Origin of the sequence: Nonomuraea sp. NPDC050202 (genome assembly GCF_040656115.1) — a bacterium.
Classification (GTDB): Bacteria; Actinomycetota; Actinomycetes; order Streptosporangiales; family Streptosporangiaceae; genus Nonomuraea.
Genome location: NZ_JBFALF010000040.1, coordinates 1 through 55,780 on the forward strand (window position 1 = coordinate 1; position 55,780 = coordinate 55,780).

General features: G+C 71.0%; 57 protein-coding genes (1 of these 57 cut by a window edge). 32 read left to right on the forward strand and 25 right to left on the reverse strand.

The window, feature by feature from the left end; translation table 11 throughout:
- Positions 1-128 precede the first annotated feature (128 nt).
- The gene (locus tag AB0I79_RS52595; protein ID WP_357891204.1) at positions 129-1,826 is read left to right on the forward strand and encodes a hypothetical protein; all 1,698 of its coding nucleotides are present in this window, start codon (positions 129-131) and stop codon (positions 1,824-1,826) included.
- Here the strand turns inward: AB0I79_RS52595 and AB0I79_RS52600 are convergent.
- The 3 genes from AB0I79_RS52600 to AB0I79_RS52610 form a co-directional block, all read right to left on the reverse strand.
- Positions 1,795-3,630 (reverse strand): RICIN domain-containing protein, encoded by a 1,836-nt coding sequence (locus tag AB0I79_RS52600; protein ID WP_357891207.1) that lies wholly within the window; start codon positions 3,628-3,630, stop codon positions 1,795-1,797. The two genes, AB0I79_RS52595 and AB0I79_RS52600, sit on opposite strands and share 32 nt — an antisense overlap.
- Positions 3,631-4,055: 425 nt before the next feature.
- On the reverse strand, positions 4,056-4,460 hold the full coding sequence (locus tag AB0I79_RS52605; protein ID WP_357891210.1) for a hypothetical protein: 405 nt from the start codon (positions 4,458-4,460) through the stop codon (positions 4,056-4,058).
- A 22-nt stretch (positions 4,461-4,482) separates the two neighbouring features.
- Positions 4,483-5,592, reverse strand: a complete 1,110-nt coding sequence (locus tag AB0I79_RS52610) for a DUF6745 domain-containing protein (RefSeq protein WP_357891213.1) — start codon at positions 5,590-5,592, stop codon at positions 4,483-4,485.
- Between the two features lie 189 nt (positions 5,593-5,781).
- Between AB0I79_RS52610 and AB0I79_RS52615 the strand changes: the two genes are divergently transcribed.
- From AB0I79_RS52615 to AB0I79_RS52645, 7 genes are all read left to right on the forward strand, one after another.
- Entirely contained in the window at positions 5,782-6,705 is a 924-nt protein-coding gene (locus tag AB0I79_RS52615; protein ID WP_357891216.1) for a hypothetical protein, read from the forward strand.
- Entirely contained in the window at positions 6,702-8,588 is a 1,887-nt protein-coding gene (locus AB0I79_RS52620) for a hypothetical protein (RefSeq protein ID WP_357891219.1), read from the forward strand. Before AB0I79_RS52615 ends, AB0I79_RS52620 begins: the two co-directional genes overlap by 4 nt.
- A 136-nt stretch (positions 8,589-8,724) precedes the next feature.
- On the forward strand, positions 8,725-9,429 hold the full coding sequence (locus tag AB0I79_RS52625) for a cytidylate kinase family protein (RefSeq protein ID WP_357891222.1): 705 nt from the start codon (positions 8,725-8,727) through the stop codon (positions 9,427-9,429).
- A 380-nt stretch (positions 9,430-9,809) separates the two neighbouring features.
- Positions 9,810-10,556, forward strand: a complete 747-nt coding sequence (locus tag AB0I79_RS52630) for a hypothetical protein (protein ID WP_357891225.1) — start codon at positions 9,810-9,812, stop codon at positions 10,554-10,556.
- The gene (locus tag AB0I79_RS52635) at positions 10,550-13,246 is read left to right on the forward strand and encodes a PQQ-binding-like beta-propeller repeat protein (RefSeq protein WP_357891228.1); all 2,697 of its coding nucleotides are present in this window, start codon (positions 10,550-10,552) and stop codon (positions 13,244-13,246) included. The genes AB0I79_RS52630 and AB0I79_RS52635 overlap by 7 nt, the downstream gene beginning before the upstream one ends.
- Positions 13,247-13,558: 312 nt before the next feature.
- Positions 13,559-13,807, forward strand: a complete 249-nt coding sequence (locus AB0I79_RS52640) for a hypothetical protein (protein ID WP_357891231.1) — start codon at positions 13,559-13,561, stop codon at positions 13,805-13,807.
- 43 nt (positions 13,808-13,850) lie between these two features.
- On the forward strand, positions 13,851-14,072 hold the full coding sequence (locus AB0I79_RS52645; protein ID WP_357891234.1) for a hypothetical protein: 222 nt from the start codon (positions 13,851-13,853) through the stop codon (positions 14,070-14,072).
- A gap of 269 nt (positions 14,073-14,341) precedes the next feature.
- On the opposite strand, the gene AB0I79_RS52650 is transcribed toward AB0I79_RS52645, so the two are convergent.
- The 3 genes from AB0I79_RS52650 to AB0I79_RS52660 all read right to left on the reverse strand — a co-directional run bounded on the left by AB0I79_RS52650 (position 14,342) and on the right by AB0I79_RS52660 (position 16,330).
- Positions 14,342-14,689, reverse strand: a complete 348-nt coding sequence (locus AB0I79_RS52650) for a hypothetical protein (protein ID WP_357891237.1) — start codon at positions 14,687-14,689, stop codon at positions 14,342-14,344.
- Between the two features lie 461 nt (positions 14,690-15,150).
- On the reverse strand, positions 15,151-15,999 hold the full coding sequence (locus AB0I79_RS52655; protein ID WP_357891240.1) for a hypothetical protein: 849 nt from the start codon (positions 15,997-15,999) through the stop codon (positions 15,151-15,153).
- A gap of 58 nt (positions 16,000-16,057) precedes the next feature.
- A complete protein-coding gene (locus AB0I79_RS52660) occupies positions 16,058-16,330 on the reverse strand; it encodes a response regulator (protein WP_357891243.1) in 273 nt (90 codons plus the stop codon).
- Between the two features lie 80 nt (positions 16,331-16,410).
- Between AB0I79_RS52660 and AB0I79_RS52665 the strand changes: the two genes are divergently transcribed.
- Both AB0I79_RS52665 and AB0I79_RS52670 read left to right on the forward strand, forming a co-directional pair.
- Entirely contained in the window at positions 16,411-16,791 is a 381-nt protein-coding gene (locus AB0I79_RS52665; protein ID WP_357891246.1) for a hypothetical protein, read from the forward strand.
- Positions 16,792-16,811: 20 nt separating this feature from the next.
- Positions 16,812-17,228 (forward strand): MarR family winged helix-turn-helix transcriptional regulator, encoded by a 417-nt coding sequence (locus AB0I79_RS52670; protein WP_357891249.1) that lies wholly within the window; start codon positions 16,812-16,814, stop codon positions 17,226-17,228.
- Positions 17,229-17,545: 317 nt separating this feature from the next.
- Here the strand turns inward: AB0I79_RS52670 and AB0I79_RS52675 are convergent, their stop codons facing one another.
- On the reverse strand, positions 17,546-20,494 hold the full coding sequence (locus tag AB0I79_RS52675) for an AAA family ATPase (protein WP_357891252.1): 2,949 nt from the start codon (positions 20,492-20,494) through the stop codon (positions 17,546-17,548).
- Positions 20,495-20,695: 201 nt separating this feature from the next.
- Here AB0I79_RS52675 and AB0I79_RS52680 point away from each other — a divergent pair, with 201 nt between their 5' ends.
- Both AB0I79_RS52680 and AB0I79_RS52685 read left to right on the forward strand, forming a co-directional pair.
- Positions 20,696-21,628, forward strand: a complete 933-nt coding sequence (locus tag AB0I79_RS52680) for an MBL fold metallo-hydrolase (protein WP_357891255.1) — start codon at positions 20,696-20,698, stop codon at positions 21,626-21,628.
- On the forward strand, positions 21,625-23,112 hold the full coding sequence (locus AB0I79_RS52685; RefSeq protein WP_357891258.1) for a carboxylesterase family protein: 1,488 nt from the start codon (positions 21,625-21,627) through the stop codon (positions 23,110-23,112). The genes AB0I79_RS52680 and AB0I79_RS52685 overlap by 4 nt, the downstream gene beginning before the upstream one ends.
- 123 nt (positions 23,113-23,235) lie before the next feature.
- On the opposite strand, the gene AB0I79_RS52690 is transcribed toward AB0I79_RS52685, so the two are convergent.
- Together AB0I79_RS52690 and AB0I79_RS52695 are read right to left on the reverse strand one after the other, a co-directional pair.
- On the reverse strand, positions 23,236-24,558 hold the full coding sequence (locus AB0I79_RS52690) for a tetratricopeptide repeat protein (protein WP_357891261.1): 1,323 nt from the start codon (positions 24,556-24,558) through the stop codon (positions 23,236-23,238).
- Positions 24,559-25,231: 673 nt separating this feature from the next.
- Positions 25,232-25,615 carry a hypothetical protein gene (locus AB0I79_RS52695; RefSeq protein WP_357891264.1) on the reverse strand — a complete coding sequence of 128 codons (384 nt, stop codon included), beginning with the start codon at positions 25,613-25,615 and terminating at the stop codon, positions 25,232-25,234.
- Positions 25,616-25,714: 99 nt separating this feature from the next.
- Here AB0I79_RS52695 and AB0I79_RS52700 point away from each other — a divergent pair, with 99 nt between their 5' ends.
- Entirely contained in the window at positions 25,715-26,632 is a 918-nt protein-coding gene (locus tag AB0I79_RS52700) for a hypothetical protein (protein WP_357891267.1), read from the forward strand.
- A 76-nt stretch (positions 26,633-26,708) separates the two neighbouring features.
- Here the strand turns inward: AB0I79_RS52700 and AB0I79_RS52705 are convergent, their stop codons facing one another.
- Together AB0I79_RS52705 and AB0I79_RS52710 are read right to left on the reverse strand one after the other, a co-directional pair.
- Entirely contained in the window at positions 26,709-27,827 is a 1,119-nt protein-coding gene (locus AB0I79_RS52705; RefSeq protein WP_357891270.1) for a hypothetical protein, read from the reverse strand.
- Between the two features lie 15 nt (positions 27,828-27,842).
- A complete protein-coding gene (locus AB0I79_RS52710; protein WP_357891273.1) occupies positions 27,843-28,085 on the reverse strand; it encodes a hypothetical protein in 243 nt (80 codons plus the stop codon).
- Between the two features lie 64 nt (positions 28,086-28,149).
- Here AB0I79_RS52710 and AB0I79_RS52715 point away from each other — a divergent pair, with 64 nt between their 5' ends.
- Together AB0I79_RS52715 and AB0I79_RS52720 are read left to right on the forward strand one after the other, a co-directional pair.
- On the forward strand, positions 28,150-29,682 hold the full coding sequence (locus tag AB0I79_RS52715; protein WP_357891276.1) for a CHAT domain-containing protein: 1,533 nt from the start codon (positions 28,150-28,152) through the stop codon (positions 29,680-29,682).
- A 141-nt stretch (positions 29,683-29,823) separates the two neighbouring features.
- Positions 29,824-30,432 carry a hypothetical protein gene (locus tag AB0I79_RS52720; RefSeq protein ID WP_357891279.1) on the forward strand — a complete coding sequence of 203 codons (609 nt, stop codon included), beginning with the start codon at positions 29,824-29,826 and terminating at the stop codon, positions 30,430-30,432.
- Positions 30,433-30,847: 415 nt separating this feature from the next.
- Here AB0I79_RS52720 and AB0I79_RS52725 read toward each other — a convergent pair whose 3' ends face one another.
- Complete coding sequence (locus AB0I79_RS52725) at positions 30,848-31,561, reverse strand: SDR family oxidoreductase (protein WP_357891282.1); 714 nt, start codon at positions 31,559-31,561, stop codon at positions 30,848-30,850.
- A gap of 90 nt (positions 31,562-31,651) precedes the next feature.
- Here AB0I79_RS52725 and AB0I79_RS52730 point away from each other — a divergent pair, with 90 nt between their 5' ends.
- Entirely contained in the window at positions 31,652-32,248 is a 597-nt protein-coding gene (locus AB0I79_RS52730) for a TetR/AcrR family transcriptional regulator (protein WP_357891285.1), read from the forward strand.
- A 744-nt stretch (positions 32,249-32,992) separates the two neighbouring features.
- On the opposite strand, the gene AB0I79_RS52735 is transcribed toward AB0I79_RS52730, so the two are convergent.
- Both AB0I79_RS52735 and AB0I79_RS52740 read right to left on the reverse strand, forming a co-directional pair.
- Positions 32,993-33,400: a hypothetical protein gene (locus tag AB0I79_RS52735; protein WP_357891288.1), complete on the reverse strand. Its 408-nt coding sequence runs from the start codon at positions 33,398-33,400 to the stop codon at positions 32,993-32,995.
- 137 nt (positions 33,401-33,537) lie between these two features.
- Positions 33,538-33,663, reverse strand: coding sequence for a hypothetical protein (locus AB0I79_RS52740; protein ID WP_357891291.1), 126 nt, complete (start codon positions 33,661-33,663; stop codon positions 33,538-33,540).
- 142 nt (positions 33,664-33,805) lie between these two features.
- Between AB0I79_RS52740 and AB0I79_RS52745 the strand changes: the two genes are divergently transcribed.
- From AB0I79_RS52745 to AB0I79_RS52760, 4 genes are all read left to right on the forward strand, one after another.
- Complete coding sequence (locus AB0I79_RS52745; RefSeq protein ID WP_357891294.1) at positions 33,806-34,525, forward strand: hypothetical protein; 720 nt, start codon at positions 33,806-33,808, stop codon at positions 34,523-34,525.
- Positions 34,526-35,037: 512 nt separating this feature from the next.
- The gene (locus AB0I79_RS52750) at positions 35,038-35,427 is read left to right on the forward strand and encodes a hypothetical protein (protein ID WP_357891297.1); all 390 of its coding nucleotides are present in this window, start codon (positions 35,038-35,040) and stop codon (positions 35,425-35,427) included.
- Positions 35,428-35,595: 168 nt separating this feature from the next.
- A complete protein-coding gene (locus AB0I79_RS52755; RefSeq protein ID WP_357891300.1) occupies positions 35,596-36,054 on the forward strand; it encodes a hypothetical protein in 459 nt (152 codons plus the stop codon).
- 174 nt (positions 36,055-36,228) lie between these two features.
- Positions 36,229-36,429 (forward strand): hypothetical protein, encoded by a 201-nt coding sequence (locus AB0I79_RS52760; RefSeq protein ID WP_357891303.1) that lies wholly within the window; start codon positions 36,229-36,231, stop codon positions 36,427-36,429.
- A 455-nt stretch (positions 36,430-36,884) separates the two neighbouring features.
- Here the strand turns inward: AB0I79_RS52760 and AB0I79_RS52765 are convergent, their stop codons facing one another.
- Together AB0I79_RS52765 and AB0I79_RS52770 are read right to left on the reverse strand one after the other, a co-directional pair.
- Complete coding sequence (locus tag AB0I79_RS52765; protein ID WP_357891305.1) at positions 36,885-37,613, reverse strand: SDR family NAD(P)-dependent oxidoreductase; 729 nt, start codon at positions 37,611-37,613, stop codon at positions 36,885-36,887.
- A gap of 177 nt (positions 37,614-37,790) precedes the next feature.
- A complete protein-coding gene (locus AB0I79_RS52770; RefSeq protein WP_357891307.1) occupies positions 37,791-37,919 on the reverse strand; it encodes a hypothetical protein in 129 nt (42 codons plus the stop codon).
- Positions 37,920-37,999: 80 nt separating this feature from the next.
- Here AB0I79_RS52770 and AB0I79_RS52775 point away from each other — a divergent pair, with 80 nt between their 5' ends.
- From AB0I79_RS52775 to AB0I79_RS52800, 6 genes are all read left to right on the forward strand, one after another.
- On the forward strand, positions 38,000-39,283 hold the full coding sequence (locus AB0I79_RS52775) for an FAD-dependent oxidoreductase (RefSeq protein WP_357891309.1): 1,284 nt from the start codon (positions 38,000-38,002) through the stop codon (positions 39,281-39,283).
- A 183-nt stretch (positions 39,284-39,466) separates the two neighbouring features.
- A complete protein-coding gene (locus AB0I79_RS52780; protein WP_357891311.1) occupies positions 39,467-40,408 on the forward strand; it encodes an RNA polymerase sigma-70 factor in 942 nt (313 codons plus the stop codon).
- A gap of 65 nt (positions 40,409-40,473) precedes the next feature.
- Positions 40,474-41,001: a hypothetical protein gene (locus AB0I79_RS52785; RefSeq protein WP_357891314.1), complete on the forward strand. Its 528-nt coding sequence runs from the start codon at positions 40,474-40,476 to the stop codon at positions 40,999-41,001.
- Positions 40,989-42,212 carry an ROK family protein gene (locus tag AB0I79_RS52790; RefSeq protein WP_357891449.1) on the forward strand — a complete coding sequence of 408 codons (1,224 nt, stop codon included), beginning with the start codon at positions 40,989-40,991 and terminating at the stop codon, positions 42,210-42,212. The genes AB0I79_RS52785 and AB0I79_RS52790 overlap by 13 nt, the downstream gene beginning before the upstream one ends.
- A gap of 368 nt (positions 42,213-42,580) precedes the next feature.
- Complete coding sequence (locus AB0I79_RS52795; RefSeq protein ID WP_357891317.1) at positions 42,581-44,071, forward strand: phospholipase A2; 1,491 nt, start codon at positions 42,581-42,583, stop codon at positions 44,069-44,071.
- Positions 44,072-44,149: 78 nt separating this feature from the next.
- Positions 44,150-44,395, forward strand: a complete 246-nt coding sequence (locus tag AB0I79_RS52800) for a hypothetical protein (RefSeq protein ID WP_357891320.1) — start codon at positions 44,150-44,152, stop codon at positions 44,393-44,395.
- A 135-nt stretch (positions 44,396-44,530) separates the two neighbouring features.
- Here AB0I79_RS52800 and AB0I79_RS52805 read toward each other — a convergent pair whose 3' ends face one another.
- Complete coding sequence (locus tag AB0I79_RS52805; RefSeq protein ID WP_357891323.1) at positions 44,531-45,175, reverse strand: hypothetical protein; 645 nt, start codon at positions 45,173-45,175, stop codon at positions 44,531-44,533.
- A gap of 98 nt (positions 45,176-45,273) precedes the next feature.
- On the opposite strand from AB0I79_RS52805, the gene AB0I79_RS52810 reads away from it, so the two are divergent.
- Together AB0I79_RS52810 and AB0I79_RS52815 are read left to right on the forward strand one after the other, a co-directional pair.
- Entirely contained in the window at positions 45,274-45,687 is a 414-nt protein-coding gene (locus AB0I79_RS52810; protein WP_357891326.1) for a TetR/AcrR family transcriptional regulator C-terminal domain-containing protein, read from the forward strand.
- A 262-nt stretch (positions 45,688-45,949) separates the two neighbouring features.
- Positions 45,950-46,642: a carbonic anhydrase gene (locus AB0I79_RS52815; protein WP_357891329.1), complete on the forward strand. Its 693-nt coding sequence runs from the start codon at positions 45,950-45,952 to the stop codon at positions 46,640-46,642.
- A gap of 100 nt (positions 46,643-46,742) precedes the next feature.
- Here the strand turns inward: AB0I79_RS52815 and AB0I79_RS52820 are convergent, their stop codons facing one another.
- The 4 genes from AB0I79_RS52820 to AB0I79_RS52835 all read right to left on the reverse strand — a co-directional run bounded on the left by AB0I79_RS52820 (position 46,743) and on the right by AB0I79_RS52835 (position 50,512).
- On the reverse strand, positions 46,743-47,606 hold the full coding sequence (locus AB0I79_RS52820) for an acyl-CoA thioester hydrolase/BAAT C-terminal domain-containing protein (protein WP_357891331.1): 864 nt from the start codon (positions 47,604-47,606) through the stop codon (positions 46,743-46,745).
- Between the two features lie 134 nt (positions 47,607-47,740).
- A complete protein-coding gene (locus AB0I79_RS52825; RefSeq protein WP_357891334.1) occupies positions 47,741-48,316 on the reverse strand; it encodes an XRE family transcriptional regulator in 576 nt (191 codons plus the stop codon).
- A complete protein-coding gene (locus AB0I79_RS52830; RefSeq protein WP_357891337.1) occupies positions 48,313-49,044 on the reverse strand; it encodes a hypothetical protein in 732 nt (243 codons plus the stop codon). Before AB0I79_RS52830 ends, AB0I79_RS52825 begins: the two co-directional genes overlap by 4 nt.
- A 631-nt stretch (positions 49,045-49,675) precedes the next feature.
- Positions 49,676-50,512: a helix-turn-helix transcriptional regulator gene (locus AB0I79_RS52835; protein ID WP_357891340.1), complete on the reverse strand. Its 837-nt coding sequence runs from the start codon at positions 50,510-50,512 to the stop codon at positions 49,676-49,678.
- A gap of 102 nt (positions 50,513-50,614) precedes the next feature.
- Here AB0I79_RS52835 and AB0I79_RS52840 point away from each other — a divergent pair, with 102 nt between their 5' ends.
- The 3 genes from AB0I79_RS52840 (at position 50,615) to AB0I79_RS52850 (ending at position 52,483) form a co-directional block, all read left to right on the forward strand.
- On the forward strand, positions 50,615-51,337 hold the full coding sequence (locus AB0I79_RS52840) for an SDR family NAD(P)-dependent oxidoreductase (protein WP_357891343.1): 723 nt from the start codon (positions 50,615-50,617) through the stop codon (positions 51,335-51,337).
- An 8-nt stretch (positions 51,338-51,345) separates the two neighbouring features.
- Entirely contained in the window at positions 51,346-51,714 is a 369-nt protein-coding gene (locus AB0I79_RS52845) for a hypothetical protein (protein WP_357891346.1), read from the forward strand.
- 277 nt (positions 51,715-51,991) lie between these two features.
- Positions 51,992-52,483 (forward strand): YceI family protein, encoded by a 492-nt coding sequence (locus tag AB0I79_RS52850; protein ID WP_357891349.1) that lies wholly within the window; start codon positions 51,992-51,994, stop codon positions 52,481-52,483.
- A 318-nt stretch (positions 52,484-52,801) separates the two neighbouring features.
- On the opposite strand, the gene AB0I79_RS52855 is transcribed toward AB0I79_RS52850, so the two are convergent.
- The gene (locus AB0I79_RS52855; RefSeq protein ID WP_357891351.1) at positions 52,802-53,677 is read right to left on the reverse strand and encodes a sigma-70 family RNA polymerase sigma factor; all 876 of its coding nucleotides are present in this window, start codon (positions 53,675-53,677) and stop codon (positions 52,802-52,804) included.
- Complete coding sequence (locus tag AB0I79_RS52860) at positions 53,674-54,054, reverse strand: VOC family protein (protein ID WP_357891354.1); 381 nt, start codon at positions 54,052-54,054, stop codon at positions 53,674-53,676. Before AB0I79_RS52860 ends, AB0I79_RS52855 begins: the two co-directional genes overlap by 4 nt.
- 301 nt (positions 54,055-54,355) lie before the next feature.
- Between AB0I79_RS52860 and AB0I79_RS52865 the strand changes: the two genes are divergently transcribed.
- The gene (locus AB0I79_RS52865; protein ID WP_357891357.1) at positions 54,356-54,589 is read left to right on the forward strand and encodes a helix-turn-helix domain-containing protein; all 234 of its coding nucleotides are present in this window, start codon (positions 54,356-54,358) and stop codon (positions 54,587-54,589) included.
- Positions 54,590-54,628: 39 nt separating this feature from the next.
- On the opposite strand, the gene AB0I79_RS52870 is transcribed toward AB0I79_RS52865, so the two are convergent.
- Both AB0I79_RS52870 and AB0I79_RS52875 read right to left on the reverse strand, forming a co-directional pair.
- Positions 54,629-54,988, reverse strand: a complete 360-nt coding sequence (locus tag AB0I79_RS52870; protein WP_357891360.1) for a hypothetical protein — start codon at positions 54,986-54,988, stop codon at positions 54,629-54,631.
- Positions 54,989-54,997: 9 nt separating this feature from the next.
- Positions 54,998-55,780: the 3' portion of a hypothetical protein gene (locus tag AB0I79_RS52875; protein WP_357891362.1), read on the reverse strand. The gene runs 132 nt beyond the window's last position; 783 of the gene's 915 nt are visible here — the last part of the coding sequence; the start codon falls outside the window, past its right edge; it ends in the stop codon at positions 54,998-55,000.

The following is a 55,780-nucleotide window of genomic DNA, read 5'->3' on the forward strand; positions in this document are numbered from 1 at the left end:
AACGCCATCATGGCCACCGCCGTGATCGCCTCCGTCCCCGCCACCGTCCTGCTCGTGATCGCCCAGCGCTACGTCGCCGCCGGCGTCACCGCCGGAGCCGTCAAAGACTGAGAAGGGACCCTCATTTCATGACCGCCGCCGCTTCCGGCCCGGTGTTCTCCCTGCGGGACATCCCGTTCAGCCATCGCGGATCATGGTTCGGCTTCTCGCCCGTCGTGGCGGAGAAGACCTACGCCGCGGACGTGCACCTGGTCTCCCACCAGACCGGCATGCACCCGATCCTGAAGCTGATCCCCACGGCCACCGCCGTGATCACGGTCACCCCGCACCAGCTCACCTGGGCCGGCGAGCAGGGCCGGATCGACCTGGCCTACGAGAACGCCGACACGGTACGCGTGCGCGGCCGCGGCCTCGGGCTCCGCCTGCTGGCCGCCGACGCGGTGCTGACACCGTTCAGCGGCCCGTACCTCTACCGGGACCCCGTGGACGGCTCGTTCGTCTTCACCGTCTACCAGACCGGACGCCGCTACCGCATCACCCTCCTCGCCGGGCAGGCCGACCATCTCGGCACGCAGGCGCTCGGCACCGCCGAACGCGGCCTCGTCCTCGACGGTGAGTGGGAGATCGCCGTCGAGGAGTACGAGACCGCCCGCGCCCCCTACACCAGCACCGGCCCCTTCGAGCAGGTGGTCAAGGCCGCGCGGGCGGACTTCGACGCGTTCGTGGCGGCGGTCGCTCCCTGGCGCGGCGCGCGCACGCCCGCCGCCGAACTGGCCGCCTACGTCCTGTGGTCGGCCACCGTGCGGCCGGCAGGGTTCGTCACCCGCCCCGCCGTGCTCATGTCCAAGCACTGGATGGACAAGGTGTGGAGCTGGGACCACTGCTTCAACGCCATCGCCCTCGCCGACGGGCTGCCCGAGCTGGCCTGGGACCAGTACCGCCTGCCCTTCGACCACCAGGACGCCGCCGGCGCGCTGCCCGACTCCGTCACCCACTCCGAGATCCTCCACAACTTCGTCAAACCACCCATCCATGGCTGGGCCCTGCGCCACCTCCCTCCGGCGCCGGACATCCACGAGCTGCTGGAACGCTGGACCACCTTCTGGCTGGAGGCCCGCCGCGCCCCCGGCCGTGAGCTGCCGCACTACCAGCACGGCAACGACAGCGGCTGGGACAACGCCACCACGTTCGACCCCGAGCGCGTCGTCGAGACCGCCGACCTGGCCGCCTTCCTCGTCCTCCAGATGCGTGAACTCGCCCGCCTCGCTCCCGGCCCGGACGCCGCCGCCCGGTGGAGCGCGCGGGCCGACCGGATGCGCGACGCGCTCCTCGCCGAGCTGTGGGACGGCGAACGGTTCGTCGCCCGCGGCGCGCACTCGGGCCGCACCTGGTCCAGCTCCAGCCTGCTCGACCTCATGCCGATCGTGCTGGGGGAGGAGCTGCCGGAGCCGGTCCGGGCCGCCCTGGCCGCACGGATCGAGCGGCACCTGACCGCGTTCGGGCTGGCGACCGAGCTGCCCGGCTCGCCGCACTACCAGGACGACGGCTACTGGCGCGGCCCCATCTGGGCGCCCTCGACCGTCCTGATCGAGGACGGGCTGCGCCGCGCCGGATACCCGGACCTGGCCGACGAGATCAGCGCCCGATTCCGCGCTTTGTGCGAGAAATCGGGATTCGCCGAGAACTTCGACGCCCGTACGGGGGAGGGACTGCGCGACCGCGCCTACACCTGGACCGCCAGCGCCTACCTCATCCTCGCAGCCGCCCACGAGCGGCGGGACGCAGCCGCCGCGGTCAGCGACCCCACAGCCGCCACGTCTGGTTGAGCGGGCCGGCCTGGCCCGCCGGGTTGCAGGTCCACTGGTGGACGGGCGCGCGGGGCGCGGTGGAGATGGTGCTCACGTCGACGCACTTGCCGCTGTGGCGGGCGACGAGCTGGTAGTCACGGGGGTCGTTGCCCGCGTAGGTGACCTTGCGCGGCGTGAACTGCTGGTTCTGCGCCCCGCTGAGGCACGTCCACTGGCGTACCGGGGCGCCGTCGGCCGTCGAGCTCCCGCTCACCTCAAGGCACTTCCCGCTCTGCTGGTTGACCAGCGTGTACGTGTTCGCCACGCCGGCGACCGGCCGGAAGTTCCACAGCTGCTGATCGCCGCCCTCGCAGGAGAACTGCTGCTGCACGTTGCCGTCCGCCGTGCTCAGACCGGTGTTGTCCAGGCACTGCTGAGAGTGCTGGGCGACGGCGACCGACTGGAAACCGCCGTCGGAGGGCGGCAGCAGCGTGATGGTGAACGTCTCGTCGGCGTTGGTGTGCGGCAGGTTCAGCGTGACGGCGTTGCCGGACAGCGTCAGGACCGTGTTCTGGACGGTGACCGGTCCCTGGACGGCTCCGCCGCCGTTGTACGGGATGCGCTGCACGACCGCCCGGACCTGGTTGTTCTGCACGAGGCCGCTGGTGGTGTCGAGCCGCCGGAGGCCGACGGCGATGTTGCCGGTCGTCCCGCCGCCGCCCACCAGGACCTTGGCGGTTCCGGGCGCCTTGGTGGCGAAGGCGTCGTAGGCCGGGCTCGGCGTCGTCGAGACGATCTGACCGGTCTGGGAGGCGTAGAAGCGGTAGACCCACCATTCGCCCTTGGGCAGGTGCTGGCCCGCGGAGTTCCGTACGAGCAGGTTGCCCAGATCGTTGTGCAGGTTGCCGGCGCTCGCCCAGTTCGCGCGCAGCCCGTCGGCGCCCGCGCGTTCCAGCCGGGCGATGTACCACGACCCGTCGCCCGGGTTCTGCTCGTTGGTGGCGCCGTACTCGTTGATCTGGTACGGACGCGGGTGCGGGATGCCGCGCGCGTCGAGCGTGGCGTCGGCGGCGGCCACGTTGGCCACCGGGTCGCCGGGAAGCGAGTGCCAGCTGACGATGTCGGGGATCACCGTGTTGGCGCGGACGAAGTCAAGGTAGGCGTTCCACCAGGCGTGCGTGGTGGAGGGCACGCAAGCGCAACTGGGGCCGACGATCAGGTGGCCGGGGAAGGCCGCGCGGATGCGCTGGTAGCTGCGTCGCCACAGCTCGAGGTACTGCGCCTGCGGGCGGTTCCAGAACAGGCCGAGGTTCGGCTCGTTCCAGATGTCCCACTGCACCGTGATCCCGGCGGCCCGCACGTCGTTGATCAGCCGGGTGAGGAAGGCGTCGTAGTCGGACCAGTCGCCGTTGTCGCCGGGGAAACGCGAGATCGGATAGCCGTCCGCTCCCCACAGGTCGTGCGGGAGGATGATGAACTGGCCGCCGAGCGCGATCGTCCGCCGGGCCTGGGCCAGCGTCGCGTTCCACCGGCGCTCGTAGGAGCCCGACACCCAGCCGCCGGGCGAGCCCAGTTGCGCGCCGCCGGCCCTCATGTACCGGAACCTCACGTCACGGAAGAAGTGATCCGCCGGTCCCGACGCGTTCTCCGTCATGCCGTAGATCCAGCCGGACGCGCGGTGGGTCGGCGCCCCGCCGGACGAGGCGAAGTCGACGCTGATGGATTCGTCCGCGGCGTGCGCCGGCACGGGGACGGCCGGGAGGAGGGCGGTGAAGAGCATCGCGGCCAGGACTGCCGCGAGGAGTGGGTGGCGTCTGGTGGGCGGTCGTTGGGTGATCGTCATCGTGCGTGGCTCCTTCGGGGAGTCGCGGCCCCGCGCAGGAGAGATCGCAGTCTCCTGCGAGTGATTGCGCCGACTGGTGACCCAGAGATCGGTGAATCGATTCCGCTCATTGGCGTGGCATCGCAGCCAAGCTCCGGGGCCTGACTGCTGAGAGGTGGCGAAGACGCTAGCGAATCGATTCGATCGGATCGTAGATCTCCCGCTGGAGGCTGTCAATGCACGCGTTCGCCGGCTGTCTCGAGGCGGAGCACGATGTGGAGTACGCCCGCGCGAACGGCCGGCTCCACGAAGGCGCTGTCCGCCCCCATGTCGTCGGTGGATGACGACAGGCTCGGTCCGGCACCGCGACTCGTGGCCACACGCATGACCGCGTCCGGCAGCGGCGGACACTGAGGCCCCAAGGCGGGGGCACGCATGACCTGGTCTCAATCGGCGACGAGCCGGACCTGGTCCGCTTGCTCGCGCTGGCGGCGCAGCTCGTAGGTGCCGGGCGCGATGCCGGTGAAGGCGTGCTCGGGGTGCGCGAGGTAGGCGGTCGCGCCCTCCTCGACGGTCAGCACGCCGAGTACCAGCGTACGGCCGGACCGGTCAGGGGTGAAGAACGCCTTGCCGGTCGCGACCAGGAGGTGGGTGTTGGCCTGGGCCTGGCCGCGGACGACCGGGACGCCGGAGGCGGGGATGGGCGTACGGGCCGGCTCCCGGGTGACCGGCACGACGGCGACGTCGCCCTGGAACTGCAGGCCGGACAGGACGGGGATCTCCGCCTGCCGGTCGAGGTGCTCGTCGACGGTGACGCCGAAGGTGGCGATGGCCTGCTCGATGGTGGGCATATCTTCTCGGGCTCCTCGAAGGTCAGGACCGGCGCTGTGCCTGGGCGTACTGGGCGGGGGTGAGGCCGTAGGTCCAGGCGGCGGCCTCGATGGGGTCGGTGCAGTCGGCGGGGACGGTGAGGCCGAAGCGGCGGCGGGTGCCGTCCCGTTCGACGGTGCCGTTGGTGCACAGCAGGACGCGCACGCTCGTGGGATAAACGCCCTCGGGCACGTCGTGCAGGGTGAGCGTCTGGCCGGGGTTGCCGGGGTCGGGCGCGGCCGGCCCGATCTGGGCGAGGCGGGCCTCGATGACGAAGCGGTCCCAGCCGCGGCGTTCGATGGCGCAGCGGCGGATCTCGGCGTTCGGCTCGCGGATGATCTCGTCGGCGGTGAGGGAGTCGTCGATGACGGCCCGGGGGACGTGGGTGCCGTGCCAGAAGTACAGCCCGAACCCGTCGGCCCAGGTGACCGCGGGGCCGTCGGCGCGGTGCAGCCGGCGCCTGGCCACCTCGCCCTCGCCGGACTGTTCCTCGTGCAGCCCGTCCGGAGGCGGGCAGAACAGTACGAAGTTGCGGAACGGCCACCACCACCAGACGGCCGGGGTGGACCGGTGGCCCGCCAGGCGGGCCGGCCACAGCCGGCGGATCTCGCCGCGGATCGTGTCCTGCCGCGGGCCGCCCACCGCCGCCTCCACCGCCGCCCGCACGGTCGCCTCCGCGGCCTCGGTGATGCCGGAGAACGGGTCGCGCGGCGCCGGTTTCGTCGTCGCGGCGATCTCGGCGTGCAGAGCGGTCGCCGCCGCGCCGTGCACAGGATCGTCCCGCACGCCGTCCGCCGCAGCCTGGACGGCGTCGCGTACGGCCTGCCCGATCGTCTCACCGGCCGTGCTGTCCACGGCGCGGTAGACCGAGTCCAGGACCCGCCTGTTGCGGTGGCCGGTGGCCAGGCAGGCGGCGATCGGCGCGGCGAGAGCGCCGGCGAGGGGTGAGGGCACCCGCACGACCCGCTCCGGGAACGGGACCCCGATCTGCCGGTAGCAGGCGCGGGCGGCGTGCTCGAACGCCCGCCTGCCTTCGCCGAGGACGTCCTGCCGTCCCTCGGCGGGGGCGTCCTGCTCGTCGGCCGCCGGAGGGGCCGAAGCCGGTGTGCTCACAGGGGAACCTCCATGCCGGCGGCCTGGCTCCGCCTCAGGACGCCGCAATGTCTACCGTGCCGCGCGGAGCTGTTCACGCCCGCGATCATGCGTCCGATCGGGCGGAACGTCTGCGAACAAGGTCATTTCGGCGATAGCTTAGCGGAGCTTTGTCTTGACATGTCAAGGAAGATCCGTACATTCGTTCGAATGGAAGTCTTGGTCATGGAGGAAGCGTTACGGGCTCGTCCCGACGACTTCGCCGCCTGGCACGCGTACAGCGACCGGTTGCTGGAGCAGGGCGACGCCAGGGGCACGCTGATCCGGCTCGAGCAGCGCCTGGCACGCACCCGCCCAGCCGACCGGCCGGCCGTGGAGCGCGAGATCGCCGACCTCGTCGCCGAGCACGAGGAGCGATGGGACGACGGGCTGCCCGGCAGGGCTCTGGTGCGGTCACGCCGGTACGGCTTCGCCACGGAGGTGACCGTCGAGTGGTCGGACGACGTCCGCGAGGTCGTGCAGCAGGTGCTGCGCGCCCCGTTCGTCACCACGCTGAGGATCACCTCGAACGCGGCGGCCGACGAGGACGAGGACTGGGACGACGAGGACTGGGACGACGACGAGGACGCGTACCTGGACGTGGATCGCGGCGAGCCGCGCCCGGGCAGCCTGGACCTGCGGGCCCTGGCGGGGCTGGACCTCGGCCGGCTCACCAAGCTCGACCTGTCCTACCTGAGCGTCGGCTTCGACGGCGCCGAACTCCTCGCCACCTTGTTCGCGTCGGACCGGTTGCGGGCACTCGACCTGCGGTACTGCCGCGTCGCCGACACCGGCCTGGCGGCGCTCGCGGCCTGCCCGCAGCTCGGCGCGCTGCGCCGCCTGCACCTGCAGCGCAACAGGGTGACCGCCGAGGGCGTGCGGTGCCTGCACCGGTTCACCGAGCTGACCGAGCTCGACCTGCGCTACAACGACCTCGGCGAGGCGGGCGCGGAGGCCCTGCTCGCCGCCCCCTTCGCCGGATCCCTCACCCGGCTGTGGCTGTACGACTCCGATGTGGGCCAGGACGGCGTGCGGAAACTGGCGCAGGCCGCGAACCTTCCGCCGGGGCTGCGGAGCATGTGGAGGTGCGTGTGAGCATCGAACTTCGGGACCGGTTCTTCGCCCTGTCGGCCGGGGACGCCCCCGCCGAGGAGATCGCCCGGTATCGGGCGGAGGTGGACGCCACCGATGCCGGACCGGCCGCGACGGTGGACGGGCTGGAGGTCTGCTGGCATCCGTCGGCACGGTTCAAGGCCGTGCGCTTCGTCGACGCCGAGCACCTCGACGAGCGGGTGCGGGAGCTGTTCGCCCGGCCCAGCGCGGAGGCGCCGTACCTGGCGGCCGTGTTCGCCGATCCGCACGAGCTGTCGTTCCGCACCTTCGAGAACATCGTCCCGCTGGACCGTCTTCTCGAAGCCGTGCCGCTGGAGATGGAGCTGACCGACCCGGCGGAGCACGCGCAAGGGATCTTGTCGTTCTCGCTGCGCCTGCCGGAGCAGGCCCGCGAGCGGCTGACCCGGCTGGACGGCATGAACCTCTACGTGCCGCCACTGAATGCCGCCTCCCGGGGCGGCCGGCGGTTCATCTTCCACTCGGCGCTGCTGGCCGAGGCGCTGACCGCGGCGGTGGCCGACGCGTTGCCGCCGCCGGTGGCCGAGGGGTTCTCGCACGTGAACCCGGTGTTCCGGTGCAACGCCTTCGAGCCCGGTGACGCCAACTTCCACCTGCACAGGGACACGCCGTACTACGACGCGGCGCGGCGGCACATCTCCCGCTACACGCTGCTGCTGTACCTGACCGGCGGCACCGGCTCGCCGGCGCTGGACCTGGTCGGCGGTGCCGCGCTCGGCGAGATCGACTCCTTCACATGCGTGATCTTCGATCAGCGGTACGAGCACGAGGGCGCCCCCTACCACGACGGCCGCAAGGTGTTCCTGCGTACCGAGCTGATCTTCACCTCGGACGAGGTCACCGAGGCGCAGGAGATCGGCGCGCTGTTCAGCAAGGCGTGCTACCTGACGGGGGAGAGCGTGTTCGCGCCGGAGCTGGCCCGGCACGCCGACGCGTACTACAACCAGGTGGCGGCCGCCCACTGGGGCGGCGGCATGGGCGAGGGCCCGGCCCGCGAGACGTTCGTGCACAAGGAGTTCCGCGGGGTGCACTTCGTGGCCAACGGCTACGACTTCTGGTTCCCGAAGACCGACGCGCTGTCGGCGGCGGAGTGTGCGGCCATCACCCTGCTGGACTACTTCAACTGCAAGCTCGGTGACACCGCGTTCCGCGCGCAGTGCCGGACGGAGGTGATCGAGGCCGGCGACGCCGGTTGGATCCCCGCATTCCTGCGGGACAAGCACGGCCGGTCGGTGATGACGCGGGTGGACAAGTCCGCGTTCTTCCCCGAGCCCGAGCAGCCCGATGCGATGTGCTGCCCGTTCCACTCGTCCGGGCATTTCGACCCCACCCGCTTCGACGACGTCATCAAGCTCTACACCGACGCGCAGTCCTTCGCCCAGGCGCACATCCTGCCCGCGCCGATCCTCATGCTCGGCGAGGACGTGGCCCTCGACCCGGACCGGTTCGTCGTCCAGGACGGCCTCATCCACGTGCTCGGCAAGAACGCCCTCACACCGGTGAACTTCGCCGCCTGCTGGAACGACGAGTCCATCCCCGAGGACTACGTGACCGTCGCGGCCAAGGTCGGCGTGGCGCAGTTCCTCGTACCGCCGATCATCTACAACGAGTCCGACGGCTGCCGCCACCTCAGGTTCGACTTCTTCCGCAACTCCTGGATGGTCGACCACCGGCGGGCCACCATCCCCATCCCCAGGATCACCGAGCTGAGCTGGGCCGATCCCTCGGACAGCCACGCCTGGCGGCGGGAGGTGGACGACTCCCTCATCGACGACGACCACCCGTTGGAGGCGAGCGACCTGTGGGACGACGAGGAGGACGACTGGGACGAGGATGAGGACTCCTAGGACAGCGAGCCATACCGACTTCAGCGCCGCTCGGCGGGTGCCGTCGAGGTGAAGGCGCCACGGGTCAACGACCGGCGCGCCGGCCCGGAGGCGGGCGACCGCCGCAGGCTTCCTGGCCCTACCATGAGAGGCAGCAATGGACCAAGGCACCCGCGGCGAGCTCATCAGCCGGCTGGCCGAGACGATCAGGTCCGTCACGGCCGCGCACCCGCTGCGGGTCGCCATCGACGGGCCGCCCGCCGCCGGCAAGACCACGCTGGCCGACGAGCTCGCCGTCGTCCTGCGCGCGCAGGACCGTGACGTCATCCGCGCGACGATCGACGACTTCCTCTTCCCCCGCGCACACCGCTACCGGCGCGGCCGGTACTCGGCCGAAGGCTGCTACTTCGACGCCCACGACCACGCCGCGCTGTGCCGCGTCCTGCTCGATCCGCTGGGCCCAGGCGGAGACCGAAGGTTCCAGCACGCGGTCTACGACAGAGACACCGACACCCCGTCGTCCCCGCCGGCCACGACCGCCTCCGCAGACGCCGTACTGCTCTTCGACGGCGTCTTCCTCCTGCGCCCAGAGCTCATCGACCGGTGGGACCTGCGCATCTTCGTGTCCGTCCCCTTCGAGCGGACGGTGGATCGCGCCCGGGACCGAGGCGCAGCGCTGGCCGGATCCACCGCCGGCACCGCCGAAATCGAACGGTCCTGGCGCAACCGCTACATCCCCTCCCAGCAGCTCTACTTCGCCACAGCCCGCCCGACCGACCACGCCGACATCATCGTGTACAACGACCAGCTCCAGCGGCCGGCCTGGGAAGTCCGACCACACTCATCGATAGACGGGATCTGACAACTGCTCCCTGTGGATCACGGTAGACCGGGCCGACGGCCCGCATAAATGCCCCTTGATGTCCGGCTTTTATCTTCGACGACTCCTCGCGTGCATTCACGGATACCTCTCTTGCCCGCAAAGTGACGGGACCGAATTAAGCTATTCCGGCCTATTTCATTTCGAGCCCTCCGAGCGGCTTGCCCGTCCCGGAAAGAATTCGTCAATGGCGCGGCGACGCGGCGGTCCCGCCCGCTAAAATCGGCTGCCGTTCGCCGCTCACAAGGGGGCGTCTCATGGCCCGAACGCGTCAGAAGAGGCGTGCAGCATCCGCCCCCCGGACCGAGGAGGCCGGGGACGGGAAAGCCATCCGGACGTGGCTGGCGGGTATCCTCAGCGCCGTGCTCGTCACGGCCATCGGAGTCGTGTTCACCGCCTGGTTCAACGCAAGCGGCCCCGACACCGTCGACCGCATCAGCGGCGAGCCGCCGATCAAGGTCGGCCACGTGGCCGTCGAGTACGCCGCACAGGACACGACCCTCAGGAGACCGGTGACCGACCCCGCCGACCGAGCGGTCCTGCTGGGCAGCGCGTCCGGCTCGCGACGCGAGACCGTCATGGCGCGCCACGACTGGGCCCCGCTCGAGACCGCCGAGGTCACCGTCGTCCTCATCGGCAACCGCAGCAACCTGCGCATCGTCGACATCCAGCCTCGCGTCCTGGACCGCAAGCCCGTCTCGGACGGCGCGCTGCTGCTCTACACGCCCGCGGGAGAGGCCGACACCGTCGAGGTGACCGCCGACCTCGACGAGCCCGCCCCCCGCTTCACCTCCACCGAAGACCCGGACACCACGTACTTCAGGAAGAAGCAGATAGACCTCAAGCGCGACGAACGGGTCACGCTCTCCATGGCGATCACGGGCACAGCCGCCTATTACGCCTTCGACCTCCAGGTCACCGTACTCGCGGAGGACCGAACCGAGCAGATGACCATCCGGGGGCCGGACAAGACGCCGTTCCGCGTGACCGGCATCTCGGGCAAGTACCACGCGTACTACACCACCGCGCCGCTCGGCGGCTGGCAGCCGATCTCCAGGAGCCAGGCGTGCGCGATCGGCCGCAAGGTCGGTAAGGCCGGGAAGTGCTGAACGCGGGCGGGCGCCGGTCGGCGGCGGTCCTGCTCGCGGTCATCCTGGCGACCTGCTCGGCCGCGACCGTCAACCACCCCACGAGGGTCCCGCGCGTACCCGTCGAGTGGCGGGCGGTGTGGTCGGTGCCCGCGGACGCCGAAGCCGGCGCGTTGTTCCTCGATGCCCCGGGGCACGCCGTGTCCGGCCAGGCGGTCGCCGTGGCGACGCGCCAGGGCACCGTACGGATCCACGACCCCCGCACCGGCGCGCTCCGGCGTACCATCCCCGCCGGCCCGGCCCCGCCCGTGCCCATCACCGGCGTCTGGATCGCGGCCGGCACCCTCGTCGTCTCCAGGGGAAAGCCGGACGACGCCGAGCAGACCCTGCACGGGCACGACCTGGCGACGGGCGCGCCGCTGTGGCAGCGCGCTCTCACCCTCGCCGGCCCTCAGCCCCGGCTGGACAACACCGGCTTGTACCACGGCCCCCGGATCGTGGCGACCGAGCGCGCCATCGTGGTGTTCGAGCGGCTGGACGAACCCCTTGACATCCAGGCCCTCGACCCGCGCACCGGAACCCCCACGGCCGAGCTGACCTATCCCCGCAGTTGCCGGCTGACCGCCGCCGCGACCGCCCGATCGGTGATGCTGCTCAGCCATTGCGAGGGAAGCGACATCCGGCTCGCCGCGATGGAGCCGCGCACCCTGCGGACCGGATGGACCCGCCTGCCGCCGACGTCGTCCGCGCCGAAGGACGCCGGCCCGCCGATCAAGATCACGGCCAACGCCGAGGGATACGTGCACGCCTCGGCGGGCGAGGACGACTTCTTCTACGGGCCCGACGGCCGCCTGCTGTCCACCGGCCCGCAAGCCGTCCAGGTCACGAACCCGGACCGCTGGTCCCCTCTCCTGTACGCCGGCTCCTACCCCGCGCTGGACGACCACGCAGGCGCCCGGCTGGACGGCACCTGGCCGCTGCCCGCCCACCTGGTCTCCGTGGACCCCCGCACGGGACGCCTCGGCGGGCTGCCGATCGACACGCCCGCCCGCTTGGTGTCCCTCGCCGGGACGAGCCGGGGCATGGCCTTCGTGTACAGCGACGTCCCAGGGGACGGGCGGCTCACCGCGTACCGGCTGATCCACGGGCCCGCCCGGCCGCAGACGGCCTGGCCGGACGCCTGCGCCCTGCTGTCCGCCCGAGACCTGGCGGTCTTCGCGCCCGGCTACCACCCGGCCCCCGGAACGGACGGCGCGGCCAAGTGCGACTGGATACCGCCGGCCGACGACGGCGCCGTCATCTCCCTGTCGGTGGAATGGGTGTCCCCATCGGACGCCGGCGCGCACAAGCTGTTCACCGCCGAGATCGCCGCCATCAAGGAGACCGGCGAGGTGGACCCCACCACCGAGACCCCGGGCTTGTTGTCCTACACCGTGGCCAGGACGAACGGCTTCTACGGCGCGACGATCATCAATGTGGGGCCCGTCATCGTCCGGCTGACCTCGTCCTCACGGCAGGCGGTGCGGCTCATCTCGCCGTTGCTGCGCGACAATCTGCTCGCCCGTTACCGGCCGGGTATCCGCGCCCCCGCCCCCGCGCGCGGACGCGGCTGGAGCTTCCCGACCGACGCGGCCGTCCGTACCGTTCCGGTGGTGGCCGACGGCGTCGTCTACGCCACCAGCGGCGACGGCACGGTGTCGGCGCTGGACGCCGCCACCGGCGCGGTGCGATGGCGCTTCCAGACGGGCGGTTCCGTGATGGAAGGCCACGCGGTGGCGGACGGCACCGTGTACGTGGCCAGCACCGCAGGCAGGCTCGTGGCGCTGGACACCGCCACCGGCCAGCTGAGATGGAGCCGCAAGATCATGGCCTTCGGCGACCTCGTGGCCGCGGGGGGCCGGCTCCACCTCTGGGTCAGGAACCCGTCCTGGTCCTCCACAGCCGGACTCGCCACGCTCGACACCGCCTCCGGTGAGACGCTGTGGACCTTCCGGCCCGAGGGCGACGTGCTCAACGCCGACCCCGCGCTGGCCGGCGACGTCGTCCTCACCGGCAGCGACCACGGCGTGATGTACGCGCTGGACCCCGCCACCGGAGCCAGGAGATGGCACCACCGGGCCGGCACGCCAGGCGACCGCATCCACCTGACACGGGTCGGCGCGACCGTCTACGCCGCAAGCGCAGGCGGCCACCTGCACGCCCTGGACGCGGCCACCGGCCGGATCAGATGGAGGTCGCGGGTCAGCGGAATCGTCGCCTCCCGCCCGGTGGTGAGCGGGGGGACCGTGTACGTCGGCAACAACAAGGGAACCACGTACGCGCTGAACGCCGCCACCGGCACGCCACGGTGGAGCTTCCAGGCCGGCGGCGACCAGCCCGCCTACGGGTGGGCCGCCGCGGTGACGGACGGGCTCCTGCACACCGCCGGCGCCGACCGCGCGCTGTACGCGCTCGACACCGCCACCGGCAAGGTCCGCCGGCGCCTTCCGCTGGGCGGGGGCCGCGGCTCCGGCCCCGTGGCCGCGGACGGGACGGTGCATGTCACCGACAACGACGGAACGCTGTACGTGGTGGACGCCGCCACCGGGACGGTGCGATCGAAATTCTGGACCGGCGGCACCGTGCAAACCGATCCTGCCGTGGCGGACGGCTTCGTGTACGTCGGCAGTTCCAACGGAAACGTGTACGCATGGCCCACGGCAGGCCGTTAGTGTTCCGCGCCTGAATTCGTCGGCAAAAAGATCTACGCAGGTCTCGCGGGCCAAGCCGCCGCGGGCCGTGCCGGTGGTCCAAAGGCTCCGAGACGCGCCACGCCGTGCCGGCTGAACATGGGCCTATGCCGGGGCCGCGACTGTGCCGAGCCCCAGGCGGGAATGGCTGGCCCACACCGTGCGCCCAGGACGAAGCCTCCGGCCCGCATCATGAGAGAACAATCACCAAGAGTGAGAGATTGATTACTTACGGTTGGCGGCGGCGTGAGAGGCGGGGAGCCTTTGAAGCACGGGGACGCCTCACGTCGGGGGGTGTCCAGCATCGTCGGGAGGACTGCCTTGACACGCCATGCCCGCAAGCTCGCCGCCGTCCTGGCCGCCGTTGCGGCCCTGGCCGCGTTCGCGCCGAGCTTCACCGGCACCGCTCACGCCCAGCAGGGCTGCTACTGGAGCTGGTTCAATCGCACCTTCTATCAGCACGGGGATGGTGCCTGGGACTGGAGCGGAACCAGCTATTACACCTGCTACGACGGCAAATGGGTGCAAACGGCTCACCGGTAGCTCGGCAGCGCGCACGACCATCACTCGCCCAGGAAGGACCCCCATGCAGCACAGTAAGCGCCTGTTCGCCGTCGTGGCCCTGACGGCGGCGGGCCTCTGCTCCGCCGTGTGCTCCACCGCGCCCGCGGCGAACGCCATCGTCGATCCGAACGCCATCGCCGAATGCCTCACCACACACGCCATCAACTCCACCGCCGCCGTCGATCCGACGGCTCCGGGGTTCCTCGCTGATACCCCCGCCGCCGGTTGCCTCGGCGCCCGCTGAGCGCGCCACCACCACCTTCACCGGCGGGATCACTTCTGACGCTCACCGGCAGCAGTGCGAGTCGGCCGGGACGCCGCTGACCGCGAAGGCGGTCAGCGGCGTGTCGCGGTGGACGGGCCGCCGTCGTGGGAGGCCTGCCCGAACACCTCGTCCCTGACCCGGGCGAGCGCCAAGTCCCTCGCGAGTCGAGCCGGTGGAGTTGCGGGCGAACGGCGCAGGCCGGGCCTGCCCGGCGGCACCTTCTCGGACAGGCCCGTTCTGGCATCCGGCTACGACGACTTGCACGTCCTCTTGCCTGCGTTGAAGCCGGCGGTGTAGCCGATGTCGTATGCCTCGTCGTCGGAAATTCTTCCGCGCTGGAGGGGCTGGCCGCACTTCGTCCCGGCCTCGAATCCGTCCGAGTAGCCGTTCTTGCAGATCTTCTTCTGACCCTTGGGAAGAGTTCTGCAGACGGGCGGCGCGGCAGTCGAGGTCGCCGCGGCGTGACTGTCGCCGGCGCTTGCAGGCGTCGTGATTGCTGAGGCGTGTGAGGCTCCGATCGACCCGAACACGAGGGTGGCGATCAGCGGGCTGGCGATGAGCACATGGGTTCCGTGCATCCTCGTCTCCTTCCTCATCAAGGCATCCCGTCCTCGACAGGCGTCGGGACGGCACCCCTGGATGGCCTGGTAGGCCGATCCTCATGAAGACGAACCTTGGAGTTTCTCCTTCCGCACCCTCTCGAATGAGGGTGTCGTGGCGTGGGCTCCTGATCCCGTCGCCGCCGGCCGGCGCTGCCTTCCCCCCGACACTGCACGCCACCATGGGACGACGCGTTCTACCAGCGTATTTCGACTTGTCGGCCCGTCCAGACGGTTGACTCCGATATTGAGCACGGTTTCCCCTGCCGGCCGTAGATCTTGGAGAGCTTGCCTGAGGCGTAGGAGCCCTGCCCGTTTACGGCGGAGGCTGGTCATGGTCACCGCCGCTGCTTCCGTCCCACGGCTGCGAGTCCTCACGCGAGGGGGATGAGCCTGATCGTGTTCCCCCCACGCGGTGAAGGCGCGATGCCGGGCCAGGCGCCGCCGTACTTCCGCTGTCACGCGACCATGGCAAGCTCGTAGGCCGAGATGGGACGGAAAGTGGACAGCACTGCCACCAGGTCGGCCTCAGCAAGGCCCGAACCGTTGAGCATGACCAGCGCATCGCCCGACCTGGCGAAGACGGTGATCCAGGAGGACCCGGCGCCCGTCCGGACCCATCGGTCGCCCGGGAGCGACGTGCACCGCAGCGGCACCCCGAAGTTCTCGGTGACCGCCTGGCAGGAATCCCGCGGGTTTCCGGCCTCGGCGGGCCAGACCGTGACCTGGATCTCGGAGAATCCTCGATTCGGCGTGGCGTCCCGCCAGTACTCCAGCCAGGTGGACGGCTCCGGCTCCCGCTGCCCGGCGGCGTTGAGATCCACGTGGACCAGCCGGTAACCCTGGATCGCGGGAGCGATCAGCGGCACGCCGGACCTCTCGAAGCTGCGAACTTCATACCAGGCCAGGATCTGCGGCTTGTGCTGCGCCGCGCCCCAGGATCCGAGGGGTACGGTCACGGCCAGGGCTACCGCCCACCAGCGAAGGGGCGACATGAACGACCACGCCGACAGGGCGAAGCCGACAGCACCACCGGCCATGTAGACAGGGGCGACAAGGGCCGGCAGAGATCCGAGCAGCTCCGACTCCGGCACCGGCACCAGCACCGCGAGGGCACCGATGAGCAGCCAAGTCGCAGAGCCTCCGACAAGACCGGCCATGCCCCAGCGCGGCAGTCCGGCCAGCCGCGCACCCGCTGTGCCCAGGGTTATCGCCAGGAGTAACATGGCCGGAGGGAGAGCGGTCCCGCCGAGCTCTTCCTCCGGCATGTCCACCCAGATGATGGCCGTGGGGACAACGCCTGTCACCAACCCGATGAGGGTCGCACGGCCCAGGACAGCTCTGGGCGATACATCCTGCATGTTCCTATTGTTGCCGCTGGCCATGCCGGAACGCGTTCATCGCGGCGATCCCGTCGACGTGCGGCACGCGCCGGTCCATCACCACCACGTCGGGGCGCCGCCACGGCGCCTGGTGCACGGCCTGGTCCCCGTCGGCCGCCTCACCGGCCGCCTCGATGCCGGGCTCGCCGTCCAGCGTCACGCGTAGTGCTTCGCGTACGGCGTGGCCGTGCTGCACCACGCGGTACGCGAGCCGCGTGACCAGTCGCCCGGCGAGTCCGGCCTGTGGGCCACGCACGTTCCCACGGGTCCACGAGCACCGAAGCGGTCTTTGATCTCGATTTCCAGATATGTATGCGTTTCGCATAGAGTTTCGGCATGGAACCGACACTGGAAGCAGCCATCAACGAGTGGCACGCGAGCGTGAACGACGGCGACTTGGAGCGTTCAGCGAGGGCGGTCGGCGATCCGATCGTCGTCCTGGGCCCGAAGGGCGCCGGACCGATCACACCTGGGCAGTTCGCGGAGTGGGTGGGACGCTCCGGGATCACGTTGCACCCGCGGTCGTGGCATCCGATCAGCGAGCGCCTCATGGTCGTGGAGGAGGACGCCACCTGGCCCGGGAGCAAAGCCTCGACTCGAGTGGCGACGGTGTTCCGGGTAGCCGATGGGAGGGTGACGGCCGCTCTCCGGCTTCCGGATCTGAAGCAAGCGCTCGAACTGGCCTGCATCTGCCGCGAGATGGCGGCCACCGAGTGAGCACCCCCGGGCCTGGACAGGTGTTGTTCGCGTTTGTCCGGCACTGGTCACGCAGGCCACTGGCCGGCGACCACCAGGTGGCCGAACAGGGCCGGCTCGTGCTCGTCACCGAGGCCGTCCATTCGCTGACCCGACGAGGAATCGTGGCAACGGTCAATGCCGTGGCCCACGAAATCGGCATCGACCAGAGCGGTGCATCTCGCCTGGTCAAGAGCGCGACAGAGGCCGGGTACCTGACCATGCAGGCATCGGATACAGACGGTCGTCAGCGCCAGGCGACACTCACTTCATCCGGCCTGGCCATGCTGGATCACGCCCATGACTGGCAGGAACAGGTCTTCGACCGGCTGGCAGAGGGCTGGAGCGAGCAACAACGTCGCAACTTCCAGCAGGCGATGACGGAGTTGATCGACCGGTCCTACGCGCTGGACGCCTGACCCGGAATCTGACCAAGGGCATGCAGGCCATCTGCCTCCTCGTAGGCGATGGGGCTGAGCCTGCCGAGACGGGAGGTTGTAGCGGGGTTCCAGCGGAACACGGCCAGGCGAGCGGTGCGCGGCTCCTGCGTCGCGGACGTGAGCGAGGAGCGCTTCGCCCGCCGACAGCACAGGATCCACGGGCACGTATGCGGTCGCTGCAGCCGGCCGCGCCGGAGCCCGGCCTCCCCCGCGGGCCGTCCTGCGCGCGCCGCCTGCAACGCGAACGAGCGGCGCCGCCGCCACGGGACCGATGCCGACGTTGCCCATGATCGATTCTAAGTCGTGCCGCCGTCCGCGGTCGCCGCCTCCACCACGTCGCGGAGCTGGGAGCGGGCGGTGACGCCCAGCTTGGGGAAGGTGCGGTAGAGGTGGGAGCCGACGGTGCGCGGCGACAGAAAGAGGCGTTCGCCGATCTCGCGATTGGTCAGCCCGCGGGCGGCGAGCCGGACGATCTGCTGCTGTTGCGGAGAGAGGCCGGCGAAGGCTCCGGGGCCGGCCGGGTCGACGTCGAGACCGGCCGCCCGCAGTTCCGCCTGCGCGCGTTCGCTCCACGGCCGCGCCCCGAGCCGGCGGAAGGTGTCGTGCGCCGCGGTGAGGAACGGCCGGGCCTCGGCGATCCGGCGGCGGCGGCGCAGCCATTCCCCGTACGTCAGCCGCGTCTGCGCACGCTCGAAGGGCCAGCGTTCCAGCGCGGGATCGGCCAGGGCCGCCAGGAATCCGGGCTCGGCGTGCGCGGGTTCGGCGAGCAGCGCGCGGCTGCGGTGCACCAGGCTCCGCAGGCGGGGCGAGCCGCCGCGGGCGAGGGTACGGGCCGAGCGCTCGACGATCTCGATCGCCTCGGTGCGATGGCCGCTGCGCGCGGCCGACTCCGCCAGCTCCGGCAGGGCCGGGTAGGAGGCGTGGTAGTGGACGGGGTCGCCGTTGGTGTCGAAGACCATCCGCGCGTGCTCGTAGGCGGCCTCGTAGTCGCCTTCGGCCATGGCGGCGGCGGTCAGCGCGCGGCGCGCGTACATGGCGACCGATCGGCTCTCCAGCGGGTCCACCAGGTGCAGCGCCTCGTCGGCGAGCGCGCGGGCGCGCGCCGCGTCGCCCTGGGAGGCCACGACCATGGCCTCGATGGCGTGCGCGCACGCGACGGCGTGGTCGAGTGCCGCCGCTGCCGGAAGTGCGCGGAGGCCGGCGCAGACCGCCCGGGCCCGGTCCCAGCGGCCGTACTCGAAGTAGGCCAGCGCGACAACGCCACCGAGCCCGTCGGGGAGCGGCCCCGCGGTGCGCCACGACTCGACGGCCTCGTCGAACGTCCGGACCGCCAGCGGGGTCTCGTCCAGCACCCAGGCCGCGATGGCCAGCGCGGTCAACCGTTCGGGACGACCGCCCGCACCGGCATTGCCGCCGGCCCCTCCGCGGTCACCCGCACCGGCATTGCCGCCGGCCCCTCCGCGGTCACCCGCACCGGCATTGCCGCCGGCCCCTCCGCGATCACCCGCACCGGCATTGCCGCCGGCCCCTCCGCGGTCACCCGCACAGGAGCGGCCCCCGGCCGCGGCGATCATGCCGGGCAGGTGGGGCGCCAGCTCACGTCCGCCCAACGGGTCCGACACGATCCGTGCCCACTCCCGCAGCGGGCCGGTGGGCAGGCGCGGCAGGAGCCCGTCGATCTCCCGCCGCTGGGACTCCTCGCCCGAGTAGAAGCGCAGCACCGCGGCGGCGGCGAGCGCGTCGAGCGCGATGGCCGGGTGGGTGGCCGCCAGGTCGCCGGCGATCGCGGCCAGGCCGCCGAAGACGGCGGTGTGCTGCCTGGTCAGCGCGGACAGCCGTCCGACGTGCAGTGAGGCGGCGGCGCGCACGGCGGGGTCGTCGGTACGGGCGCGGACCCGGCCGGCCAGCTCCTCCACCCAGGACAGGTCCCCGGTGAAGACGGCCAGGCCGGCGGCTTCCACCAGCAGCCGAGCGCTGTCGTCGCGCCCGGGACACAGCTCCGCCGCGCGGGCCAGCGCCTTGGCCGCCGCCGCGTAGCCGCCTCGCCTGCGAGCCCCGTCGGCCGTCTGCTCCAGGGCCTCCGACACCTTCGCGTCGGGGCGGAGGGTGGCGGCGGCGAGATGCCAGGCACGGCGGTCCGGCTCGTCCCGCAGGGCGTCGGCCAGCGTGCGGTGGGCCTCCAAGCGGGCGTCGAACGGCGCGGAGTGGTAGATCGCGGAGCGGACCAGCGGGTGGCGGAACCGTACGTGACGGCCTGCCCGGCGGATCAGCCCGGACTCCTGAACGGCGAGCCAGGCCTTGTCGTCAGGGTCGGGCAGCAGCGCCAGCACGGCGTCGGGAGGATCCTCCACGTCGGCGGCGGCCAGGAGCAGCAGGGCCCGCCGGCCGGCTTCCGGCAGCTCCGCCAGCCGGGCGGCGTAGAGGGCCGCCAGTCGCTCACCGACCGGCAGCGGGCCGTGGTCGTCGGGGTTGAGCGAGGCGTTTCCGGCCAGTTCGAGCAGGGCCAAGGGGTTTCCCGCGGCCTGGTCGAGCACGCGTTCCCTGATCCTGCCCGTCAGACCCGGCGCGCGCAGGCCGAGCAGCCGCCGGGACGCCGCGCGGTCGAGCGGGGGCAGCACGAGCATCGGGAACGCCTGGCCGAAGCCCGCCCCCCGACCCATGCCCGGCCTGCCGTCACGGATGCCGGCCGGCGGTGCGCCCGGCTCGTCGTCGCGTACGGCGGCCAGCAGGGTGACGGGGTCGTCGTCCAGCCGGCGGGCGGCGAAGGTGAGGACGTCGGCGGAGGCGGAGTCGATCCACTGGGCGTCGTCGAGCACGATCACGAGCGGCGCCCGTTCGGCCATCTGGGACAGCAGGGTCAGGACGGCGACCCCCGTCAGCAGGGGATCGTGGGTGCCGGGCTCGAACCCGAAGGCGCCGAGCAGCGCCCGGCGCTGCCGGTCCGGCAGGTGGGCCGCCTCGTCCAGCACCGGACGAAGAAGCTGGTGCAGGCCCGCGAAGGCCAGGTCCCTCTCCGACTCGCGACCGCTCGCCCGCAGCACCCGGCGGCCCGCCTCCTCGGCGCGGCGGGCCGCGTACTCCAGCAGCGTGCTCTTGCCCAGTCCCGCGGCTGCGGACAGGAGCAGGACCCGGCCGCCATCGGACGCGTCCGCCACCAGAGCGGAGAGCCGCTCGACCTCGGCGTCCCGCCCGACGATCACGTCACGTTCCGCGGTGGCGCGGGAGCCCGGCGCCCGCTCGTCCACAGGCCCTCCAGAAATCTCGTCGATCAGGACCGCAGCGTCGTCGCAGGTCCGTGCCCCGCCTTCTGCCACGGTAGCAAGCGCGTGGCCCCGCAGCGGATGCAGTCACCTGACGCATACCGCCGGCCACGGGCGGCGGCGCACGATGGACGGGCGGCGGATCTCCCTGCACTCATCACCACTCGTCTGTTTCAAGGAACACTCATGCATGCCGATCAGATCACTCTGGGCGATGTCACGATCACCCGGGTCCGGGAATACTACGGGCCCGTCGAGATGACGCCCGAGACGTTCTTCCCGGAAAGCTCGCCGCGTACGTGGCAGGAGCACGCGTTCTGGCTGGAGCCGCACTTCGTGGACCCCGAGACCCGGATCGTCAACTCCGCGATCCAGACCTGGCTGCTCCGCAGCGAGGGCAGGAACATCCTCATCGACACCGGGGTCGGCAACCACAAGGAGCGGCCCTACTCACCGGTCTGGACCCGCCTCGACACCGACTTCCTGGACAACCTGGCCGGCGCCGGCGTACGGCCCGAGGACGTGGACATCGTGGTGAACACCCACCTCCACGTGGACCACGTCGGCTGGAACACCTACCTGGACGGCCGTACCTGGGTGCCGACCTTCCCCAACGCCACGTACCTCATCTCCAGGCCCGACTTCGACTTCTGGAACCCGGCGAACGAGCACAAGCCGCTGCTCGGGCGGGGCAATCAGAACGTGTTCGAGGACAGCGTGGCCCCCGTCCACGAGGCGGGGCTGACGACGCTGTGGGAGGAGTCGTACACGATCGACTCCAACCTGCGCCTGACCCTCGCGCCGGGGCACACGCCAGGGTCCTCGGTGGTCACGCTCGAATCGGGTACGGACCGTGCGGTGTTCGTCGGCGACATGCTGCACAGCCCCGTGCAGTTCGTGGAGCCGGACGCCAACAGTTGCTTCTGCGAGGACCCGGCCGAAGCGCGCGCCACCCGCCGCAAGGTGCTCGGCTGGGCCGCCGACCGGGGCGCCCTGGTCGTCCCCGCGCACCTGGGCGGGCAGGGAGCCGCCGAAGTCGTCCGCGAAGGGAGCGGGTTCGCCATCAAGGGCTGGGCTCCGTTCGCCTCGTACGCCGAGACCTCGAAGGACGCCCGATGAACCACCATGCGGCAGACACCGTCGTCACCGCGCAAGGCGCTGTGCGCGGCCTGCGGCGCGACGGGACGACCGTGTTCCTGAACATCCCGTACGCCGCTCCGCCGACGGGCGCGGCCCGATTCGCCGCCCCACGCCCGCACGCCCCCTGGCACGGCGTGCGGGACGCCACCGAGCCAGGGCCGACCGCGCCGCAGGCCGAACGCCGGCTCGGCAGCGTCGACATGACCCCGTACTTCGGGCCGGGCTGGATCCCCGGAGAGGACTTCCTGACCGTCAACGTGTGGACATCGGGCGCCCCCGGGGATCGGCTGCCCGTGATGGTGTTCGTGCACGGCGGCGGGTTCGTGGCGGGATCCACGCGGTCGGAGGTCTACGACGGGACCGCCTTCGCCCGCGACGGGGTCGTGCTCGTGACGCTCAACTACCGGCTGGGCGTCACGGGCTTCCTCGACCTGCCCGGAGCGCCTGCCAACCGGGGCCTGCTCGACGTGATCGCCGCCCTGCGGTGGGTACGGAAGAACATCGCCGCGTTCGGCGGCGACCCCGCCAGCGTCACGCTGTTCGGCCAGTCCGCGGGCGCCACCATCGTCGGCGCCGTGCTGGCCGCGCCCGAGGCCGAGGGACTGCTCCGGCGCGCGATCGTGCAGAGCGGCAGCGGCCTGGGCGCCTTCACCCCCGAACAGGCCGCCCGCGTGACCCGCGCCGCGGCCCGCGCTACGGGGGTCGAGCCGCACGCCGACGCCTTCTCCTGCGTCCCCGACGAGCGGCTGGTCGAGGTCATGCCCGAGCTGTCGGGCATCGACCTGAGAACCGAGACCCACACGGACCCGCTCGTCGGGCTCAGCCCGCTCAGCGTCGTGCTCGACCGGCAGCCGGCCGACGCCGTCGCCGCGGGCCGCGGCGTGGGCGTGGACCTGCTGGTGGGCACCAACACGGAGGAGGGCAACCTCTACCTGGCGCCGTTCGGGAATCTGTCCACCTCGACGGCGGCGGACGTGGACGCCGCCGCGGCCCGCTCGCACCCGCAGCCCTCCCGCCTCGTCGAGACCTACCGCAAGGCCAGGCCGCAGGCGTCGTGGGGCGAACTGCGCTCGGCCATCCTGGGCGACGCGCTGTTCGGCGTGGGAAGCCGGCGCCTGGCCGACGCGCACGCGGGACGGGGCGCCGCCACCTACCGCTACTCGTTCGCGTGGCGCTCCAACGCGCTGGGCGGCGAGCTGGGCGCCGCGCACGCCGTGGAGCTGCCGTTCGTCTTCGACGTCACCGGCCTGCCCCGGCTGCGCGGACCCCAAGCCCTGCTCGGGCCGGACGAGCCGCCGTCGGACCTGGCCGCCCGGATGCACGCGGCCTGGGTGGCCTTCGCCGCGACCGGCAACCCCGGCTGGGACCGCTACGGCACCGGTCGCCGGGCCACCATGCGCATCGACGGCGAGTGGAGCGTGGTGGACGACCCGTACGGCGAGGAACTCCACGCGTGGCCCTGACCGTTCTCCCCTCTCCGGCGTGCGTTTCCGGGACAAGGCAGGGACAAGGACGGGGCATGGCCGGCTCGTCCCAGGGCCCTCGGCTTCCACGTGGCTCCCATGACGTCCGTGCGGTCGCGGCGATCAGGCGGCCTTGCCGCGGGCGATGTAGAGGTTCATGCCGGTGAAGTCGACGGTGATGTTGTACGGCTTCCAGAAGCAGTGGGCGAACCAGCCCATCGAGTCGAACCCCGTCCCATAGGGCCAGGGCACGTTGACCAGCTGGTTCGGGTTCGTGTAGCAGTAGACCTCCTTGGCGACGGCGTCGCCGATGCGGATGTCCTTCGGGTAGCAGGGGTAGACGACGGCCGGGTGGCTTTGGGCAAAAGTCCCGATCTGGCGGTCGTAGTCGGTGCGGATCCCCAACTGCTCGGCCGTTTTCCCCCGCACGCCCGTGGCGATCTCGCCGACTCCGCCGAAGTTCACGCCCACCACTCCTGTGCCGGAGCCGGCGGCGCCGGCGAAGCTGCCCGTGCTGTGCAGATACTGCTCACGGGCCAGCCACACCGGCAGGGGCTCGGCGCCCGCCCGCGCCGCGGCGGCGCGTGCCTTCCTGGCCGCTTCGGCGGTGCGGCGGCGCAGGATCAGCTGCCGGCCCGCGTAGTCGAAAGTGGGCAGCAGGTGGTAGAAGACCCACGTGCCGATCAGGCCGTCGTTGTCGGTGCCGACGTCTTCGCCCGACATCGTTTCCGCCCAGCTCACGGGGATGTTACGCAGTTCCATGCCGCCCAGCGTGAAGGAGTCCAGGATCCCCCAGTGCGCCCGTACGGGGCCCATCCCGAAATCGGTCTCCTGGCTGAAGACGGGGCGCACGCCGGCTTCCTTGGCCACCGACGCGCGCATGCTCAGATTCGGGGCGCCGGTGTAGAACAGGAACCGCTTCGCCGCTCCGCCGTTGACCGAGGCCTCCACCAGCGGCATCGGGTCCATCTGCTGGAACGGCACCCGCGCGGTCTCGCCGTGGACCTGATACGCCTCGCCGCGGACCGCCGCGAACCACTTGGCGTAGCTTTCTTCGCCGGCCGCTTCCCAGTGGGGTACGGACAGGGCGAACTTGTCCTGCCGGATGTAGCAGTCGCCCAGCAACGAATGGGCTTCCTTGTCGCCGGGCGCCAGCTCGACGGCCAGCTTGAGGTATTTCTCGGCGTCGGGGAACCGGTTGGACAACAGCCCGACATAGCCGCGCCGGCGGGCCGCGTGCAGATTCTCGGGGTCCTTCCTGAGGATTGCCTCGTACGCGTGGCCGGCCTGGTCGAACTTGCCGGCCTTGAACAGCGCGTCCGCGTCACTGCTGCCGGCCAGCGCGGTGGCCTCCCCGCCCAGCAGCGGCGCGGTCGCGGCGGCACCGGCCAGCACGGCGGCGCCCCGCAGCAGCGTACGCCGGTGCCATTGCCTGTCATCAGCCACGCCTTCTCCTTTTCGTGATCACCTTCGCCGTGACGTTCTGTCCGGCGGACGGGCACGGCACATCCGGCCGGTTCGTCCCGCCCTGCTCGACGAGGGCGACGCCGGAGGTGCCGGGGCCATCCGGGCCGTACAGCGTCGTTCCGGTGGGGGCGGTTGGCTGCGCTTCGCAGCGCGCTCCACGGCTCGCCCGCCGGCCGACCCAGTCCACTGTCGGCCAGCCGTGTCCCCGCCTCGTCCGCGCCGTGTCATGGTCGTGTCACGGCCGCCACCGACGGTGGCAGCCGTCGACAAACCGAGACATGCGGCAGACAACGCGCGCACATTCGGCAACCCATCGTGGTTCGTGATGAGCTGAGGCTGTTCGCTCTGCTGGATGTGGTTGAAGATCGTCCGCAAGCCGTCTCGGCCTCGTCGGCCGCCGCAGAGGCTCAGACGATCGATGTGATCCGCAAGGGCAGCCGGACGTTGCAGCGTCTGCCCGCCTCCACGGGCGCGTTCATCTGGCCGTGTCTCCATCAGCAGGAGACGCACGGCTTGATCCCGCGGGGATCTTCCGAACCAAGATCGAGAACAAGTTCAAGAAGTGTGCTCCGCCGCCCTTCCATGACATCCGCCCGGGAGTGTCGTCATGGCCGCGCTGGAACGGGCGCCGACCCGAGGGCCATGGAGATCGTCATCGGGCTGAGGCCGCCAAGCGGCGCGGGGGCGGGTTGTCCGCCCGGTTCGGCCGCGAGACGATCGGGGTGTCCCCGACATTGAGGAGGTCGCCATCATCCTCGACGCCGCCCGGGCCCTCAGGGCCTACCTGCCCGAACTGGTCGGGCCCGACAGGGCCGCGCCCCTTGACCGCGAACTCGCCGAGCTGCTGGAGCGGCCCGGGGATGAGGACGTCCCGGACCGGCTGGCCGCGATCTTCGAACGGGAAGAGCGCGTCCACGTCTGGGTCGCGGAGTACTTCACCTACGGCGCCCCGGGCGACGTGGCCGAGACCGAACGCGTCGCGCCCCTGCCCGGGGTGCCACGCCCGCCCGGCCCCGAACGTTACGCGTGCGCGCATGGCGACTTCGTCTTCTACCGCAGGACCGTGGCCGCCCTCGTGCCCGAATGCCCCACCCACCGCACCGCTCTGGTGCTCGCGCCCTCTCCGGCCTGACCTGTGCTGACCTCCTTCTGGCAGGGTGTCGGCACCAAGCTGGCCGAACGCTGGGTGGCCGCCCTCGCCCCCAGCATGGTGTTCTGGGGGATCGGGCTCGCCGTCACCGGCCTGGACGCGGGGTCCCTCGCCGCCCGGCCGCCGGCCGTCCAGGTGCTCGTCCTGGCAGGGGCGCTGCTGTTGGTCAGCGCCTCCGCCCTGCTCGTGCGGCGGCTGGTCTTCCCGCTCACGCGGCTGCTGGAGGGGTACGGGTGGCCGGTCAGTGCCCGCGGGCGGCTGCTCGTACGCGCGGGAAAGCGGCATGACGCGCTGGAGAAGGACTACCAGCGCGTCAACACCCGCCTGGAGAGCCGGGAGCTCAAGCCGTTCGACCGGTTGGAGCTGCTGGAGGCGCGCTCCCGCCTTGAGCTGCACCTGCGCCGCTTCCCCGACGAGCCCGACACCGAGGCGCCGCAGCGACTGATGCCGACCCGGCTGGGCAACATCCTGCGCGCCGCAGAGTCCAGGCCCGCCGACAAGTACGGCCTGGACGCCGTCGTCTGCTGGCCCCGCCTGTGGTTGGTGCTGCCGGAAGAGTCCCGAAAGGAGCTCGGCGCGGCCAGGACCGCCATGGACAACGCGGTGGCGGCCATGATCTGGTCGGCGCTGCTGCTCGCGTGGACGCCGTGGACGTGGTGGGCGCTCGTGGGCCCGGGCGCGGCCTTCCTCACCTACCGGCTGTGGCTGCTCGACCGGGCGGCCGACTACGGTGAGCTGGTGGAGTCGGCCTTCGACGTGCACCGCGGCGCCCTGTACGCGGCCCTGCGCTGGCCTCTGCCCGCCGCTCCGGACCAGGAACGGGCACTGGGGGAGAGCCTGACGTCCTACCTGTGGCGGGGTAGCGACGCGGCCGAGCCGAGGTTCGCCGATGAGCCGGAGTGAACGGGAACGGCTGGCCGACGCCCGGCTCGCGACGCTGCTCGGCGAGGACGTCCCCGACGCCGATCTCCCCGCCCCCTCACCGCGCTGGCGGGAGCGGCGCGCGGCCGGGGGACACGCCTACGACGGCTACAGCGCCACCGGAGACCTCGCCCGCCTGGAGGAGGCCGTCGAAGCCCTGTGCGAGGCGGTCCTCCTCGCCCCCGGCGACGACCCCGGGCTCCCCGCTCTGCTCGTCGAGCTCGCCTACGCCGTACACTGGCGGGCCGAGCTCGACCCGGGCCTGTCGGGACGCACACCCGACCAGGAGGCGGCCGACGTGGGCCGGCAGATCGCCGCCGCGAGCGCTGCGGTCCGCCTGGCCGACCCCTGGTCGCCCGAGGCGCTGACCGCCCGGCTGCACCTGGCCAGCGGCCTGCGCAAACGGGCCGCGGACACGGGCGAGTCCGCCGACCTCGATCGGGCCGTGCAGGTGCTGGAGGAGGCGCTGCCTGGCGTTCATCCCCGTCATCACCAGCGCCCGACCCTGCTGAACATCCTTGGCAACACCCTCGCCCAGCGCTACGACGTGACCGGGGCCCGGGCGGACATCGACCGGGCGATCGAGGTCCAGCGGGAGGCCGTCGCGCGAGCCCCCGACGCCCTGGCCTTCCGGCTGAAGCTCGCCCAGAGCCTGCAACGGCGCTTCGACGTCACCGGCTCGCCGGGCGACGTGGATCTCGCCATCGACCTGCTGGAGGAGGCGGCCCGCGGCACCGACGTCCTCACCGGAAATCACCTGGCCTCGGCCAACCTCGCGGGCGGCATGCGCTTCACCCGCTACCAGATGGGCGGCTCGTACGACGACCTGCTCAGCGCGATCGAGCACTTCCAGCGCGCCCGCGACCAGACGCCCGCGACCGCCCGCAGCTACGCCTGGTACCTGCGCAACTACGCGCTGGCCGTCGAGGCGCGCTACCACGTCACCGGCGACAGGACGGACCTGGACACGTCGGTCACCCTCATGGAGGAGGCCGCCCGGCTGCTCCCGCCGGGTCACCCGTCCAGGGAGTCCTTCCTCGGGTTCCTCGCCGAGTCCCTGCGGACCCGGGGCAACACGGAAGGCGATCTGGCCGACCTCGACAGGTCGGTGGCGACCTTTCTGCTCGCGCTGGAGTCGGCCGTCCACCCGGGCGAACGCCTGCGCGGCCTGGCCCACGCCTACCTGGACCGGTCACGCGCGGGCGGCGGCGAACCCGGGGACGTCGACCGCGCGGTCGAGGCCGCCGAACGCGCCCTGACGCTGCTCGGCGACGACGCCGTCCCGGTCGACCGCGCCGCTCGGCTCACCGCCTGCGCCCGCGCCCGCGCCGTCCGGCACGACCTGGGCGCAGAGACCTCCGGAGAGGACCTCCGGCAGGCGACCAGCTACTTCCGGCAGGCATGCGTGGCGGGCCTGGAGGCGGCTCCGGGGCACGCGCGCGAAGCGGCCGAGGGCTGGGGCGTGTGGGCGGCAGGGAGGGGGGGCTTGGGCAGAGGCGGTGGAGGCGTACGAGCACGGCCTGATCGCGGCCCGCCGCCTGGCTGCCACGCAGCTGTCACCTGGCTCGCGCCTGCACAGCCTGGCCCTGCACGGGTCGCAGTTCTCCCGCGCCGCCTACGCCCTTGCCAGGGCCGGCCGCCTGACCGACGCCGTGGTCGTGCTGGAGCAGAACCGCACCCGGCTGCTGTCGGAGTCGACGGGCCGGGACGCGGCCGATCTGGGTGGACTGGACCGGATCGGCAAGGGCCGCCTCCGCCGGCGGTTCTCCGAGGCGGCCGCGCGGCTGCGGCTGCTCGAACTCCCCAGGCCCGAGGGCGCCCCCTCCATCACCGAGGCCGAGGCCCGCCGTGCCCGCGCCGACTTCGACGAGGTCGTGGCCGAGATCCGGCGGCTGCCGGGGTACGAGCGGCTGCTCAGCCCGCCCGACGTCGCCGATCTGCGGCTGGAGGCGTTGCCCGCCCCCGTGGTGTTCCTGGTGGCCACGGTCTGGGGCGGCATGGCCCTGGCCGCCGGAGCCGGACGGGCGCCGGCGGTGATCTGGCTGCCCGCGCTGGACGAAACCGTCGTGCATGCCCGGGTCAGCGCTTACCTCGACGTCTACGGCGACCGGACGTCCGGGGCCGCCTGGCAGGCTGCCGTGGACGAGATCACCCAGTGGTCGTGGGAATCGATGATCGGCCCCGTCCTGGCCGCCCTCCCCGGCGAGGAGCATCTGATCCTGGTCCCCACGCAACTGCTCGGCCTGCTGCCGCTGCACGCTGCCTGGCACGGCACCGGCGCCCGGCACTACGCCTGCGACGACGTCCTGCTCACCTACGGCGCCAACATCCGCCTCCTGCACCGCGAACCCCGGCCGGTCGCGACCGTGCTGACGGTCGGCCCGCCGCCCTCGACGCTGGCGCCGCTGCCGTACGCGAGCCGGGAGATCCCCTACGTCCAGGCCGCGTTCCCGCGCCACCGCGCCCTCGTCGACGAGGCCGCCACGGTCGGGAACGTCCTGGCCGAGGCCGGTCGCCACGACGTGCTGCACCTGGCCTGCCACGGCCTGACCCATCCCACCGAGCCCCTGGACAGCGGCCTGCTCCTGGCCGGGGACCAGTGGCTCACCCTGCCGCGGCTGCTGACCGGGGGAGCGCTCCGGGGCCGCCTGGCCGTGCTGTCGGCATGCGAGACCGCGCTCGCCCATCCGCAGAGCGGCGACGAGGCGCTCACCCTGCCCGGCGTGCTCCTCAGCACGGGCCTGAGCGGCGCGATCGGCTCGCTGTGGGCGGTGCCCGACCTGTCCACGGCCCTGCTCATGGCGCGCTTCTACAGCCTGTGGCCCGGCCGCGAGCCGTCACCCGCGCGGGCGCTGCGCCAGGCGCAACGCTGGCTGCGCGACAGCACCAACGCCGAGAAGCTGGCCGCGTTCCCCGGCCTGCTCGGCGACGTCTTCGACGCTCTCCCAGCCGCCGCGCGCACGCTCTGGGGCCGAGCCCGCCAGCACGCCCACCCCTACCACTGGGCCGGATTCGTCTACTACGGCGCCTGACCGCCTGGGCGATGCCTCACAGGGAAGCGCTTAGCTTCTCCAAAGATATACAATGTAAAGGCGGTCGCAACGTTAGTTGTATATCCGTGGTGATTTTCGCGACGGATAATCACAGCAATCGACGCGTCTGGTGGGGCACCCATGGAGCGCATGTTCGTCAATCTGACCCGCTACGCGATCAGGTTCGTTGGAGCCGCCGCGGCGATCTGGGGCATCGCGTATGCGATCAACGGTGCTACTCAGGCTCACGGATACATCTCCATACGCGTCGTACCGACGCTGGAAGCCGCCGATCAGCTGCGGGTGAGCGGTGTGAAACTTCCCGCTGGCGTCGTGCTCGGCGAGGGGGAGCTGCCGCTGACCGTATGGGATTCCACCGTTGCCGAGCAAGTGCTCTCCCGTGCAGACGTCTTGCTGGGCGGTCTCTGCGCGGGCGTGGCTGCTCTTCTGCTGAGTTCTCTTGTGCATGGGCAGCCTTTCAGGAGGGGCAATGCCGGCCGGATCGCCTGGCTCGCCGTTCTTGTGCTGGTCTCGGGTTTGGTTGGCCCCATGCTGTCCAGCCGTGCCGCAGCGACCGTGCTCGATCGGGCGGGGCTGGCGGCGAACTTTCTTCCGTCGCTCAGCTTGTCATGGGTGCCCATCGCGGGTTCCGTGTTTCTCCTCGCGCTGGCCCTGGTCTTCCGAAGGGAGGAGAAGAGATCCGGCGCGAGACTGGAAGCGGCGACAACAGATCCCCCCATCAGCTCCTAGCCGGGCGCAGTACGACGCTGCCAGAGATTGAGCTCGACCGGCGCGATGCCGGGCCGAGCAGTCCTCGCGCACGGCGGCGAAGCGCTGGCTCATGGCCCCGGACAGCGGCGGCCGGACGGGCACCGCGATGACCCCGGCGTACGCGCAGCCGAAGAACGCCGCGACGAAGTCGGGCCCCGTCGCGTAGCAGAGCAGCACGGTGGATCCGGCCAGGTGGCGGCGCAGCAGCTGATGGCGGAACGCGGCGGGTCCTCGCCCCGGACGGCGTCGAGCAACTGGTCGTGGCTCACCACCCGGCCGCCGGCCAGCAGCAGGACCATGCGGCTCGGCGAAGGCGCTGCCTGATCAAGCCCGGCATCATAGGGGGACCTCGGCCGGACGAGAGGTACGAAAGCCACTTACCGTCCGGAACGTCTCAGCCCGTTGGCGCAAGCTGCGGGTACAGAGCGGTGAGGTCGGCGGCGAGACCGGCCTTGACCTGGCGTGACAGATCATCGGCCAGGACTTCGGGGGCGTCGGCCTCGATGCCGTCCAAGGCCTGCTGCGCGACACTGCCGGGGGAGGTCTTGGGCGCCTCGACGTCGGCGGCCATGTCGGTGTCGACGTAGCCGACGTGCAGTCCGGTGACGTTGATCCCCCGCGGTCGCAGCGCCAGGCGCAGCGCGTTGCTCTGCGACCACACCGCGGACTTGGAGGCGCTGTAGGCCTCCGCGCTCGGAAGCGTGACCCAGGAGAGCACCGAGTGCATGGTGAGGATGTGCCCGCCGCCGTTGCGCTCGATGATGGGCACGAAGGCGCGGGTGGTGAGCAGCGGCCCGAAGAAGTTGACCTCGAACTCGCGGCGGACGTCGTCGACGGGGGAGTCGAGGAACGACGCGGACAACAGGACTCCGGCGTTGTTGATCAGGATGGTCGCGTCCTGGGCCTGGTCGGCGGCCGCGGCCACGGAGCCGGGATCGGTGACCTCCAGCGCCAGCGGGACCGCGTCCGGGTGTGTGACGGTGCGCGGGTCGCGGGCGGTCGCGTAGACCTTGGCGGCGCCGCGCTGGTAGAGGGCGTCCACCAGTGCCTTGCCGATGCCGCGGCTGCCGCCGGTGACGACGGCTATGGAGCCTTTGATGCTGGTCATGAGGCCATCTCCTTCTTGGAAACCGATCGGTTTCCAGTCACCGTAAACCGATCGGTTTCCCTCGCGCAAGTCGAGCGGTAATCTGGACGCATGACGCACCCCACGCCGGCCGCCGCTCCCGTTTCGACCCGTGATCGCCTGCTCGACGCCGCGGCGGAGCTCTTCTACCGCGAGGGCGTCGGCGTGGGCATCGACGCGCTGTGCCGCAGGGCCGGGGTGTCGAAGCGCTCGATGTACCAGCTGTTCGGCAGCAAGGACGAGGTGGTGGCGGCGAGCCTGGACCGCATGGCGCCCGCCTACCAGGCCCTCCTGCTTCCCCCCGCCGACGACGACCGGCCGCCCCGCGCGCGCATTCTGCACGTCTTCGAGAGACTGGAGAAGTCGGCCGCGGAGCCGGACTTCCGCGGCTGCCCGTTCGTGGCGGCAGCGGTCGAGGTCAAGTCGCCCGAACATCCGGCCAGCCTGGTCGCCCGGCGGAACAAGGACGCGCTGACCGCGTTCTTCCGCCGGGAGGCCGAGCGCGCCGGAGCCGCGGACCCGGCGCTGCTGGCCCGGCAGCTCACCATCGCCTTCGACGGGTCGAGCGCGCAGGCGGTCGTGCAGGCGCGGGGCCTCGACGGCCTCGCCGTAGCCACGGCCGCCGCCCTGCTCGACGCCGCTGGCCTGCGCGCCCGTCCCGAGGACTGAACCCGCCGACGTGGCGTGACATCGCGGCCCGCCTTCGACGATCTCGCCGTCGACCGGGCGCTCGTCGTGCGGGCAGTGGCGACTCGCCGTCGCCGCCGCGCCGGCGGTCGCGCCGACGTCGATCGCGGTGCGGGCCCTGGCCGCCCGGCGGCATCCACACTCTCACGCAGGAGCGTGCTTCCGGCTACGGATCCGGAGCCGGTCCGTGCCGCGCAGGCAGGGGAGACGACCGGCATCGGAAGCCCCGGGCGGGGGAAGCCGCCATCTTTGGTGGCCTTTGGGCGGCGCCGGCGGCGGACCGGCGGGTCGGGCACCGCGCATGGACAGTTGGTGCAGGTGATCGGCCGATAGGCGGGAGGGCGGCGTCTTCAGGTGCCGGCCGTCGACCGACAGATGGATGCTGCGCTGGCCGGCCCAGACGGTGACGGCCCAGGCCCACCCGGACGGCCCGACCATGACTTGGCCGGTGGAGGCGATGGTGGTGGCGTCACAGGCGGCTACGACGATCTCGAACTCCCCGCTGCCCAGGAGCGGTCCTGGGCAGCGGGGAGGGGCCGATGATGGTGAAATGGCCGCGGGCTGGACCGCCCGGCCCTACCTCGGCAAGGGGATCGGACTCCACAGAGCGACCGGCGTGGGCGTGGTGGCGATCCGGTCGCGCGGAAGCGTTCGCCGGGCGTGGCCAGCTGTAAGCACTGACACGTTTCTCACCGGTGAACCGAGGAACTGGTGAGCGGCGGCGCGTCAGCCGCAGTGCTCCCATGGGCTCTCGTACCACTGGCTGCCGTAGGAGCCGCCCCACATGATGCACTTGCCCGGTGCGTCGACCTTCACCGGGCCGGCGTAGTAACGGTAGTTGTCCGCGTCCACCTTGCCCGGCGAGCCGTACACCTGCACCACCGCCCGCACCCACGCGGTGTTGCCCGCTGCGCCGGTCTTCCAGGTCACCACGCAGTTGGTCTTGCCGTTGTAGAGCAGGTACGTGACGGCGCTGGAGCCGTAGGCGTGGCTGTCGATGACGTGATAGCTGCCGCCGCCGCAGGCCTCGATGGGCGAGGACGCCGCCATGGCGGGAGCACTCAGAGTGGCCGCCGCGGCCAGCGTGGCCGCCGTGCCGAGCGCGAAGGTCGCACTACGCTTGATGATGCCCAATGGAGGCATTCCTCCTTGATCGTTTCACTGTTGGCGATCAAGGATAGCGGAGCACGTCAGCAGTCCCTCGGCGATGTTCCGCGAGCGCCGAGCGCCGGGCCGCCGGTGCACCGACTCTGAGCCCGTGAGAACGCGTGTCACCGATCCGGAATTGTCGTAAGCCTGTCCGGCGCCTGAGCGGTCTGCTCCGGGGTGCGGCCGAGCGCGGTGTGCTGGTAGCCGTACACCTCGGGGGCCAGGGGTGCGAGCAGGACGTCCACCATGGGTGCTGATCCACGTTCCTCTCGCAGTGCCGGTCACACCCCTTTCGTCGAGTGGCCGGGGCTGCATCATCCGGATAACGATGCGCGGTCGCGACGATCTAGGGCTCCAGGTCGTCACCGCTGTCCGGCATGATCACCTGCCATGAAGCAAGCACTCCTCGCAACGGCGGCCCTCGCCGCGCTGACCGTGGCCGCGGCGCCCGCACACGCGGCACCCAAGGACCCGGTCAAGGCCCTGAACGCGACGATCGTGCCCGGGCACGGCGTGCGATTCACCGGCAGTGTCACCTGGACGGACGGGACTGACGAGCGGGGCGCCCGCGACCTCAAGGGCGTCTTCCAGTTCGGCAAGAAGGACGTCGCCGCCTTCGACATCACCATGAAGGACGGCGACGAACAACAACGTGTCATCGGCATCGGCAAGACCGGCTACTACTCCGGCGGTTTCATCGCCGGCCTGCTGCCCGAGGGCAAGACCTGGTACAAGGAAAAGAACCGCGGCATGCCCGACTCGTGGTCGCAGTTCATCAACCCGGCTGAGGCGAAGACCCTGGCCCGGTTGCTCAAGAACGGCACGACCAGGGGCGACACCGTCTCCGGCTCGATCACCGTCAAGGAGCTCAAGGCTGTCTCGGCCTGGGTGTCTGCCGCCAGGATCGGCAAGGAGCACGACGGCGTGAAGATCTCCTACACGCTCACCCTGTCCTCGGCGGGCCTGGTCAGCCGGGTGAGATCCACCTACGCGCTGGCAGAGGACGGGACGACCTACACCAGCACCGTGGACAGCCGTTATACGGGGTGGGGCGGCAAGGTGTCGGTCAAGGCGCCGGCGCCCGCCACCGTGACCACCAAGCTTCGCTGACCTTCGCGTCCCATCGCCTGCGCTTCGGCCAGCACCGCAGCGCGGGCGGTGACTCACCTGGGAGCGGACCGGCCTCCCGCCGGCTCAGGCGGCGATACAGCTGGGCGGCGGGTGCGTGCGGAGAGGCGATCAGCCGGTCCCTGGGCCAGCCACCCCGCACACTTCCAGCACCCGTACCGGCAGGTCACCCGACGAAGTGGACGGCAGCCCGCGGCCCGCGAACCAGTCGCCGAGGATGCCGTGCGCGCCGAACGCGCCGGCCTTGTCTCGGACACACGACCTCCTCTGCAGTGGTGCGGTTACGCGCCATCGGCCGGCGCCACCTGTACGTCACCGGCTGATCACAACTGGTTACAGCCGCTCTGTACGGGCTTGTACGGATGATTCGGCGGCCGTTGTGCACCGGGGGCATGACGCCTCACGGTCGGCGTATCGGCGGCCGGTATCCGGAGCCGACCACCCTCACCCTGATCACGGACAAGTCAGTCGAACCTCACGGAGGGTCCACGCCAATGACAGCATCGATTTCCGCTCACGGCCGGCTCGACGTGCGGCGAATGCGGCGGATACGGCGGCGAGCGGCATCGTTCATCGCGTCCGCGCTGATTGCCGCGGTCGTTCTGCCCGCTGACGCGGCCCGCGCCTTCGCGGACGTCGCCGTGAACCTGCAACTGTTTGGCGCCTACGGCTCTGTGAGCGTCCACGTCAACGGATCACCGGCCGGCACCTGCTCCGTCTCGAACTGCCTGCACATGGTGCCCGTCGGATCAACCGTGCGATTGATCCCCGACGGAGATATCACATCCTGGGGTCACGGGCCCTGCCAGTACGTGTTCGGCACCCAGCCCTGCGACTTCGCGGCGCTGTCCAACACCAGCTTCCAGGTGGTCTTCCTCGGCTAGGACGTTCCCTTCCCGGCCTTTCGCCCGCCGGACACCGCCGGTCGTCCACCTTTCCATGGATCCTTGGACATACCACTGCTATACCGCCGGTGTTTAGCATCCTTCGCGGTGCTCTGATCACAGGCGGAGCACCGCGAAATTCTCGTTGACTGACAAGGATCGAATCTCATGCGCAAGCTCTCCCCTTCGAAGAAGCTCGCCACCGTTGTCGGGGTCGCTGCGGCCTTCGCCGTGCTGACGCCGGCCACGACCGCCACGGCCTCCACCACCGCCTCCTCGAGCGTCTCTTCGGCCGGCTGCAAGGACAAGTGGAGCAAGCTGAACACGAAGGACGGCTTCGTCAGCTACGTCCTGAAGCTCTGCAGCAACGGCTACGGCGAGGCGCGCGGCAGCGTGACGGACACCAAGAACGACGCCTGGACGACCGTGGTCGAGGTCTCCTTCAAGAAGAGCAACGGCAACGAGATTTACGGTGAGTACAAGGAGGCCGGCCGGAAGAAGGGCCACAAGAGCTTCAAATGGTCCACGACCCGCACCAACCTCGACCGGATCACGATCAGGGCCAAGCGCTGCCTCCCGAGCACGATAGTGTGCAACAACACCAAGACCTACACGCTCTACCCCTGATCTGAGGCGTGGCAGTCGGGTCGCCAACAGTGTGAGTTTCGGCGAGAAATGCCGAGAGCTTTCGGAGCCATCGGGCCGCGCGTACCTGCGTGCAGCCGCCGCGGCGAAGCTCCTGCGGTTGGCCGCCTCACCTACGGCGCGAACCATCCGGGCCGCAGGACGACCGTCACCGACGTGCTCGCCCGACGGCAGGTGCTTTCCTCGCCCGCCCTGGAGTTCCAGACACTCGCCAACGAGACCGCGCGCCGCCTCCTGCGCTCCACGGAACCGCTGCTCAGCCGCGCCGTCGTCGCCAACGTGGTGCTTCCGGAGCTACAGGTCCGGGACCTGACCGCCGCCACGGTACATCCCGGCGATCCCCGCGGGCTCTTGTGACGGCCTGAGGAATTCGGGCGGCCATTCGTTGTCCGCGAAGCTGCAGGCGCGCTCTCCCTCCTAACGTGGAGACCGAACCGGGAGAGGTTCGGTCGGGACAGTAGTCACGCGGCGGCGCCTGATCCGGAGTTCCGGGCGGGCGCCGTACGTATCGTGAAGGAGACCGGCAAGCCAGTCGTGCAGGTGGCGAGGGACCGGGGTATCAGCCCGTACCGGCCCGAGCGGGCGGTGGCTGGTGGGCGAGCCGACGCCGCCGCGGTCGGGCAGGCCGGGGGCGACAGCTCGCTATCGCAGCGAAGCCACCGTGAACGCGACCATGGGGACGTCAGCAGTCAACCCGGAGAACGCCGCGCCGCCAGCGATCAACCGGACGGAGAGCGCGGGACAGGCGCCGCAGGGGCGAGCCGGCCATGATCTCCCCGAGCTCGCCCCTTCGCGCACCCTTCTGGGATGCCTTACCAGGCGATGGGGCCGAGGCGATCGATGAAGATCCCGGTCGGCCCGTCGGAGGCGAGCGTCGCGAGCTCGATGATCGGATCGCTGCCCTCGGTGACCGTCAGCTCGCCCGTGTGGATGTTCATGTCGGTGGCGGTGAACCTGCCTTTGGCGACCTCGCCAGGGGTCACGGCGTTGAACTTGATGGCCGGCAGCGCCTGGGCGTATCGGACGGTGATCATGTTCAGTGCTGCCTTCGACGAGGTGTAGGCGAGTTCGTACATCGTCGAGACGGCTTGCCCGGGGTCAGTCACGACCGCGATGGACCCTCCGGCGCCGGTGACCATCACCACCCGCGGGTTATCGGCCGCCTGCAACAGCGGCAGGAACGCGTGCGTGACCCGGACCGGCCCGTACACATTGGTGTCGTAGACGGCGTGGATGTCCTTGGCCGTCGCGTTCGCCGGGTTGACGCCGCCGCCCGGCGTGCCGGCGTTGTTGATCAGCACGTCCAGCCGGTCAGTGTGCTCCCGGACCAGCCGCTCAGCCCCGGCCACCGACTCCTCCGAGGTCACGTCCAAGGGAACCATGATGACGTGTGCGCCGTCGGCGGCCAGCTTCTGCGCGGCGGCCCTTCCCCGGCCCTCGTCGCGTGAGCCGAGGAAGACCCTCCAGCCCAGCTCCCCGAGCCTGCGCGCCGTCTCGTAGCCCAGGCCTTTGTTCGCTCCAGTGATCAATACGGAGGTCATGTTCTCTCCTGACGTCGGTGTACCTGCGGCCATGTGACACTGCCGACCTGATTTCTGTGACTCTGCCGAGGTGTGATGTAGGCCACCGGCTGTGGTTGTCACAAACCGGCGGAATCGGCGTCCGCGGGCTGAAGGCGTCCAGCGGCGGCCCACTTGTAGGTGAGCTGCCACATACAGTCATCCAGCGCGCGCCGGCCAGGCGGTGAGCCGGGCCTGGACCTGCTCGGTCACGGCTCGGCAGGCGTCGCAGGCGAGGAAGGAGGTGCGGCTGGTGCGGTCCTTGCCGCGTACGTCGCTGTGGGCCATGTCACATGCGGTTTCTGTCAGCAATCGGGACGCTGTTCCGCTCAACCCACCGGGAGCACATGAACCGACAGGAGCGACACATGAAGCACCGCATCGTCGTCCTCGGCGCCGGTTATGCCGGGGCCTACGTGGCAGGGAACCTGGCCCGCCGGCTGTCCCCGGCGGACGCCGAGATCACCGTGGTCAACGCTGAGCCGGACTTCGTCGAGCGGCTGCGGCTGCACCAACTCGCGGCCGGCCACGAGATCAAGGCACAGAAGCTCGCCGACGTCTTCGCCGGAACGGGGATACGGCTGCGCCTGGCCCGGGTCACCGCCGTCGACCCCGAGCGTCAGGTCGTCGCCGTGGCCGACGCCGACGGTGGCGGAGAGCTTGGCTACGACACGCTCGTGTACGCGCTCGGCAGCCACGTCGCCGACGGCGGCGTCCCCGGCATGGCCGAACACGCCTTCCACGTCACCGGCCGGCCCGCGGCGCTGCGCCTGCGCGAGCGCCTGGACGCCCTGGACAGGCGGGGTGAGGGCGGGAACGTGCTGGTCGTCGGCGACGGATTGACCGGCATCGAGACCGCCACCGAGATCGCCGAAGCCCGGCCCGGCCTGTCGGTGACGCTGGTCGCCCGCGGCGAACTGGGCGCCCGGCTCTCCGCCGGAGCCCGCGGCCACCTGCGCCGGGCTTGCGACCGGCTGGGCATCACCGTCCTGGAGCGCACCAGCGTCGAAGCCGTCGAAGCGACGCGGGCGCTGTGCGCCGACGGCACCGCCCTGGCCTGCGACGCCACCGTGTGGACGGCCGGATTCGCGGTCAACCCCATCGCCGCCGCCGGGCTGGAGGTCACCGAGAACGGCCGGATCGTCGTCGACCGCACGATGCGGTCGCTCTCTCACCCGAACGTCTACGCCGCCGGCGACAGCGCCTACGCCATCGGCGACAACGGCCGGCCGCTGCCGATGTCCTGCGCTTCGGCGGGCTACACCGGCCGGCAGGCCACGGACGCGATCGTGGGCCGCCTGACCGGCCGCGAGATCGCGAACACCAAGCTGGTCTACCCGGGCAACCACATCAGCCTCGGGCGCCGGGACGGGATCTTGCAGCCGGTCGACGAAGAAGCGCAGGCAAAGCCGATGTATGTGGGCGGCCGGAAGGCCGCGCGGATCAAGACGGGCATCCTCAAGATCTCGCTGTGGGGCATCTCGCCCCCCACCTTCGCCCTGCCCGCGCGCAAGCGCCGCCTGGCCGCCACGCCGGGGCCCCGCGACGAACCGGTGACGAACCAGACCTTGCTCATGGTGTCCTACCGTTCTCCCCGCGGTGGCGGTTGCGCGGCGGTCACCACGCAACGGGGCCAAGCTGATCACTCCTGAAGCCGTGGTGCCGCGTGTATCGTTCGCGTGGCGTTCTGACGTCCATGGAGACACCGGCTATCCGACCCCCGTGACGGCGCGGTCATGTGACGTACGCCACCGATCCGGGGTGTCACACGGCCATGAGGGCCGGTGTCTTGTGCGCAGAGCAAGGTGAGAAGCGAATACAGGTAGGAGCCGGCAATGAACGAGCGCAGCGAGCCAACGACGGGCGCAGCGCAGCCGCTCGCTGACGGCGGCCGGATGGACGCCGCCACCGAGGCGTTCGTCGCCCACCGCAACCTGCTGTTCACCGTCGCCTACGAGATGCTCGGCTCGGCGGCCGACGCCGAGGACGTCCTGCAGGAAAGCTGGCTGCGCTGGGTCAAGGTCGACGTCGGTCAGGTGTCCGACCAGCGTGCCTATCTGGTCCGGATCACCACCCGGCAGTCGCTCAACCGGCTGCGCAGCATGAAACGCCGCAAGGAGGCCTACGTCGGCCCCTGGCTGCCCGAGCCGCTGCTCACCACGCCGGACGTGGCCGAGGACGTCGAGCTCGCCGAGAGCCTGTCGATGGCGCTCATGTTCGTCCTGGAGAGCCTCTCGCCGACCGAACGCGCCGTCTTCGTGCTGCGCGAGGTCTTCGACGTCAGCTATGAGGAGATCGCCGCCGCCGTCGACAAGAGCCCCGCGGCCGTCCGCCAGATCGCGCACCGCGCCCGCCGGCACGTCGAGGCCCGCCGTCCCCGCGAGGCGGTCTCCCCGAGCCAGGCCCAGGCGGTACTGGAGTCGTTCCAGCGCGCGCTGGAAACCAGAGACCTGCAGGGCCTGCTTGACGTTCTCGCCCCTGAGGTCGTCCTGGTCAGCGACGGCGGTGGCGTCAAGAAGGCCTCGCCGCGGCCGATCAGCGGCGCCGGCAAGGTGGCTCACATGATCGTCAGCGGCCTCGGCAAGGCCGGCATCACCCTCACCGGCGACTCCACCGTGGTCAACGGCGGCCCGGCGCTCGTCCTGCGTCTGGACGGCGAGTTCGACGGTGTCCTGGCGATCCGTGTCGAGGGCGCCCGCATCACCGGCCTCTACTACGTCCGCAACCCGCACAAGCTGACCCGCCTCGCCTCCGAGACCGTGCTCACCCTGCAATGAACAAGCCCGCCCACCGAAACACCACTCACCCACCGCCCCACGCCGGAAGAAGAGGATCACACGCCATGGCCGGGCAGGCGACCGCAGCGCGCGGCGGCCTCACGTTCCTGAAGACTGCGGTCGCCGTGCAGACCTTGAGCATCTTCTTCCAGGCGGTCACCGCAGGAATGCTGCTGTCCTCCTCTCACGGCGCGCTGCTGCACGATGTCGGCTCGCGCGTGATGTGGGGCGCGTCGCTGCTGTACGTGCTCGCCGCGATCCTGGCCTGGCGCCCGGGCGGCGGCACACCCCGCCCCATCCTGTACGCCACCGTCTTCCTCGCCCTGGCCTCGGTACAGGTCGCGCTGGGCATCGCGGGCATGGCCTCGCTCCATGTCCCCCTGGGCGTCTTGATGTTCGGCCTCAGCACCCTGGCACTGGGCCAGGACCACCCTGTTGCGCTCGAACGGTCACCGGCCGCTCGATCAGGCACTTCGCGGCCTGGTCACCCGTTACGGCAAGACCGCCGCTTCCTGCGTTGCCGTCGTCACCATGGCCTGCCTCCTGCGCGGGCTGTGATCATTCGAAGACAGGTCCTAGGCTGGCGCGGGTGACGGGATCGGCGGCGGGCGCGCGGACGCAGGAGCAGATGCGGCAGCGGAACCTGAGTGAGGTGCTGCGGTGCGTCCACAAGGACGGGGCGGTGTCACGGGCCGCGCTCAGCCGCCGGATGGGCCTCAACCGCAGCACCATCATGGACCTGACCGCCGAACTCGCCGCGGCCGGGCTCGTCCGCGAGGGCGCCCCCGTCGGGCGGGGCCGCGCCGGGCGGCCGTCCATCGTCGTCATGCCCGAGCGGGGGACGGTGTACGGGCTCGCCTTCGACGTCGCCGTGGATCGGCTGCTCGCGGCCCGTGTCGGGCTCGGCGGCCAGGTCCTCGACCGTCGCGAGGCCGTGCGCGCCCGCGCCGGGGTCGACCTGGAGGACGTCGTCGGCGTCCTCGCCGCCTTCGGCCGCGAGCTGGTCGTCGGCGCCGGTCCGGGCGCGTTGTGCGTGGGCGTCGGCGCGTCCTACTGCGGGTTGATCAGGCGCGTCGACGGCACGGTCCGGTACGGGCCGCACCTCGGCTGGGTGGACCAGGCGTTCGGCGCGGAACTCGGCGCCGGGCTCGGCCTCGGCCTTCCCGTCGAGGTGGGCAACGAGGCGCACCTGGGTGCGATCGCCGAGCACGTGCGCGGCGCGGGATCCGACGTCGACAACCTCATCTACCTGCACGGGGACGTCGGGGTCGGCGGCGGGATCATCGTCGGCGGCAAACTCCTGGACGGCGACGCAGGCTACGGCTGCGAACTCGGGCACATGCTGGTCAACCCGTTCGACGGGCGGCCCTGCCTGTGCGGGTCGCGCGGCTGCCTGGAGGCCGAGGTGGGGGAGGAGGCGCTGCTCGACTACGCGGGACGGTCCGACGAACTCGTCGGACGCGACGGCATCCGAGCCGTCGTCGCCCTCGCCGGGACCGGCGACGCCCGAGCGCGGGACGCCCTCGACCGCGTCGGCGACTGGCTCGGCGTCGGCGTCGTCAACCTCATCAACCTGTTCAACCCGGCGCTCGTGGTCTTCGGCGGGATGCTCCGCGATGTCTACCCGGGCGCCGCGCCGCGCGTTCACGCCCGGATCGACGCGCATGTCCTGCCGGTGTCGCGCGAACGTGTCCGCCTGGCCGTGACGGCCCTCGGTGACGACACCACGCTCGCCGGGGCTGCCGAACTCGCCTTCGCCAAACTCCTGGACAACCCCCTCAGCACGTTGGCCGCCCTACGCTGATCCCGGTCGCCTTCGCGCACCCCCGCACCTGGGTGCCGGCATCCATGCCGCCGCTTTCCGCCGGCGTGCTCTCATCGTGCGGACCACAGGCACGGCAACGCAGGAGTCGAGGAGTCGGACGATCCAGGCCCCGGGGCGGCCGGGATCGTGATCTTCGTGGGCGCGCACAGGCCGCCGACGTGAGCCGCTTCTGGGCTGTCCCGGCACGGCCGCGGTCCCGCTGAGCGGAATTCACCAAGCGCTTGTTGACAGACGATCTCCGAAATTCATACTGATGAAGGTCAAGTGGATGAAGGGTCGTGAGCGGCGGCGTCGTCGGTCGACTCCTCCGCGCGCGGCCCGCGGTCTCCGGAAGGACGTACCCCCACATGAGCGTCTCGCGTGTCGCGATCATCTCGGCGTTATGCGCCGCGGCCCTGGTCGCCTCGTCGTACCCGGCCCTCGCCGACCAGCGCGAATCCGCGCCCCCACCGCAGCCGACCAGGGAGGTGAACGCGACCGGCCCCGGGCTCTACATCCCGGGCACCCGCACCTTCACGCTCCCGGAACGCGCCGAGTTCACCGGCGTCCTGGACCGGGTCTACCGGCTCACCGGGCAGAAGAACGGCGGCTTCAAGGAAGCGCCGGGCCCGCGATCGGACCTGTCCGTCTTTGGCCCGGGATGGCGGGCCGACTTCCTCGGCGGCCTGACGAGCCGCCGCCTCGACCTGAACGACGACCAGGCTCAGGCCACTGACCTGGACGAAGGCGAGACCACCCGGTACACCCGGCAGCGGGCCGAGGCCGGCAGCCGTACCTACGCCTCCGCCACCGGCTCCGTCCTGACCGTCAAGGACGGGGACGCCGACGCGACAGAGACGCTGGCCCAGGCGACCGCCTCGGGCACCGCCGGTGGCTCCGGGATCAAGCCGGCGGACCTCGACGTCGTGCTCACCTGGCGTCAGATCGCCGGCGCCTGGCGCGTCACCTCCGTCGCGACGGCCGCGTACGGTACCTCCACCGTCACCTACGACGACCAGGGCCGCGTGACCACCATCACCGACCTCGACGCCGGCAGCGGTCCCGAGACGACCATCACGCTGACGTACGCCGAGAAGACCACCGCCACCGCGGACCGGCCGGGCGACTACGCCGGCCGCCTCGTCTCCGCCGAGAGCAAGTCCAAGCGCGCCACCTACGCCTACGACCCGCAGGGCCGGCTGCGCAGCGCCACCCTTGACGACGGCACGACCTCGGCCACCACGACCTACGCCTACGACCGCGCCGGCCTCCTGACCCAGCTCACCTCACCCAGGACCGGCAAGTGGAGCCTCACGTTCCCGGCCTCGGGCAGCAAGCCGAAGGCCGCCATGGTGGCGCCCGCCTCCGCCGGGCCCGGCGTCCTCAACTACCCGCCGACCTGCCCGTACGCGTCGCAGTGGATGTGGCACACGCAGGCCGAATGCGTGGCCGACTACGTCGCCCACTACGGCTGGCAGCCGCCGAGCTCCCGGATCACCAGGACGAACCACATCGTCATGGGCATCGACTACGACCACTGCAGCTCGCCGACCGGAGACACGCCCGGCGGGTACGACTTCACCGTCCCCTGCGACATGCACGACTACGGGTACGGAGTCATCGGCAACTCCTACAAGCTGTCGAGCGTCACCCACCACATGACCCCCGACAAGAAGTCGGCGGTGGACGACGTCTTCTACACCACGATGCGCGACTACACCTGCCCCGCCTACGGCTCGCCCCTGGGCTGCACCACCTGGGCGTGGGTGTACCGCCAGGGCGTCCGCCTCGGCGACCCGCAGAACGGCGCCAACGCCACCACGGGCAACCCGCCCGCCCTCGCGGACGCGAGGTCATAGCCGTCCCCGCCCCCGCCGGCGCCCCGGCGGGGGCGGTCCCCGGGTGAGAGGATCAGGGAAGAGATGAGGAGAAGGGCAGTGGCGACGTGGGTCGCGGGGAGTTACGCGGCGCTCGTGATCCTGCTGGGCGTCGTGGCCTGGTTCACCTCACGCAGCGGCGTGCCCGACGTCTTCACGATGATCCAGACGGTGATCACGCTGCCGCTGAGCTACGTCGTCTCCCGTACGAGTCTCAGCGGGATGGCCTGGATCCTGGCCGTCGACCTGGCCGGCCTGATCCAGGCCGCCGCGCTCTGGCTCATCATCGGCGGCCTCCGCCCATAGACCGCTCTCCGGTACGGCCCGCCCCGCTCTCGACCGGCCACCCGCGCCCGCCGAGGCCGTCACCGTCCTGTCCACCGAGGCCCGAGCGTGATGGTCCCGTCCTCAGGGAACCTTCCCGCCGGCGTCTCGCCAGCTCTACCTGCTCTGTGGGGGTTCCGGCCAGTATGAGACCACCTGCTGGGCGGCGGCCGCGATGGCGGCGCCATCGAGTTCGACGATGCTCAGTTCGATCCCGCCGACGGGCCACTCCACCGCGAGTTCGAACCTCTCGCGGGGAGGCGATGGCCACAGCCACAGCCCCCAGGTCATGACACCTGCGTCGTCGTCACCGCTGCGCATGGACATGCCGGGGAACAGCAGGGACAGATGCGGGCCCGGTGGCGGATCCTGCGGGAGTTGTGTCCTGTCCAGACGTTGTCCGACGGTGGTGGCCTTGGCGCCGCCGGCGAAGCGCACGCCGAAGCGCAGCAGCTGATCCGGCAGCGGCTGACCGGCCCTCACCCCGGTGATCATGTGAGGGAACACCACCAGCTGGAGGGCCTGGAAGTCGTCGGAGGACAGAGCCTGCCGTCGGGTGACGATGTCCACGTTGATCAGGCAGCCGGTGCTGAACGCCTGGATCGTCGGCACGGTGATGGCGACGTTCGGGGTGCGGGCCAGCACCAGTCCGCTGACCAGCACCGCGCCCATCTCGTCCGACGGCGGAGCGGCCCAGGGCGGCCATCCGGGTTTGGGCGGGCGAGTTGATTCTTCCTGAGCCGGCGGGGGTTCGAAGAACATGTTTTCACCGTACGGGATCCTGCGGACTCTACCGGCATTTCGGCGGCAAGGACGAGCTGTTCAGCGCCGTCAAGCAAGACGCCTGTTCAGCACCCGAGGTGCCGCGCGAGGAGCACGCGGACCTGCCCTGGTTCACCGAACCCCCGCAGGTAGCGTTGCCGATGGCGGGTGTCGACCATCTGCGGCGTGTGCTGTCGCCGACCGAGCTGGCGCTCTACCGGGTGGTGACGCGGGACGCCCCTCGCTTCCCGGAGCTCGGACACCGCTATCGCCAGGTCATGGAGCTCCGGGTGCACGTCCTGGGCCGTTACCTCAGCCGTTGGGCTCCGAGCCAGGGCTGGAAGGTCGCCGACCCGTGCTCCATGGCGTCGACGTTCGTCGCGATGCTCGGCAGAGACCTCTTCGAGGACGCGTTGCACGGCGTCCGGGAGCCGGACGACAAGGAGATCGCCGACCGGGCTCGCGTCGCGGCCGATCAGTTGATGACGCTGCTGGAGAGCGGGGTCGGGTGAGTACAGGAGTCCGCCAGCCGCCTGCCCGCGTTGTCGGCCAATCTCGTGCCCAGCGTGCTCGCAGGGTGCGCAGCGGCTCCACGAACCGCAATCGCGATCTCTCGCGCCGCTGACCTGGCGGCTGGGGACGCGTTCGGGAGCGGAGGGCCTTGCTGGGGGGTGTCGCCGACGCTTCACCGGCTCTCTTCGCGGAACAGGTGACGCGCGTCCGTGAGGCACCCCGGCAATCAAGGTGTAGGCGGTATACCGCATACTGGATCCCATGTCTAAGAAGATCGTTGGCCGCCGTACGGTACTGCTCGCCGCTGGACTGGCCGCCGGAGGGGTCCTGTTAGACGGCGGGGCGGCGCACGGCCTCGCACGACCCTCCGCGCGCCGGCCCGCCACCCCGGACCAGGCGTGGGCGAAACTGCGCGAGGGCAACCGGCGCTGGGCCGCCGACGCCTCCATCCACCCCCACCGGAACCTCCGCCGGCGCGCGGAGGTCGCCCAGAAGCAGGAGCCGTACGCGGTGGTCGTCTCCTGCATCGACTCCCGCGTCCCCCCGGAGATCGTCTTCGACATGGGGCTCGGCGACATCCTCACCGTACGCAGCGCCGCCCAGACCATCGACCCCCTCATCGCAGGCGCCATCGAGTACGGCCCCGCCGAACTGGACACACCCCTGATCATGGTGCTCGGCCACCAGCGCTGCGGCGCGGTCACCGCCGCCGCCCACGCCCTCAAGGAGGGCACGAAGCTCCCCGGCCACCTGCAGCGCATCGTCACCGACCTGCGACCGGCATACGAGCAAGCCCGCGGGGACGCGGACAGGATGATCCGGATCAACACCACCAATGTCGTGGCCGAGCTCAAGTCCGACAAGCTGCTCGCCCCACGCATCGCCGACCGGAACCTCAAGATCGTGGGCGGGTATTACTCGCTCGACACCGGCAAGGTCACCCGGCTGGTGTGACCGCTCCGCGAAGATGGCCGGGACCCGGCCTGTACCGGGTCCCGGCCGCGCCGGAAGGATTGATCGTGCACCACAGTCGAGACGAGCCGTACTGCTCGGCTCAGACTCCGCGGACGACGGCTGTCACGTGCGGCCAGGCCTCCGCGCCCAGGGCCGAACCGGTTTCCGGGGTGCCGCCGTGGTCGAATCGGGTGGACGGGGGCGGTGCCACCTCGCCTGGGAAGACGATCCGGTGGCCCGCGTCGGCCCGGGTGATGAGCATCGTCTCGCGTCCGGCCGCCGAGCGCCGGGCCGCGAGTTCGCGGGCGAAGCGCAGGGACGGCCACATCCGGTCGGCGCCGCCCGCGATCAGCACCAGGTCGGCACCGGCCTTCTCCACCGGAATGGCTGCGGCGGGCAACCGGTCCGCATAGGTCGCGAGGCTGCGCTCGTACCAACCCAGCACGGCGACCGGCGCGCCGTCCGGCTCCGCCTGCGTCCAGGAGTCGTCAAAGGGGACGAAGGGCAGCGGCCGCCCTTGCCAGGTCCAGCTGGAGCGGTACGGGCGGTCCCGGCCGTCGCCGCCCGGCCCGACGTTGGCCCAGGTGACAGACGTCGGGGCAACTGCGACCACGGCATCGGCGCAGTCCGTGAAAGCGGCCACGACCAGCGCCGCCTCGGCGCTCTTGGAGAGACCGAGAATGCTGACGCGCGTGGCGCCGCGTTCGCGCACCAGCCCGGTCGCGGCGACGAAGGTCTCCAGCGGGACCTCGCAGATGCCGGGTGGCTGCCCGGCACCGCCGAACCACCGGACCGACACCGCGGTCACGCCGGCGCGGGCGAAGAGCTGGCACCGCTCGCGCTCGATCCGGCCACTCGATCCGGAAAGCACCAGGACGCCTGCATGGCCGCTGCCCGCGGCCGGTTCGGCGAGGAAGCCTTCCCAGGGGCCGGTCAACTCTTGCTCGATGATCTCGGTGGCCATACCGCCAACGTACGGGAGGCAGTTCTTGATCTCCGATACGGGGGCACTTCTTGATCACCCCACGACCAGCGGCAAGCCCTGCGCGGGGGGATCGCTGTGAGGGCCCGGAAGGTCAGTACGTCCAGGTCGGCCCTTCAGCCGGCGGCCGGGGAGGCGATGACCACGGTGACGTCGGCGGGTGTGTCGTCGGTGCGATAGCAGTGCGGGGCGTCGCCGGCGAAGGCCAGCATGTCGCCGACCTCCAGGCGGCGGAGATCGTCGCCCGGACCTGCGAGGAGACTGCCGGAGGCGATCAGGAGATGCTCGGTCGTGCCGGGAGCGTGGGGAACGCCGTCGATGGTGGTGTTCGGCGGGAGACGCAGTCGCCAGATCTCCAGGCTGTGGCCGCCGCTGATCCGGCGCAGCAGTTCGCGGGTGGGCTCGTCCTGGCTGGCGATTGTCGAGGCGAGGTGCACGGTGCCGGGGTCGCCGTGGCGGACGAGCAGGTCGGTGAGCGGGATGGCCAGGGCGACGGCGATGGCGTCCAGGGTGTCGAGGGTGGGGTTGCCCTGGCCCGCCTCCAGTTGCGACAGGGTCGCTTTGCTCAGCCCTGTCCGCCGGGCCAGTTCGGCCTGGCTCATGCCGCGCTGCCGCCGGCGGCGCTGGATTTGCGCGCCGGCTGCGGCGGCGGCGCTGCTGGCGGGACGGCGGTCTCGGCCGGGTGCGTTCATCGCAGCGTCCGGTGGCCGGCGGTGTAGGAGACGCGGAGGCGGCCCTTCTTCAGCTTCACGGCGGAGATCGTCACCTGTCGCAGGTCGGCGAGGCTGCGCACGTGGGTGCCGCCGCAGGGAGCGGCGTGGACGTCGCCGAGCCGTACGACCCGGTGTCCTTCGTCGTCGTGGTCCGCGGTGACCGGCAGGTCGTCGGCCATGGCCGCGGCGATGAACGCCCGCAGCCGGTCGGCGGCCTTCTCCCGCTCCTCGGCATCGGTGAGCTGCGCCCCGGTCTCGGGCGGGGTGAGCTCGATGCGGGCCTGGCCGGGGAAGTGGTTGCTGCCGGCCAGCGTCCAGCCTTCGACCCGGCAGGCCGCTTCGACGAGGTGGCCGGCGGTGTGCAGCGCGGCGTGCAGCAGGCGCAGGCCGGCGTCTATGCGCGTGTGCACGAGATCGCCCTCGGACAGGTCGTCCAGCCCGGCGCTGTGGCTCCCGGTCGCGTGGAGCACCACCAGGCCGGTCGCGGCGTGGCGTACGGGGACGACTTCGCACTCGCCCAGCCAGCCGCGGTCGGCGGGCTGGCCGCCACCTTGTGGATGGAAGATGTTGTGCCGCACCGCGAGCCACCTGCCGCCGGCCTCGTCGTGCCCGGTCGCGGTCACGCTGGTGTGGACGTCGCCGAGGTAGGTGTCCTCCAGGTAGAGGGCGTCCTGCGAGATCTTCTGGCGCTCGTTAAGGTGAACCATACGTTCATCCTATCGAACGATGTTGCTAGCATCGGCACGTGGAGATGATCTGGAACGGCGCCGCCGTCACCCTGCACCGCGCATCCACGGCCCATGCCGCCGAGGTGCTGGACGTGCTTGACGAGGCCGCCGCGTGGCTGCGCCGGCGCGGCGTCACCCAGTGGCCGGAACGCTTCGAAAGGCGGTGGGGCTTGGGGCGCTCCTGCTCGGCTGGGCGGCAGATGTCGCAAGGAGCGAGGACCAAGCGCGCGGGAGCATCTCCAGGAGTCAGGTTGTCGGCGCTGAAGGGCAATCGGCTCGCCCGGCTTGCGACAATCGGTGGCATGGGACGGCGCGCGGCGGTTCGGACGTGCGCGAGCTGCGGCGCTCCAGCGCCGCATACGCCCCGGCGGTGGAGAGGCTCACGGCCAGGTGCTGATCACCACCCGCCGCGACATCGGCCGGCAGCACCAGGTGGGCAGAACCGCAGGTCGCCGCCGCGCCCAGATCCCGGAAACGGCAACTCGATCGGCTCGATCGGCCGGGTGTCGAACGGCCGGACCAGGCGAGCCGCCTACTCCCCGCTCTGAAGGTCGACACACCACCCCGCACGTACGCCTCACGGGTGAACCGTTCGGCGGAACCGTCCGCCTCACACCTGCTGGAGGCCGATCACCCGCAGCATGTCCAGGGCCGTCGCTTCGGGGGATCCCGGCTCGGCAGAGTAGACGAGCACGGTCTGGTGACCGTCCGGGAGCAGCATGACGTCGCAGTCGAGCGAGATCGCACCCAGGCTGGGATGCGTGATGCTCTTGGTCGCGGCGCGCCAGGGGGAGGAGTGCCCCTCCCGCCAGAGCTCGTCGAATCGCGGGCTGCCACGACGTAGTTCCGCGATCATCCGGATCAGGTCGGGGTCGTCAGGGTAACGGGCCTGTGCGGCGCGCAGCGTGCCGACCGAGGCGCGGGCGGCCGCGTCGTCCTCGTCCGGGCCTGCGGCGACCTGACAGCGGCTGCTGCCGAGAAAGCGCTGCCAGATGAGGTTGCGTTGCCGGCGCGGCCATGTGGACATGTCGCCTTGAAGCGCTGCTCCGAGTGGGTTCCAGGCCAGCACGTCGCCCTTGGCCGACAGCACCAGTACGGGGAGATCCGCCATGCGGTCCAGCAGCCGGAGCACGCTCGGCCGTACGAGCATCGCGATGCGCCCGGCCTGCGGCGGCTCGTGGCCGGCGAGCCGGAACAGCAGGTCGCGATCGTCGTCGCCGAGCCGCAGGGCCTGGGCCAACGCGGCGATGACCTGACTCGAGGGGCGCGGTCCGCGCCCCTGCTCCAGACGGACCACGTAATCGACGCTCACGCCTGCGAGCATGGCCAGCTCTTCCCGGCGCAGACCCGGCACCTGGCGACGCGCCCCCGCCGGCAGCCCGACGTCCTGCGGCTGTACACGAGCCCGAGCTGTGCGGAGTATTTCGGCGAGTCCGGCGCGGTTCACTGTTCAATCATGCCCGTAGATCGCTTCGGCCGGGTGGTACCGCAGGTCCTATGCCTCAGCGGTCCTGGTGGGCCCGGAGCGCTTGCACCGAGGATCGGCTCCATGACAGAGACGAGGACGGTGGCGCTGGTCACCGGAGCGAACAAGGGGCTGGGCCAGGAGACCGTCCGCCAGTTGGCCGGCCGGGGATGGCAGGTCTTCCTGGCGGCGCGGGACCGGGAACGCGGTCTCCGGGCCGCCGGCACGCTGGCGGGTGAAGGGCTCGAGGTGGAGTTCGTCGAACTCGACGTAACCTCGGACGAGTCCGTGTCGGCGGCCGTGAAGGCCGTCGCCGAGCGCGTGGACCGCCTGGACGTGCTGGTCAACAACGCCGGAGTCGGCGGCCCGTTGCTGGATCCGGCCGACATGGACGCCGACGCGCTACGCGCGCTGTACGAGGTGAACGTCTTCGGCCAGGTCCGGGTCACCCACGCTTTCCTGCCGATGCTCCGCGGTTCGCAGCAGCCCCGGATCGTCATGGTGTCCAGCGCGCTCGCCTCGCTGACACACGCCGGCGACCCCGCCCGCCCCGAGCACGGCTTCCTGAGCCTGGACTATGCCTCCTCGAAGGCGGCGCTCAACATGGTCGTCTCCCAGTACGCCCGGGCGCTGCCCGGCTTCAAGGTCAACGCCGCGGACCCGGGCAACCCCTCCACCGACATGAACCACCACACCGGCATCCACACCGTCGCGGAAGGGGCCACCGCGATCGTCCGGTTGGCTACCTTGGACCCCGGCGGGCCGACGGGAGGCTTCTTCGGCAATGACGGTCCCGTCCCCTGGTAGGAGTGAAGATGACCAAGATCCTGACGATCGGGCTGCACCCGAGCACGATCGACTACACCGCGCACCCCGGTCTCGACGAGGCGACACTCACCGCACGGATCGAGCAGGGCGACGCGGCCCTGCGGGCGGCGGGCTTCGACACGGTGCCGTGCCTGGTCGGCACCGACCCGGACGAGGCGGAGAAGACCGTCCGGGAACGGCTGGGGGAGGGGCCCTTCGGCGTGGTCATGATCGGAGGCGGTGTCCGCATGATCCCTGAGCACACCCTCCTGTTCGAACGGCTGACCAACGTTCTGGCGGTGGCGGCTCCCGGCATTCGGTTCCGCTTCAACACTTCACCGGAAACGACGATCGACGCCATTCGTCGCCAGGACTGACCCGTCGGGATCACTTTCGGTGCAGAGCCCTTCGCCGGATGTGGCGAAATGGCTGCCAGGGCAGTGCGGCCCGGCGCCCGTTCCTCACACCGGCCGCCGCCAGGACACGGCAAGATGTCCCTTCCCGCGCCCGGCGCCCAAGTCCGAGCAGTTCGCTGGGACGCGCCGATGCCCAACCGTGGGTTCTCCCCGGCCGGCCGGGAGCATCCGTTCGCGGATCTCCACTGAGCAGCGCGCCGGCTCCCCCGCTCCGGCCGGCCGGCAACCGTCCCCCATCGTGGGTGACTACCTCATGGACCCCGGCAGATCCACGATCCGGTTCAGGACCCGCGCCCTGTTCGGGCTGCTTCCGGTGCGCGGAACGTTCATGATCGGAAGGGGGACGATCAGCGTCCGGGATCCGCTCGAGGACTCGTCCGTCGTGGTGGAGATCCCCACGGGCACCTTCACCAGTGGGCTGCGGATGCGCGACCGGCACGTGCGTGCGGCCGACTTCCTCGACGTGCACTCCCACCCGACGATGTCCTTTCGCGGAGGGCTGCCCGATCAAGGGCGAGCACCGACGGCGTTGCACGGGCACCTGACCGTGCGGGAGGTCGGTCGGCCACTCAGCCTGACCCTCCTCTCCGTGACAAGCACCGATACGCTCCTTACGGCCGACGCCACGGCCACGATCGACCGCTACGCCTTCGGTCTGACGAAGGGGCGCGGCATGGCCGCCAGGCATCTCAGGATCGCCATCCAGATCGTCGCCACCCGCGCCACCTGATGTTCCCTCACCCTGCAGCCGGAGACCGTCGCGACGGCCGGCCTCGGGCGGTACGTTGCGGCTGACGCCGCAGCCCGCCGCAGCCCGCCGCAGCCCGCCGCAGCCCGGCGCGGCTACGGCGCCGGCTGCGGCGCCGGCTGCGGCCCGGCGGGCCGGCAACTCCTCATGCACACCCACCCCCGGCCACCATGGCCTTCCGCAGCAACCTCAGCCCAGGCCCCCAGGCAGCGGGAGACCTGGGCCCTCATGGCGCAACCTCGGTTCGGGGCCGGCCCGGGATGACTCGCACATGCCCGGGCCGGCCCTGACGACACCGGCTCAGGCCGGGGCGGGCAGATGGATCGAGGCGAGTCTGGCCGGGTCGACGACGATGTGGATGCCGGTGATCCGGCCTTCGGCGACGGTGAAGGCGATGACGGACAGAGGGGTTCCGTCGGGGCGCCAGGACATGTGGCCGGGGATGCCGTTGACCAGAACGGGTCGTTGGCGGGCGACCTCGCCGGAGAACATGCGGGCACCGGAGGCGACCGCGGTGGCTCCGAGGGTGACGACCATGCCGCCCGGGGTGTCGACCGTCAGTTTCACGTTCGGGTCGAGGACCCGCAGGAGCGCTTCGAAGTCGCCGCTCAGCGCGGCGGCGCTGAACGCCTGGACGACCTCTTGGTGCTCGCGGCCGTGGCCCGCCGGCCGGTCCGTGGTTCGGACCTTGCGGCGGGCGCGACTGGCGATCATCTTGGTGGCGTCGGCGGATTTGCCCAGGATCTGGCCGATCTCCTGGAACGGGACCGCGAACATGTCGTGCAGGACGAACGCCAGGCGCTCGCTCGGAGTGAGCGAGTCCAGCACGACGAGCAGGGCGAAGCCGACCGAATCGGCCAGCGCCACCTGCTCGTCCGGCGTGGGCTCGTCGGCAGGCGTCACCACGAGGTCCGCGAACTCGTGCCCGTAGGCGGCCTCGGGGTGGGCTTGACGGGATCTCAGCAGGTCCAGGCTGATTCGGCCGACCACGGTGGTCAGCCAGCCCGCCAGGTTGCCGATGCTCGCCTCGTCCTGGCGGACCAGGCGCATCCAGGCCTCCTGGACCACGTCCTCGGCGTCGGCGTGCGAGCCCAGCACGCGGTAGGCGAGGGCGCGCAGCCGATCGCGCTGGGCTTCGAACGCCTCGGTCACCAGGCCGGACGGCTGGGTGGTCACGGCTGCCGCTGCTTGCGCTGCTGACGGAGCGAGACCCGGTTGCCGTCCGGGTCCACCGCCTCGATGCGGACCCCGAACGGATAGTCCACGGGCCCGGACTCTTCGAAGGTGACGCCGCGCCGGCGCATGATCTCGAAATCCTTCCGCAGGTCATCGGATTCAAGGATCAGCGGACCGGGCGCGCCGTCCTGGCTCACGTCACCCGGCTGACCCGCGGCCGCCGCATGCGACCACAGGAGAATCTGCACCGGGCTGTCGGGAACGCCGACGGTGAGGAACCGGCCGTCGGGCCCAGAGAAGTCGATCCGCTTCTCCAAGCCGAGCCCCTCGGTGTAGAACTCCAGCGCACGGTCCTGATCGGTGACGTAGACCGTCACGTACATGATGGTAGTCAGCATCCTGTTTCTCGATTCACTCGTTGGTGCGACGACCGTTCGTCTTCGGCCGTCACACCCATGACGAGTGCCGCCGCGAAAAGGTAACAGGACCGGTCCGCCGGAGCGGCTACCAGGGCGCATGCGGGTGCGCCGGACTCACCCTGTGGGGCTCAGAGTGCGGTGTCTGACCTGCCGGTTCACGGGCGATATTCGCTGGTCACGCTGCGCGAGGCGTTCGCTGTGGCCCCAGGCTTCAGTACCGCACGGCGGTCGTGCCGCGTACGACCCGATCCGCCGGGCCGTGACGGCCGTCCACGCCGACCCCGGCGCCCGGCACGAGAGCGCCGGCCTGGCCGCGCACGCCGGGCTCAGCCCCCGCCACCTGCAACGCCGCTTCACCACCGAACTCGGCATCCCGCCCGCCGCCTACGTCGAACGGGTCCGGGTGGAGGCCGCGCAGCGAGCCCTGGAGACACGCCCAGAAGACGTACCGGAGCCGGCCCTTGTTGACCAGAGTGCTCCTTCGCCGGCTTGAGCTGGTCTCACACCCTGGTGCTCCCTGGGGCTCAGGTGCTCAGCCCGTGCCCCAGATCGGCCGTTCGGGGTCGGCGGGGGGCAACTTCGACAGGATCACGGCGAGGCCGGCCCAGTCGGCCACCTGCACGTTGTCCGCCATGAGACGCAGGCGTTGGGCGATCTCGTGGTGGGCGTCGAGCAGCACGTCGATGCCCTCGATGATCTGGCCGGTGACCGCCTCGTACCCGCTGCCGCCGCCCTGGCCCTTCATGAACGTCGTGCCCTCCTGAGTGCCGCCCCAGAAGTCGCCGATGGCGTTCAGGTCCTCGGCCGCCGCGGCGACGAACTTGGCCAGGTCGCTCTGCTCCGTCTCGAACGCGGTCGCCGCCGAGCGGAGCTGTTTGTTGTGGATCTCCATGCCGTCTCGTCATCCTCCGGCCGGCTTGTGCGCCATGGTGAAGTACAGCAGCGCCCGGCTCAGGGTCTGCTCCCAGGTGGGGACGAGCTCCGTGCCCGACTGCCCGTTCAGGGCCTCGTACGCGGGGCCGTACCCGACCGATCCGCCGGCCAGGCGGCTCAGGAAGTACTGGATGTCCATGTTCGAGGTCGCCTTCCTGGCCAGGGGCATGGCCGCGTCGAACACCCCGTAGAAGGCGACCGACGCGGCGAACTCCTTCATCGCCTGCGTCGCGTTCTCGCCGAGCGAGCCGGGGTCCTCGCCGCGCAGCGCCTTGACGCCCGCCACGACGCCCACGTCGCCCACGGCGAAGAAGACGCTGCCGATCGTGTACTCCGTCAGCTTGCTCAGCACGATCTTGGCGATGCTGTGCTCCAGCAACTTCGCCAGCAGCCGGGCCTGCGCCCGCCGGATGAGGATCTGCGTGATCTCGTACGCCCAGCCCGCCTGCCAGGGAAAGGTGGTGATGAAGATGAAGCTCGCCAGGTTGGCCAGTGCCAGCGTCCAGTACGCGTCCCTGGCCGCCTGGAGCGTCTCGGCGAACTCGTCGCAGGCCGTGCCGTTGTCGCGGCACCGCTGGGCGAGCTTGGCGGTGAAGGCGTTCTCCTCGGCCTGCGGGTAGAGCGCGCCGGTCACCGTCTTCTTGAACTCCTCCACACCCGCCCCGTCGTTCTTGCGCCACACCGATTGCGCGGCGGGGTAGGTGTGGTCGGGGCTCTTCTCGATCCGGTCGGCCAGGCGTTTCCAGACGGC

Excerpts from the sequence above, each read along its gene's own strand:
- AB0I79_RS52595 (WP_357891204.1), top strand. The coding sequence starts at position 129 with ATGACCGCCGCCGCTTCCGGCCCGGTGTTCTCCCTGCGGGACATCCCG.
- AB0I79_RS52600 (WP_357891207.1), bottom strand. The coding sequence starts at position 3,630 with ATGACGATCACCCAACGACCGCCCACCAGACGCCACCCACTCCTCGCG.
- AB0I79_RS52605 (WP_357891210.1), bottom strand. The coding sequence starts at position 4,460 with ATGCCCACCATCGAGCAGGCCATCGCCACCTTCGGCGTCACCGTCGAC.
- AB0I79_RS52615 (WP_357891216.1), top strand. The coding sequence starts at position 5,782 with ATGGAAGTCTTGGTCATGGAGGAAGCGTTACGGGCTCGTCCCGACGAC.
- AB0I79_RS52625 (WP_357891222.1), top strand. The coding sequence starts at position 8,725 with ATGGACCAAGGCACCCGCGGCGAGCTCATCAGCCGGCTGGCCGAGACG.
- AB0I79_RS52645 (WP_357891234.1), top strand. The coding sequence starts at position 13,851 with ATGCAGCACAGTAAGCGCCTGTTCGCCGTCGTGGCCCTGACGGCGGCG.
- AB0I79_RS52650 (WP_357891237.1), bottom strand. The coding sequence starts at position 14,689 with ATGAGGAAGGAGACGAGGATGCACGGAACCCATGTGCTCATCGCCAGC.
- AB0I79_RS52665 (WP_357891246.1), top strand. The coding sequence starts at position 16,411 with ATGGAACCGACACTGGAAGCAGCCATCAACGAGTGGCACGCGAGCGTG.
- AB0I79_RS52680 (WP_357891255.1), top strand. The coding sequence starts at position 20,696 with ATGCATGCCGATCAGATCACTCTGGGCGATGTCACGATCACCCGGGTC.
- AB0I79_RS52685 (WP_357891258.1), top strand. The coding sequence starts at position 21,625 with ATGAACCACCATGCGGCAGACACCGTCGTCACCGCGCAAGGCGCTGTG.
- AB0I79_RS52695 (WP_357891264.1), bottom strand. The coding sequence starts at position 25,615 with ATGCGCGCACGCGTAACGTTCGGGGCCGGGCGGGCGTGGCACCCCGGG.
- AB0I79_RS52720 (WP_357891279.1), top strand. The coding sequence starts at position 29,824 with ATGGAGCGCATGTTCGTCAATCTGACCCGCTACGCGATCAGGTTCGTT.
- AB0I79_RS52725 (WP_357891282.1), bottom strand. The coding sequence starts at position 31,561 with ATGACCAGCATCAAAGGCTCCATAGCCGTCGTCACCGGCGGCAGCCGC.
- AB0I79_RS52730 (WP_357891285.1), top strand. The coding sequence starts at position 31,652 with ATGACGCACCCCACGCCGGCCGCCGCTCCCGTTTCGACCCGTGATCGC.
- AB0I79_RS52740 (WP_357891291.1), bottom strand. The coding sequence starts at position 33,663 with ATGGTGGACGTCCTGCTCGCACCCCTGGCCCCCGAGGTGTACGGCTAC.
- AB0I79_RS52745 (WP_357891294.1), top strand. The coding sequence starts at position 33,806 with ATGAAGCAAGCACTCCTCGCAACGGCGGCCCTCGCCGCGCTGACCGTG.
- AB0I79_RS52750 (WP_357891297.1), top strand. The coding sequence starts at position 35,038 with ATGACAGCATCGATTTCCGCTCACGGCCGGCTCGACGTGCGGCGAATG.
- AB0I79_RS52755 (WP_357891300.1), top strand. The coding sequence starts at position 35,596 with ATGCGCAAGCTCTCCCCTTCGAAGAAGCTCGCCACCGTTGTCGGGGTC.
- AB0I79_RS52765 (WP_357891305.1), bottom strand. The coding sequence starts at position 37,613 with ATGACCTCCGTATTGATCACTGGAGCGAACAAAGGCCTGGGCTACGAG.
- AB0I79_RS52770 (WP_357891307.1), bottom strand. The coding sequence starts at position 37,919 with ATGGCCCACAGCGACGTACGCGGCAAGGACCGCACCAGCCGCACCTCC.
- AB0I79_RS52775 (WP_357891309.1), top strand. The coding sequence starts at position 38,000 with ATGAAGCACCGCATCGTCGTCCTCGGCGCCGGTTATGCCGGGGCCTAC.
- AB0I79_RS52780 (WP_357891311.1), top strand. The coding sequence starts at position 39,467 with ATGAACGAGCGCAGCGAGCCAACGACGGGCGCAGCGCAGCCGCTCGCT.
- AB0I79_RS52785 (WP_357891314.1), top strand. The coding sequence starts at position 40,474 with ATGGCCGGGCAGGCGACCGCAGCGCGCGGCGGCCTCACGTTCCTGAAG.
- AB0I79_RS52795 (WP_357891317.1), top strand. The coding sequence starts at position 42,581 with ATGAGCGTCTCGCGTGTCGCGATCATCTCGGCGTTATGCGCCGCGGCC.
- AB0I79_RS52805 (WP_357891323.1), bottom strand. The coding sequence starts at position 45,175 with ATGTTCTTCGAACCCCCGCCGGCTCAGGAAGAATCAACTCGCCCGCCC.
- AB0I79_RS52815 (WP_357891329.1), top strand. The coding sequence starts at position 45,950 with ATGTCTAAGAAGATCGTTGGCCGCCGTACGGTACTGCTCGCCGCTGGA.
- AB0I79_RS52820 (WP_357891331.1), bottom strand. The coding sequence starts at position 47,606 with ATGGCCACCGAGATCATCGAGCAAGAGTTGACCGGCCCCTGGGAAGGC.
- AB0I79_RS52825 (WP_357891334.1), bottom strand. The coding sequence starts at position 48,316 with ATGAACGCACCCGGCCGAGACCGCCGTCCCGCCAGCAGCGCCGCCGCC.
- AB0I79_RS52830 (WP_357891337.1), bottom strand. The coding sequence starts at position 49,044 with ATGGTTCACCTTAACGAGCGCCAGAAGATCTCGCAGGACGCCCTCTAC.
- AB0I79_RS52840 (WP_357891343.1), top strand. The coding sequence starts at position 50,615 with ATGACAGAGACGAGGACGGTGGCGCTGGTCACCGGAGCGAACAAGGGG.
- AB0I79_RS52845 (WP_357891346.1), top strand. The coding sequence starts at position 51,346 with ATGACCAAGATCCTGACGATCGGGCTGCACCCGAGCACGATCGACTAC.
- AB0I79_RS52870 (WP_357891360.1), bottom strand. The coding sequence starts at position 54,988 with ATGGAGATCCACAACAAACAGCTCCGCTCGGCGGCGACCGCGTTCGAG.